The 55,535-nt window shown below is 75.0% G+C and carries 55 protein-coding genes and 1 pseudogene (2 of these 56 running past the window's edge); 38 read left to right on the top strand and 18 right to left on the bottom strand.

The features are described from left to right. Positions 1-317, top strand: the 3' portion of a protein-coding gene (locus ACFW6A_RS05290; protein ID WP_351854764.1) for a DUF6325 family protein. The gene continues 151 nt to the left of window position 1, outside the view; only the last 317 of its 468 coding nucleotides appear in the window; its start codon lies beyond the left edge, outside the window; it ends in the stop codon at positions 315-317. A 44-nt stretch (positions 318-361) separates the two neighbouring features. Then, positions 362-670: an SHOCT domain-containing protein gene (locus tag ACFW6A_RS05285; protein WP_351854762.1), complete on the top strand. Its 309-nt coding sequence runs from the start codon at positions 362-364 to the stop codon at positions 668-670. A gap of 73 nt (positions 671-743) precedes the next feature. Here ACFW6A_RS05285 and ACFW6A_RS05280 read toward each other — a convergent pair whose 3' ends face one another. Next, the gene (locus ACFW6A_RS05280) at positions 744-1,358 is read right to left on the bottom strand and encodes a hypothetical protein (protein WP_386638769.1); all 615 of its coding nucleotides are present in this window, start codon (positions 1,356-1,358) and stop codon (positions 744-746) included. 482 nt (positions 1,359-1,840) lie between these two features. Further along, a complete protein-coding gene (locus ACFW6A_RS05275; protein WP_386638766.1) occupies positions 1,841-3,385 on the bottom strand; it encodes an FAD-dependent oxidoreductase in 1,545 nt (514 codons plus the stop codon). 130 nt (positions 3,386-3,515) lie between these two features. Here ACFW6A_RS05275 and ACFW6A_RS05270 point away from each other — a divergent pair. Beyond that, positions 3,516-4,795, top strand: a pseudogene (locus tag ACFW6A_RS05270) (cytochrome P450). 79 nt (positions 4,796-4,874) lie between these two features. Here ACFW6A_RS05270 and ACFW6A_RS05265 read toward each other — a convergent pair. From ACFW6A_RS05265 to rpmB, 4 genes are all read right to left on the bottom strand, one after another. After that, positions 4,875-6,035, bottom strand: coding sequence for a GTP-binding protein (locus ACFW6A_RS05265; RefSeq protein ID WP_351854752.1), 1,161 nt, complete (start codon positions 6,033-6,035; stop codon positions 4,875-4,877). Between the two features lie 6 nt (positions 6,036-6,041). Then, a complete protein-coding gene (gene rpmF, locus ACFW6A_RS05260; RefSeq protein WP_351854749.1) occupies positions 6,042-6,212 on the bottom strand; it encodes a 50S ribosomal protein L32 in 171 nt (56 codons plus the stop codon). A 170-nt stretch (positions 6,213-6,382) separates the two neighbouring features. After that, positions 6,383-6,688, bottom strand: a complete 306-nt coding sequence (gene rpsN / locus ACFW6A_RS05255; RefSeq protein ID WP_351854747.1) for a 30S ribosomal protein S14 — start codon at positions 6,686-6,688, stop codon at positions 6,383-6,385. After that, a complete protein-coding gene (gene rpmB, locus ACFW6A_RS05250) occupies positions 6,688-6,924 on the bottom strand; it encodes a 50S ribosomal protein L28 (RefSeq protein ID WP_351854745.1) in 237 nt (78 codons plus the stop codon). The genes rpsN and rpmB overlap by 1 nt, the downstream gene beginning before the upstream one ends. 67 nt (positions 6,925-6,991) lie before the next feature. On the opposite strand from rpmB, the gene rpmG reads away from it, so the two are divergent. The 4 genes from rpmG (at position 6,992) to rpsR (ending at position 8,921) form a co-directional block, all read left to right on the top strand. Then, on the top strand, positions 6,992-7,156 hold the full coding sequence (rpmG, locus tag ACFW6A_RS05245; RefSeq protein WP_386638762.1) for a 50S ribosomal protein L33: 165 nt from the start codon (positions 6,992-6,994) through the stop codon (positions 7,154-7,156). Between the two features lie 49 nt (positions 7,157-7,205). After that, a complete protein-coding gene (locus ACFW6A_RS05240; protein ID WP_351854740.1) occupies positions 7,206-7,451 on the top strand; it encodes a type B 50S ribosomal protein L31 in 246 nt (81 codons plus the stop codon). Next, a complete protein-coding gene (locus ACFW6A_RS05235) occupies positions 7,451-8,602 on the top strand; it encodes a CobW family GTP-binding protein (protein WP_386638760.1) in 1,152 nt (383 codons plus the stop codon). The genes ACFW6A_RS05240 and ACFW6A_RS05235 overlap by 1 nt, the downstream gene beginning before the upstream one ends. 82 nt (positions 8,603-8,684) lie before the next feature. Further along, positions 8,685-8,921, top strand: a complete 237-nt coding sequence (rpsR, locus tag ACFW6A_RS05230; protein WP_386638758.1) for a 30S ribosomal protein S18 — start codon at positions 8,685-8,687, stop codon at positions 8,919-8,921. Positions 8,922-8,990: 69 nt separating this feature from the next. Here rpsR and ACFW6A_RS05225 read toward each other — a convergent pair whose 3' ends face one another. Further along, positions 8,991-9,917: an NADP-dependent oxidoreductase gene (locus ACFW6A_RS05225; RefSeq protein ID WP_351856116.1), complete on the bottom strand. Its 927-nt coding sequence runs from the start codon at positions 9,915-9,917 to the stop codon at positions 8,991-8,993. A gap of 177 nt (positions 9,918-10,094) precedes the next feature. Next, positions 10,095-10,679 (bottom strand): TetR/AcrR family transcriptional regulator, encoded by a 585-nt coding sequence (locus ACFW6A_RS05220; protein WP_386485807.1) that lies wholly within the window; start codon positions 10,677-10,679, stop codon positions 10,095-10,097. Between the two features lie 182 nt (positions 10,680-10,861). Between ACFW6A_RS05220 and ACFW6A_RS05215 the strand changes: the two genes are divergently transcribed. The 21 genes from ACFW6A_RS05215 to ACFW6A_RS05115 all read left to right on the top strand — a co-directional run bounded on the left by ACFW6A_RS05215 (position 10,862) and on the right by ACFW6A_RS05115 (position 34,988). Beyond that, positions 10,862-12,754 carry a DHA2 family efflux MFS transporter permease subunit gene (locus ACFW6A_RS05215; protein ID WP_386638755.1) on the top strand — a complete coding sequence of 631 codons (1,893 nt, stop codon included), beginning with the start codon at positions 10,862-10,864 and terminating at the stop codon, positions 12,752-12,754. Between the two features lie 4 nt (positions 12,755-12,758). Then, positions 12,759-13,937: an FAD-dependent monooxygenase gene (locus tag ACFW6A_RS05210; RefSeq protein WP_351856108.1), complete on the top strand. Its 1,179-nt coding sequence runs from the start codon at positions 12,759-12,761 to the stop codon at positions 13,935-13,937. A gap of 60 nt (positions 13,938-13,997) precedes the next feature. Further along, positions 13,998-16,232 carry an MMPL family transporter gene (locus ACFW6A_RS05205; protein ID WP_386638752.1) on the top strand — a complete coding sequence of 745 codons (2,235 nt, stop codon included), beginning with the start codon at positions 13,998-14,000 and terminating at the stop codon, positions 16,230-16,232. Positions 16,233-16,460: 228 nt separating this feature from the next. Beyond that, positions 16,461-18,353, top strand: a complete 1,893-nt coding sequence (locus tag ACFW6A_RS05200; RefSeq protein ID WP_386638749.1) for a BTAD domain-containing putative transcriptional regulator — start codon at positions 16,461-16,463, stop codon at positions 18,351-18,353. Between the two features lie 219 nt (positions 18,354-18,572). Further along, positions 18,573-19,538: an ACP S-malonyltransferase gene (gene fabD / locus ACFW6A_RS05195; RefSeq protein WP_386638746.1), complete on the top strand. Its 966-nt coding sequence runs from the start codon at positions 18,573-18,575 to the stop codon at positions 19,536-19,538. A 72-nt stretch (positions 19,539-19,610) separates the two neighbouring features. Further along, positions 19,611-20,015, top strand: a complete 405-nt coding sequence (locus ACFW6A_RS05190; RefSeq protein WP_351856096.1) for a phosphopantetheine-binding protein — start codon at positions 19,611-19,613, stop codon at positions 20,013-20,015. Next, entirely contained in the window at positions 20,005-20,523 is a 519-nt protein-coding gene (gene acpS, locus ACFW6A_RS05185) for a holo-ACP synthase (protein ID WP_386638743.1), read from the top strand. The genes ACFW6A_RS05190 and acpS overlap by 11 nt, the downstream gene beginning before the upstream one ends. Further along, positions 20,520-21,287: an SDR family NAD(P)-dependent oxidoreductase gene (locus tag ACFW6A_RS05180; protein ID WP_351856090.1), complete on the top strand. Its 768-nt coding sequence runs from the start codon at positions 20,520-20,522 to the stop codon at positions 21,285-21,287. The genes acpS and ACFW6A_RS05180 overlap by 4 nt, the downstream gene beginning before the upstream one ends. A 37-nt stretch (positions 21,288-21,324) precedes the next feature. Beyond that, the gene (locus tag ACFW6A_RS05175) at positions 21,325-21,798 is read left to right on the top strand and encodes a 3-hydroxylacyl-ACP dehydratase (protein WP_351856087.1); all 474 of its coding nucleotides are present in this window, start codon (positions 21,325-21,327) and stop codon (positions 21,796-21,798) included. After that, positions 21,795-23,102, top strand: coding sequence for a beta-ketoacyl-[acyl-carrier-protein] synthase family protein (locus ACFW6A_RS05170; RefSeq protein ID WP_351856084.1), 1,308 nt, complete (start codon positions 21,795-21,797; stop codon positions 23,100-23,102). Before ACFW6A_RS05175 ends, ACFW6A_RS05170 begins: the two co-directional genes overlap by 4 nt. Further along, positions 23,099-23,521: a hydroxymyristoyl-ACP dehydratase gene (locus tag ACFW6A_RS05165; RefSeq protein ID WP_351856082.1), complete on the top strand. Its 423-nt coding sequence runs from the start codon at positions 23,099-23,101 to the stop codon at positions 23,519-23,521. Before ACFW6A_RS05170 ends, ACFW6A_RS05165 begins: the two co-directional genes overlap by 4 nt. Beyond that, entirely contained in the window at positions 23,518-24,831 is a 1,314-nt protein-coding gene (locus ACFW6A_RS05160) for a beta-ketoacyl-[acyl-carrier-protein] synthase family protein (RefSeq protein WP_386638740.1), read from the top strand. Before ACFW6A_RS05165 ends, ACFW6A_RS05160 begins: the two co-directional genes overlap by 4 nt. Position 24,832: 1 nt before the next feature. Further along, positions 24,833-27,196: a beta-ketoacyl-[acyl-carrier-protein] synthase family protein gene (locus tag ACFW6A_RS05155; protein ID WP_351856076.1), complete on the top strand. Its 2,364-nt coding sequence runs from the start codon at positions 24,833-24,835 to the stop codon at positions 27,194-27,196. Positions 27,197-27,232: 36 nt separating this feature from the next. Further along, positions 27,233-28,336, top strand: coding sequence for a 3-oxoacyl-ACP synthase III family protein (locus ACFW6A_RS05150; RefSeq protein WP_351856073.1), 1,104 nt, complete (start codon positions 27,233-27,235; stop codon positions 28,334-28,336). Positions 28,337-28,527: 191 nt separating this feature from the next. After that, positions 28,528-28,980 (top strand): hypothetical protein, encoded by a 453-nt coding sequence (locus tag ACFW6A_RS05145; protein WP_386638736.1) that lies wholly within the window; start codon positions 28,528-28,530, stop codon positions 28,978-28,980. A gap of 94 nt (positions 28,981-29,074) precedes the next feature. Then, complete coding sequence (locus ACFW6A_RS05140; RefSeq protein WP_386638733.1) at positions 29,075-29,752, top strand: alpha/beta hydrolase fold domain-containing protein; 678 nt, start codon at positions 29,075-29,077, stop codon at positions 29,750-29,752. Between the two features lie 27 nt (positions 29,753-29,779). Further along, positions 29,780-30,250: a MarR family transcriptional regulator gene (locus ACFW6A_RS05135; protein ID WP_351854195.1), complete on the top strand. Its 471-nt coding sequence runs from the start codon at positions 29,780-29,782 to the stop codon at positions 30,248-30,250. A gap of 302 nt (positions 30,251-30,552) precedes the next feature. Continuing rightward, entirely contained in the window at positions 30,553-32,139 is a 1,587-nt protein-coding gene (locus ACFW6A_RS05130) for an MFS transporter (RefSeq protein WP_386638730.1), read from the top strand. 199 nt (positions 32,140-32,338) lie between these two features. Next, positions 32,339-32,764, top strand: coding sequence for an aspartate 1-decarboxylase (panD, locus tag ACFW6A_RS05125; protein ID WP_351109463.1), 426 nt, complete (start codon positions 32,339-32,341; stop codon positions 32,762-32,764). 17 nt (positions 32,765-32,781) lie between these two features. Then, on the top strand, positions 32,782-33,141 hold the full coding sequence (locus ACFW6A_RS05120) for a GNAT family N-acetyltransferase (RefSeq protein ID WP_351854190.1): 360 nt from the start codon (positions 32,782-32,784) through the stop codon (positions 33,139-33,141). Positions 33,142-33,584: 443 nt separating this feature from the next. Continuing rightward, complete coding sequence (locus ACFW6A_RS05115; protein WP_386638728.1) at positions 33,585-34,988, top strand: transglycosylase family protein; 1,404 nt, start codon at positions 33,585-33,587, stop codon at positions 34,986-34,988. Here ACFW6A_RS05115 and ACFW6A_RS05110 read toward each other — a convergent pair. Continuing rightward, positions 34,869-35,879: a DMT family transporter gene (locus tag ACFW6A_RS05110; RefSeq protein WP_386638725.1), complete on the bottom strand. Its 1,011-nt coding sequence runs from the start codon at positions 35,877-35,879 to the stop codon at positions 34,869-34,871. The two genes, ACFW6A_RS05115 and ACFW6A_RS05110, sit on opposite strands and share 120 nt — an antisense overlap. A 365-nt stretch (positions 35,880-36,244) precedes the next feature. On the opposite strand from ACFW6A_RS05110, the gene ACFW6A_RS05105 reads away from it, so the two are divergent. The 3 genes from ACFW6A_RS05105 to ACFW6A_RS05095 all read left to right on the top strand — a co-directional run bounded on the left by ACFW6A_RS05105 (position 36,245) and on the right by ACFW6A_RS05095 (position 38,968). Then, the gene (locus tag ACFW6A_RS05105; RefSeq protein ID WP_386638722.1) at positions 36,245-36,976 is read left to right on the top strand and encodes an IucA/IucC family C-terminal-domain containing protein; all 732 of its coding nucleotides are present in this window, start codon (positions 36,245-36,247) and stop codon (positions 36,974-36,976) included. 67 nt (positions 36,977-37,043) lie between these two features. Then, on the top strand, positions 37,044-38,519 hold the full coding sequence (locus tag ACFW6A_RS05100) for an SDR family NAD(P)-dependent oxidoreductase (RefSeq protein ID WP_351854182.1): 1,476 nt from the start codon (positions 37,044-37,046) through the stop codon (positions 38,517-38,519). Positions 38,520-38,797: 278 nt separating this feature from the next. After that, positions 38,798-38,968 carry a hypothetical protein gene (locus ACFW6A_RS05095; RefSeq protein WP_169091519.1) on the top strand — a complete coding sequence of 57 codons (171 nt, stop codon included), beginning with the start codon at positions 38,798-38,800 and terminating at the stop codon, positions 38,966-38,968. A gap of 174 nt (positions 38,969-39,142) precedes the next feature. Here the strand turns inward: ACFW6A_RS05095 and ACFW6A_RS05090 are convergent, their stop codons facing one another. From ACFW6A_RS05090 to ACFW6A_RS05075, 4 genes are all read right to left on the bottom strand, one after another. After that, complete coding sequence (locus ACFW6A_RS05090) at positions 39,143-40,651, bottom strand: hypothetical protein (RefSeq protein WP_386638719.1); 1,509 nt, start codon at positions 40,649-40,651, stop codon at positions 39,143-39,145. Positions 40,652-40,782: 131 nt separating this feature from the next. Next, complete coding sequence (locus ACFW6A_RS05085) at positions 40,783-42,213, bottom strand: lipase maturation factor family protein (RefSeq protein ID WP_386638716.1); 1,431 nt, start codon at positions 42,211-42,213, stop codon at positions 40,783-40,785. Between the two features lie 22 nt (positions 42,214-42,235). Next, positions 42,236-42,778 carry a DUF1990 domain-containing protein gene (locus ACFW6A_RS05080; RefSeq protein ID WP_351854177.1) on the bottom strand — a complete coding sequence of 181 codons (543 nt, stop codon included), beginning with the start codon at positions 42,776-42,778 and terminating at the stop codon, positions 42,236-42,238. Then, positions 42,775-43,692 carry a YndJ family protein gene (locus ACFW6A_RS05075; RefSeq protein WP_386479227.1) on the bottom strand — a complete coding sequence of 306 codons (918 nt, stop codon included), beginning with the start codon at positions 43,690-43,692 and terminating at the stop codon, positions 42,775-42,777. Before ACFW6A_RS05075 ends, ACFW6A_RS05080 begins: the two co-directional genes overlap by 4 nt. A gap of 283 nt (positions 43,693-43,975) precedes the next feature. On the opposite strand from ACFW6A_RS05075, the gene ACFW6A_RS05070 reads away from it, so the two are divergent. The 6 genes from ACFW6A_RS05070 to ACFW6A_RS05045 all read left to right on the top strand — a co-directional run bounded on the left by ACFW6A_RS05070 (position 43,976) and on the right by ACFW6A_RS05045 (position 51,684). Then, positions 43,976-45,304, top strand: a complete 1,329-nt coding sequence (locus ACFW6A_RS05070) for a DUF6777 domain-containing protein (RefSeq protein ID WP_386638713.1) — start codon at positions 43,976-43,978, stop codon at positions 45,302-45,304. Between the two features lie 48 nt (positions 45,305-45,352). Beyond that, a complete protein-coding gene (locus tag ACFW6A_RS05065) occupies positions 45,353-47,437 on the top strand; it encodes a SpoIIE family protein phosphatase (RefSeq protein WP_386479175.1) in 2,085 nt (694 codons plus the stop codon). Between the two features lie 71 nt (positions 47,438-47,508). Beyond that, complete coding sequence (locus tag ACFW6A_RS05060; protein ID WP_351854170.1) at positions 47,509-48,261, top strand: LytTR family DNA-binding domain-containing protein; 753 nt, start codon at positions 47,509-47,511, stop codon at positions 48,259-48,261. Between the two features lie 76 nt (positions 48,262-48,337). Then, positions 48,338-48,721, top strand: a complete 384-nt coding sequence (locus ACFW6A_RS05055; RefSeq protein ID WP_351854168.1) for a hypothetical protein — start codon at positions 48,338-48,340, stop codon at positions 48,719-48,721. Between the two features lie 21 nt (positions 48,722-48,742). After that, positions 48,743-50,476, top strand: coding sequence for a cation acetate symporter (locus ACFW6A_RS05050; protein ID WP_351854166.1), 1,734 nt, complete (start codon positions 48,743-48,745; stop codon positions 50,474-50,476). After that, positions 50,473-51,684 carry a histidine kinase gene (locus tag ACFW6A_RS05045; protein ID WP_386479171.1) on the top strand — a complete coding sequence of 404 codons (1,212 nt, stop codon included), beginning with the start codon at positions 50,473-50,475 and terminating at the stop codon, positions 51,682-51,684. The genes ACFW6A_RS05050 and ACFW6A_RS05045 overlap by 4 nt, the downstream gene beginning before the upstream one ends. A 4-nt stretch (positions 51,685-51,688) precedes the next feature. Here the strand turns inward: ACFW6A_RS05045 and ACFW6A_RS05040 are convergent, their stop codons facing one another. From ACFW6A_RS05040 to ACFW6A_RS05025, 4 genes are all read right to left on the bottom strand, one after another. Then, positions 51,689-52,102, bottom strand: a complete 414-nt coding sequence (locus ACFW6A_RS05040) for a hypothetical protein (RefSeq protein ID WP_351854205.1) — start codon at positions 52,100-52,102, stop codon at positions 51,689-51,691. A 154-nt stretch (positions 52,103-52,256) separates the two neighbouring features. Continuing rightward, entirely contained in the window at positions 52,257-52,760 is a 504-nt protein-coding gene (locus ACFW6A_RS05035; RefSeq protein WP_386479168.1) for a hypothetical protein, read from the bottom strand. 125 nt (positions 52,761-52,885) lie between these two features. Further along, positions 52,886-53,299 (bottom strand): PaaI family thioesterase, encoded by a 414-nt coding sequence (locus tag ACFW6A_RS05030; RefSeq protein WP_351854203.1) that lies wholly within the window; start codon positions 53,297-53,299, stop codon positions 52,886-52,888. Positions 53,300-53,375: 76 nt separating this feature from the next. Further along, positions 53,376-53,939, bottom strand: a complete 564-nt coding sequence (locus ACFW6A_RS05025; protein WP_351854200.1) for a sigma-70 family RNA polymerase sigma factor — start codon at positions 53,937-53,939, stop codon at positions 53,376-53,378. 300 nt (positions 53,940-54,239) lie between these two features. On the opposite strand from ACFW6A_RS05025, the gene ACFW6A_RS05020 reads away from it, so the two are divergent. After that, positions 54,240-55,499, top strand: a complete 1,260-nt coding sequence (locus ACFW6A_RS05020; RefSeq protein WP_351854157.1) for a CapA family protein — start codon at positions 54,240-54,242, stop codon at positions 55,497-55,499. Positions 55,500-55,511: 12 nt separating this feature from the next. On the opposite strand, the gene ACFW6A_RS05015 is transcribed toward ACFW6A_RS05020, so the two are convergent. Continuing rightward, positions 55,512-55,535 carry the final stretch of a universal stress protein gene (locus ACFW6A_RS05015; RefSeq protein ID WP_386638710.1) on the bottom strand. 459 nt of this gene lie beyond the right edge of the window, so 24 of the gene's 483 nt are visible here — the last part of the coding sequence; its start codon lies off the right edge, out of view — the gene reads right to left on this strand; its stop codon occupies positions 55,512-55,514.

The following is a 55,535-nucleotide window of genomic DNA, read 5'->3' as shown; positions in this document are numbered from 1 at the left end:
TCCGCAAGGACGAGGACGGTTCGGTCACCGCGCTGAAGGTCGCCGACCTGGACGGGGACGGGGAACTGGACCTGGCCGTGTTCGAGGGCGCCTCCTCGGGCCTGCTCGGCGAGGACGACCTCCAGGAGGCCGCCGCCGTCCTGGAAGCCGGCAGCTCCGCGGGCATCCTCGTGTACGAGAACCTGTGGGCCGTGCCGCTGGCGGCCGCCCTGCGCCGCGGCGGGGCGCGCATGGTGGCCAACGGAAGGATCCCGCCCGAGGACCTCCTGGCGAGCCTGGAGGCCGTGGAGGCCGCGACCGCCGCGTCCGGCTCCTGAAGGCTCAGGGCCGACACCCACCCGACGACGACAAGGAATCTGCCATGCCCGGTCTCCTGCGCGGTATCGCGCGCACCGCGGTCATCTCCGGTACCGCCACCGCCGTGTCCAACCGCGTGTCGCGCCGGCAGGCGGGCCGGTGGGCGCAGCAGGACTACCAGCGCGCCGCCGTGGCGGAGCCCCCGCAGGCGTACTCCGCTCCTCCTCCGCCGCCGCCCGCCCCCGAGCCGCCGGCCGAAACGTCGATGGACGCCAAGATCTCCCAGCTGAAGGAGCTCGGCCAGCTCAAGGAGCAGGGAGTGCTCTCCGAGGCCGAGTTCGAGGCCCAGAAGAGCCGCATCCTGGCCTCCTGACCCGCACCCGCACCCGCCCCTCCTCCGCGCCCGCCCCTCCTCCGCCCCGCCCCTCCTCCGCCCCGCCCCCTCCTCAGCCGAGGACGTTGACGGCGCGGGCCACCACCAGACCGAGGACGAGCAGCGAGACGAGCGACTGGACCCCCATGGCGATCTTCGCCCAGGGCGCCAGGGGCATCACGTCGGTGGGGCTGAACGCGGTGGCGTTGGTCAGCCCGAGGTAGAGGTAGTCGACGTAGCGGGGCCGCCAGTGGGGGCTCGCCAGTTCCGGATTGAGCTGCTGGGGGAAGGCGAGCGCGGGCGTGCGGGGGAGGTGGTGGGCGCGGGCCGCGGCCCCGCCGCTGTCGAGTTCGAAGTACAGCAGGGAGAAGGCCAGGACGGTACAGGCCCAGACCGTACCGCCCGACTGCAGGAGGCTGGTGGCGGAGCCGGTCTCCTCGCCGCCCCGGAGGATGTCGTCGACCAGCCGCACCGTCGACCAGACGGCGCTGAGCGCGAGAACCCCCACCAGCGCGATCGACAGGGTGCGCAGCACCGCCGACCGCCGGTCGATCCGCCCCGGGTCACCCGCGATGAGCGCGAGCAGCAGCAGCCCCTCGACGGCCGGCAGCACCCACCGGGGCGCCAGCCGGAGGCCGTCGGGAAGCAGGACGGTCAGCACCATGGCGGTGACGACGGCCAGCGCCATCGGCCACCGGGCCTCGCCACAGGGCTCGGCAGGCCCCGGCCTCTCGGCGGATTCGGGAACGGATCCGGTCACGGTACAGAGCCCTCGCATCGCCTACGGAACGTCGGTCGCCCCCCGCCCTCGGAAGATATAGCCCCCCGCCCCCCACCCGGCGGACCCCACGAGGCGCGCCCGCACCTCACGGCCCGGGTCCGCGTCCCGCGCCCGCCGCGCCGTGCGTCACCAGGCGGCCGCTCCCGCATGCCGGGAACCTCCGACACCGTCCGCCGCGTCCGCCTCGCCGAGGTGCGTCGCTTCGGCAACTCCGTTGACGTGCCGCGTTGTCGCCGGTGTTGCCGCCGGCCTCGATCAGGAGCCGGCGAAACCGGCGGGGATCGGGTGGTCACGCAGGACGCTCGTCGGCCTCGGCGCGGCACCCGCGGCCGGGGAGGCCCGTTCGCCGTCCGGCCCGGGACTCCCCCCGGCGGGGACGCGGCGTGGTGTCACCCTCCTTCCGGGTCCCGTCGTTCGAGGGGGGTCAGTGCCGGGCCCTGGAGGACTGTGCCGTCGATGTCGAAGCGGGAGCCGTGGCAGGGGCATTCCCAGGTGCGTTCCGCGTTGTTGAACGCGACGACGCAGCCGAGGTGGGTGCAGACGGCGGACACGGCGTGGAGCCCGCCCTGGTCGTCGCGGTGGACGGCGCAGGGGCCGCCCTTCGCGCGGACGACGGTTCCCTCGCCCGGCCGCAGGTCGCGGACGGGGTCGTCGGTGCCGGTGCCGAAGGTCTTCAGGCGGTCCCCGACGAAGTGCTTGCCCGTCTCCCACTGCTCCTTGAGGAGGGCCGGCGCGGAACGGAGGGCGGGGCCGAGGCGGCCCGGGGCGTAGAGGCCGGCCCACGGTTCCCGTTCGCCCCGTACGAGGGCGGCGATGGCCGACCCCGCCATGACACCGCCCGTCATGCCCCACCCGGCGAAGCCGGTGGCGACGTAGACGTTCTCGCCGGCGGCGGGCATGCGGCCGACGAGGGGCAGGGTGTCCGTGGCGCTGTTGTCCTGCGCCGCCCAGCGGTGGGTGAGGGTGACCTCGGGGAAGTGCTGCTCGGTCCAGTCCCGGAGACGGGCGTAGCCGGCCTCGGTGTCCTCTCCCGTGCCGGGTTTGAACGCCTCGCCGGTGACGATCAGGAGCCGTCCGCCGTCCGGGAGCGGTGCCGTGCGGACGGAGCGCTTGCCGTCCTCCTCCGTGATGTACATGCCGTCCGGGTCCCGGGGCGCGGGCAGGGGGCCCGCGATCACCAGGTCGCGGTGCTGGGTCAGCCTCGTGGCGAGCAGCGCGTGGTCGAAGACGGGGTGGTGGGTGGCCACCACGACGTGCCGGGCGGAGACGGTGGCCCCGGTGTCGGTGGCGAGCCGGCAGGGGTCCCCCCGGTGGAGCTCCACCACGCGGGTTCCCTCGTGGATCCGGCCGCCGAGCGCCACGAGGTCGTCGACGAGCGCGCGCAGGTACGCGAGCGGGTGGAACTGGGCCTGGTGCTCCACCCTGACGGCGCCGGCGACGGGGAAGGGCAGTCCGGTCTCCGTGACGAACGAGGCGGCGAGGCCGGCCGCCCGGGCCGCCTCCGCCTCGGCGCGCAGGGCGGCGACGCCCTCGGGCCGCCGGCAGTAGGTGAGCGCCGGGCGTCGTTCCAGGTCGCAGCTGATGCCGAGCTCGTCGACCACCTCGACGACGCGGCGCAGCGCGGCGCTCTGGGAGGCCGCGTACCGGCGGGCGGCGTCGTCTCCGTGCCCGGTCCGGAGCGTGTCGTACACGCGGGGGTGCAGAGCGGTGAGTTTTCCCGTCGTGTGGCCCGTGACCCCTCCCGCGAGCCGGTCCGCCTCCAGCACGACGACGTCGAGCCCGGCCCGGGCGAGCTCCCACGCCGTGTTGAGACCGGCGATGCCGGCGCCGACGACCACCGCGTCCGCCTCGGCCGCATCCGCGAGGGAGGGGAAGGAGGGGAGGGGGGCCGTCTCCGTCCAGTAGGAGCGTCCGCTGTCCGAGAGTCGCTTCATGTCCGGCGTCTGCCCGGTCGTGCCGTCCTGACGCGTCGGGGCGGGATCTCCCGGCCAGAGGGGGTGCGGGTGTTCCGCCGAACGGCCGAAGCCCCGGTGTGGGGGCGGGCGGACCGGGTAGCCGGTCGTCATGGCCCGACTCGACGCCGCCTTCGCGCCCTGGGGCGACAGCACCCTCTCCCTCCTGTCCCGTGGCTACGCCTGGCTGCCCGACCGCATGCGCGCCACGGACGGCGGCCCGGTCAGGACCAGGCTGCTGGGACGGCCGGCGGTCGCCCTGCGGGGTCCGGACGCCATCGGCTTCTTCTACGACGAGCGGAACGTCAGACGCGCGTCGGCCCTCCCCGGGCCCGTGCTCGACACCCTCTTCGGGCGGGGGGCCGTGCACACCCTGGACGGCGAGGCCCACCGGGTCCGGAAGGCCATGTTCCTGGCGGTCCTCAAGGACGGAGCGGGGGTGGCGGCCCTCGCCGACCACGTGGGCCGGTACTGGTCCGAGAGCGTGGCCGACTGGTCCGACGGCCGGCGCGTCGTGCTCTTCGACGAGGTGGCGCTGGTCCTGGCCCGTTCCGTGTGCGCGTGGGCGGGGGTCCGGCTCTCCGACGAGGCCGTCCGGCGGATGGCCGTCGACTGCACGGCCATGGTCGACGGGTTCGCGACCCCGGGCCCCCGGCACCTTCGCGCGCGCCGCGCCCGCGCCCGGCAGGAGGCCGTGCTCGCCGGCCTGATCGGCGCCGTCCGCGAGGGCGGGGAGTCGTCCGTCGACGAGAAGACCGCCTTCGGGGCCGTGGTCCGGCACCGTGATGCCGACGGCGGACTCCTCGACCCGCGCACGGCCGCGGTCGAACTGCTGAACGTCATCCGGCCCACCGTCGCGATCGCGTGGTTCGCCGCCTTCGCGGCGCACGCCCTGCACCGGTGGCCGGAGCACGGGGAACCGCTCCGGCGGACGACGACGGGCGGTACGCGCGCTCGTTCGCCCACGAGGTGCGGCGCTTCTACCCCTTCGCCCCGTTCGTCGGCGGACTCGCCGCGACCGACCTGACCTGGCGGGGCGAGGCGATCGCCGAGAACACCCTGGTCCTCCTGGACCTGTACGGGTACCACCACGACCCCGAGGCGTGGGACGATCCGTACCGCTTCGACCCGCGGCGCTTCACCGGCCGCGAACCGGGCGCCGACGAGATCATCCCGCAGGGCGGCGGGGACCCGGCCCACGGCCACCGCTGCCCCGGTGAGGACGTCACCGTGGCGGTGCTGGCCACCCTGGTGAAGCGGCTCGCCCACCTCGACCACGCGGTCCCCGCGCAGGACCTGTCGATTCCGCTGTCCAGGATCCCCACCCGCCCGCGCAGCGGTTTCGTCCTCACCGTCGAGGACCCTTCCCGGGGCGACGACTCCCGCGGCTGACCGCCCGGTTCGGGCCGCGCGCGCGGGACGGGTGTGCGCCGGCCCGGTGTGTGCCGGACCGGAGTGCGCGGGGCCGCCGTCAGGCCGCCCGCTCGTGGTCGCAGGCGTCCTCGACGCCGTACGTCTCCCAGGCGGGGAAGGCGTCGTCGGCGGGAGCGGTCTCGCCCGGCGCGAGGAGACAGGCGTCGAGGGCCGCGCGCAGCGCCCCGGCACGGAGCCCGGTGCCGATGAAGACCAGTTCCTGGCCCTGCGCGGTGTCCGGGCCGTGGACGCCGGACGGTTCGAACCGGGCGACGGAGCCGGCCTGCGACCACAGGCCGGTGACCCGGGGGCGGCTGGCGAGGCGGAAGAACCCCTTGGAGCGCAGGACGCGTCCGAAGGCGCCGCTGTCGAAGTCCTCGGTGACGAAGCTCCAGAGCCGTCCGGGGTGGAACGGCAGGTCGGAGCGGAACACGAGGGAGGAGATGCCGTACTCCTCGGTCTCCGGTACGTGGTCGCCGTTGAGCTCCTTGACCCAGCCGGGGGCCTGCTGGGCCTTCTCGACGTCGAACAGGCCGGTTCCCAGGACGTGTTCGAGCGGCACCCGGCCGCGTACGGCGGGGACGATCCGCGCCTCGGGGTTGAGCCGGGAGAGGGCGGCCCGCAGCCGGCGGGCCTCCTGGGGGCCGACCAGGTCGAGCTTGTTGAGGACGAGCACGTCGGCGAACTCGACCTGGTCCACGAGGAGGTCGCTGACGGTGCGCTCGTCGTCCTCGTACTGGTCCAGGCCGCGTGCGGCGAGTTCGTCGCCGCCGTCGAGTTCGGCCGCGAAGTTCGCGGCGTCGACGACCGTGACCATCGTGTCGAGGCGGGCGAGGTCGCCGAGGGTGGCGCCGTCGTCGCGGGGGAAGGAGAACGTCGCGGCGACGGGGAGGGGTTCGGAGATGCCGCTGGACTCGATGAGCAGGTGGTCGAAGCGGCCCTCGCGGGCCAGCCGTTGGACCTCCTCCAGGAGGTCGTCGCGCAGGGTGCAGCAGATGCACCCGTTGGTCATCTCGACCAGGCGCTCCTCGGTGCGGGAGAGGGCGGCCTCGCCGCCGCGCACGAGCGCGGCGTCGATGTTGACCTCGCTCATGTCGTTGACGATGACCGCCACCCGCAGCCCTTCGCGGTTGCCGAGCACGTGGTTGAGCAGCGTGGTCTTCCCGGCCCCGAGGAACCCGGAGAGCACGGTCACGGGCAGCCGTTCGGCGGGCGTCATGAGTGCTCAGCCCTCCGGGCGGACGAGGCCGCGCTCGTACGCCTTCACCAGGCGCTGCGGCACCTGGTGCACGACGCCGTCGACGGTGACCGGCACCAGCCGGGGCGTGGCCGCCTTCCAGCGGGCGCGGCGGTGGCGGGTGTTGCTGCGGGACATCTTCCGCTTGGGGACGGCCATCGTGAGACTCCTCGGTCCGGTTTCGACACGGAGAAGCTACATGAAAACGACTGTCGTTATCAATATGGCTCCGCGTGACGGCCTGGGAGGTCATGCCGCTCCCACGGGGCGCCCGGTGGCCCCTCTCCCGGGACCGCCGGGCGCTCCGTGCGAGCGGGAGGGGTGGGCGCCTACCAGGAGGACTTGGTGACTCCGGGTAGGAACCCGGCGTGGGCCTGCTGCCGCGTGCGCACGCGCGAGAGCCCGAACTTGCGGAGGTAGCCCCGGGGGCGGCCGTCCGCGCTGTCGCGGTTGCGCACCCGGGTGGCGCTGGCGTCGCGTGGCTGTCGGCGCAACTCCGCCCGGGCGGCCTCCCGTTCGGCGTCGGAGGAGGACGGGTGGCGGATGACCTCCTTGAGTTCGGCCCGCCGGGCGGCGTACCGCGCGACGACCGCCTTGCGCTTCTCGTTCTTCGCGATCTTGCTCTTCTTCGCCATCAGACCTTCCCTCCGCGCGCCCGGATGCGGGCCACGGCCGCCTCGACGCCGATCGCGTCCACGGTCTTGATCGCGCGGGCGCTCAGCGTCAGCCGGACGTACCGGCCCTCACCGGGCAGCCAGTAGCGCTTGCGCTGGACGTTCGGGTCGAAGCGGCGCGAGGTGCGCCGGTGGGAGTGGGAGATGGTGTTGCCGAAGCCGGGCTTGGCGCCGGTCAGTTGGCAGTGGGCCGACACGGGTGTGGCCGCCTCTCTCGCCGGGGGGCGTATTGGTAATGGAAATCGTTCCCATATAGTAGCGCCCATGGCACGCAGCGAACTCCGCCCCGTCGTCAGGCTCCGTTCCACCGCCGGGACCGGCTTCACCTGCGTCACCCGCGAGAACCGCAGGAATGATCCGGACCGGCTCACCCTGCGCACGTACGACCCGGTCGTCGGCCGCCCCGTCGACTTCCGCGAAGAACGCTGACCGCCGCACCCGCCCCCACACCACGGACGCGCCACAGAAAGGCCCTGCCATGAAGCCCGGGATCCACCCCGCCTACGAACCGGTCGTCTTCCGCGACTCCGCCTCCGGCACCGCGTTCCTCACCCGCTCCACCATGACCGGTGACAAGACGATCGAATGGGAGGACGGCCGGACCTACCCGGTGGTCGACGTGGAGATCTCCTCCGCCAGCCACCCCTTCTACACGGGCACCGCGCGCGTCCTCGACACCGCCGGCCGCGTCGAGAAGTTCCAGCGCCGCTACGGTGCCCGCTGATGCCCCACGCCCACCGCCTCCCCGTCGCCGTCGTCGCGGGCCTGCACGCCGAGGCCCGGACCGAGGTCGTCGACCGCCTCCTGAAGGCCGTCCCCGGCAGCGTGGCCCTGCACCACGACCTGACGGCGGCACCCGACGGCGGCGTCCTGCGGCTGATCCGCGACGCGGACGGAGTCCTCTCGCGGGAGGAGACCTCCCTGGTCGACGACTGCGCCTGCTGCGCCCTGCGCGAGGACCTCGTCCCCGAGCTGGAGCGACTGGCCGACGGGGGCCTGACCCGGCTCGCCGTGGTCGAGCTGTGGGACTCGGTCGAGCCGAAGGCCATGGCGGAGGTCATCGCCGCCCACGGCGCGGACCGCCTGACCCTGACGAACGTGATCACCGCCGTCGACCCCGCCCTCGTCCTGCCGTACCTCGCCAACGGCGACGACCTGGCCGAGGCCGGCCTGGCGGCGGCCGCCACCGACCGGCGGACCGTGGGCGACACCTGGGCCCGGCAGCTGGAGTACGCCCCCGTCCTCGCCGTCGTCGACAACGACGAGGCCGACGACGAGGACCGCGCCCTCCTGGCGCAGCTGCACCCCACCGCGCGGCGGGTGCCGGCGGACTCCGCCGACCTCGCCCGGGCCGCCCTCGCGGGCTTCGACGTCGACGCCGCGGCCGCCGCCCAGCACCCCGCGTGCGCGCTGCTGCCCCAGGAGGCGGACGAGGCAGGCGTCACCACCTTCGTCTGGCGCCGCCACCGCCCGTTCCACCCGGAACGGCTCTACGAGGCGCTGGAGGACCTGTGCTGCGCCGCCGCCCGCAGCCGGGGCCGGTTCTGGCTCGCCGACCGCCCCGACACCCTGCTCGCCTGGGACGCGGCCGGCGGCGCGCTCTGCGTGGAGAGCGCCGGCCCCTGGCTGGCGTCCCTGCCGGACGCGGCCTGGGAGCTGGTCCCGGCCGTACGCCGTGCGGCGGCGGCGCTGGACTGGCACCCCGAGCACGGCGACTGCTGCCAGCACCTGGTCTTCACCTCGCCCGGCCTCGACCGCGACGGCCTGGAACGGCTCCTCGACTCCTGCCTCCTGACGGACGCGGAGTACGCGGCGGGGCCCGAGGCCTGGAAGCACCTGCCCGCGGCCTTCGACTCCCTCCTCGACGCCGCCTGACACCCACCCGTACGCCGGCACGGTCACGGTCACGGTCCGCCGCGGCCGGCCGTGACCGGCCTTCCCGCAAGGAGACCCCGACATGGCCCGACGCCACGAACCCCGCAAGCCCGCCGCGTCCCGGCCCAACCCGCTCGACGCGGCCGGCATCACGTACATCGACTACAAGGACACCGACCTGCTCCGGAAGTTCGTCTCCGACCGCGGCAAGATCCGCAGCCGCCGCGTCACCCGCGTCACCGCCCAGCAGCAGCGCGCCCTCGCCGCCGCCGTCAAGAACGCCCGCGAGATGGCCCTCCTGCCGTACGCCGGCCGCTGACCGGCGCCCGCTGACCCGTGCCCTCCGGCCCCGGTGCCCTCCGGCCCCGGGGCCGGAGGGCGGGGCGGGTCAGTCCACCGTGAGCACGACCTTGCCGCGGGTGTGTCCGTCGCGGACGAGGAGGTGGGCCTCCGCGGCCTTCTCCAGGGGGAGGACGGCGGCCAGTTCGACGCGGAGGAGCCCCTTCTCGGCCAGGTCGGTGAGCCGGGTCAGGTCCTCGCGGTCCGGGCGCGCGAACACGTAGCCGCCGCCCAGCGCGACGGCCTGCGGATCGGCCACCGAGACCAGCCGTCCGCCGGGGGCGAGCAGGGCGGGGGAGTCCCGCAGGGCGCGGCGTCCCGCGGCGTCCAGCACCGCGTCGACGCCGTCGGGCGCCAGGGCCCGCACGTTCCCGGTGAGGTTCCGGCGGTAGGCGACCGGTTCGGCGCCCAGGGAGCGGAGGAAGTCGTGGTTGTGCTCGCTCGCCGTGCCGATGACGCGGGCGCCGAGCGCGACGGCGATCTGGACGGCGAACACGCCGACGCCCCCCGCCGCCGCGTGCACCAGTACCGTCTCCCCGGCCGTGACCCGCAGCCGGTGCACCAGGCTCTGGTACGCGGCGATCCCGGCCAGCGGCAGGGCGGCCGCCTCCGCCCACGACAGCGAGGCGGGCTTGGGGGCGAGCGCCCGCACGGGCGCCGTCACCGTCTCCGCGCAGGTGCCGCGGCCGAGCACGTCCGGCCAGAGGAAGCCCATGACCTCGTCACCGGGGGCGTACTCGGTGACGCCCGGCGCGGCCTCGATCACCTCGCCGGCCAGGTCCAGGCCGGGGACGACGGGGAAGAGGGTGTCCATGAGGGGGGCGAGCAGCCCCTCCCGGGCCTTCCAGTCGATGGGGTTGACCCCCGCCGCGCGCACGCGGACGCGGACGCGGTCCGGTCCGAGCGGCTGCTCCGGCAGCTCTCCGTACTCCAGGACGTCCGTTCCGCCGAAGCGGTGGAAGTGGACCGCTTTCATATGCCCCTCCGTCTGCGGGCCTGACCGAGCGCGGCCCTCCGGCCGCCTTCCCCCAGCGTGCGGGGGCGCCCTGAGCACGGTCTTGAGGAAGTCTTGAAGGCCGGACGGGGCGGGGAGGGCAGGAGAGGGGAGGGCGGGGGAGGGGCCGGAGACGGGTGCGGGGCGGGGCGCCGGAGCTCAGTGCGCCTCGGGCGGGATGACGCACTCCATGAGGAGTTCGACGCGCTGCTCCTCCAGTCCGGGGCGCAGGCGCTTGTCCCGGGCGAGCAGGACCATGCCGTGCAGGGCGCCCCAGATGAACTCGGCCGTCAGCTCCACGTCCCGCTTCCCGGGCAGGGCCGCCACGGCCGAGATCACCTCGGCGAAGGTCTCGACGAGGGCCGGCGGGGTGTCCTCGGAGGCGAAGGACAGCGGCGACGACAGCTCGAACATGGCGCTGTAGAGGGCCGGTTCGGTCCGGGCGAGGTCGAGGTAGGCGTCGACGACGTGACGCAGCGCGGCGGCCGGTTCGGCGGTGCGGGTGCGGGCCTTGCGCAGGATGCCGGACAGCCGCTCGAAGCCCTGGAGGGCGACGGCGCTGATGATCGCCTCCCTGCCCTGGTAGTGGCTGTAGAGCACGGGCTGGCTGTACTCGATCTCCTCGGCGATCCGGCGGGTGGTCACCGCGCCCCATCCCTCGGCTTCGGCAAGGGTGCGGGCCGCGTCCAGGATCAGCTGGCTGCGCCTCCTGAACTCCCGCTCACGGCGTTCCTGAATCGACATGACCCCAGGGTAACCAGCTCCGACGCGCCCGCAATCCCCTCTTCGGTCATCATTAAGAAATCTATCATTGACAGCAAAGCTGCTTGAGACTGATCTTCTGTCTGTGTAAACCTTGGCTCGCGCCGGGCTCGAACCGCCCCGGCCCCACCCGACTCCCCGCAGAGGAGCGGATGTTCTACCGCATGGGAGGAAAGGTGTCCGACCGCCCGCACACGCCCCCGCGCCGCACGGGGCTCGCCTGGACCATGGCCGTCACGTCGCTGGCCGGTTTCATGGCCTCGCTCGACATCCTCATCGTCGTCACCGCGCTGCCGGCGATCCGCCAGGACCTCGGCGGAGGCATCGAGGAGCTGGAGTGGACCGTCAACTCCTACACCCTCACCTTCGCCGTCCTGCTCCTGCTCGGCGCCGCCCTCGGCGACCGCTTCGGAAGGCGCCGCGTCTTCGTCGCCTCCGTCGTCCTCTTCAGCGCCGCCTCCCTCGCGGCGGCCCTCAGCGGCACCACCGGCGAGCTGATCGCGGCCCGCGCCGCCCAGGGCGTCGGCGCCGCGATGATGGCGCCGCTGACCCTCACCCTGCTCACCGCGGCCGTCCCCAAGGAGCGCCGGGGCCTCGCCTTCGGCCTGTGGGGAGCGGCCAACGGCCTCGCCCTGGCCATCGGCCCCCTGGCGGGCGGCCTCATCGTCGAGGGCCTGTCTTGGACGTGGATCTTCTGGATCAACGTGCCGCTGGGAGCCGTCCTCGCCTTCCTCGCCCGCACCAGGCTGGCCGAGAGCCGCGGTGACACCGGCCGGCTCGACGTCGTCGGCACGGTGCTCGCCAGCGCCGGCCTCCTCGGCGTGGTCTGGGCCGTCATCGAGGGCAACGCCGAGGGCTGGACCTCGGTCACCACCCTGCTCCGGCTCGGCGCCGGAGCCGTCCTGCTCGCCGCCTTCCTCGGCTGGGAACTCAGGGCGCCCGCGCCGATGCTGAGGCTCGGCGTCTTCCGCGACCGCTCCTTCGGCCTCGTCAACGCCGCGAGCCTGCTGATGTTCACCGGCCTCTACGGCTCGCTCTTCCTGCTGACCCAGTACCTCCAGATCGCCCTCGGTCACGACGCGCTGGAGGCCGGCCTGCGCACCCTGCCGCTCTCCGCCATGCCCGTCGTCGTCGCCCCCCTCGCCGGGGCGCTCTCCGACCGGTTCGGCAGCCGCCCGGTCGTCCTGGCCGGCATGGTCTGCCAGACCGCGGGACTCGGACTGCTCGCCCTGACCGCGGGACCGGAAGGCCCGTACTCCGCCCTCGTCGTGCCGCTGGTCCTCACCGGCACGGGCATGGCGCTGTTCTTCTCACCGGTGGCCAGCCTCGTCATGAGCCGGGTCCCCGAACGCGAACAGGGCGTCGCCTCCGGCACCAACAACGCCCTGCGGCAGCTGGGCGGGGTCCTCGGCGTCGCCCTCCTGGGCGCCGTCTTCGCCGCCCGCGGCGGCTACGCCACACCGCGCGCCTTCACCGACGGCCTCACCCCCGCGCTCTGGACCGGCACCGCCTTCCTCGCCCTGGCCGCCGTCCTCGTCGCGGCGATCCCGCGCCGCCCCGGCCCCGTACCGGACGGACCGGAACGCCCCGGCGCCGCCCCGGCCGCCGCCGATCCCGCCGCCGACGCGCTCAACGAGCGCACCGTGCGGCGCCTGTTCGACGAAGTGCTCAACGGCCGGGACCTCTCCGCCGTCGACGACCTCTACCACCCCGACGTCGTCGACCACTCTCCCTACCCCGGCGCGCCCGCCGGCCGGGACGGCGTACGGCACAGCATCCGCAAGGTCCTGGCCTCGTACGACGCCCCCGCCTACCGGCTCGACGCCCTGGAGGCCCGGGACGGGGAGGTCCGGGTGACCGTCCACTTCCAGGGCCGCTCGCTGCGCCGCGTCCCCGGACGCGGCCCGAAGAACGCCACGCTCCACACCGTCCAGCGCCTCACCTTCCGCCTCGCCGGCGGACTGATCACCGAACGCCTCGCCGAACGGCCCGTGCGCTGCCCCGACCCCGCCGCGTGCCCGGCTCCCGCGTCCGCCACCACACCCCAGGAGGTCTGATCCCATGAGCGAGAACCGACACGCCATCGTCGCGGGCGGCGGCATCGGCGGCATGGCCGCCGCCCTGGCCCTCAACCGGGCCGGCCTCCGCGTCACCGTGCTCGAACGCGCCGGCGAACTCCGCGTCGGCGGCGCGGGACTGCACCTGTGGACCAACGCCATGCTCGCCCTGGAGAGCCTCGGCGTCGTCGACGACGTCCTCCGCGTCGCCCCCGTGCAGCGGTTCTGCGAGTTCCGCACCTGGCGGGGCGACCGGCTGGGCTCCTGGCCGGTGGGGGAGTTCGCCGACCGGTACGGGCAGCCCACCGTCGCCATCGCCCGCAGCGCCCTGCACGACGCCCTGCGCGGCGGCCTCACCGACACCACCGTCCGCACCGGCACCGCCGTCACCGGCTTCCGGCAGGACGGCGACGGCGTCACCGTCGACCTCTCCGACGGCGACGCCCTCCACGGCGACCTGCTCGTCGGCGCCGACGGCATCGGCTCCGCCGTCCGCGCCTCCCTCATCGGCCGCACCGCCCCGCAGTACGCCGGGTGCGTCGCCTGGCGCGGCATCGCCGAGGTCGGCCCGGAGACCGTCCCGGCCGGCTCGTTCTGCTCGATGTTCGGCCGGGGCACCCGCTTCGTCTACTACGACATCGCCCCCGGCCGGGTGCACTGGATGAGCGTGGAGAACGGCCCCGCGGGCGGCTCCGACGCCCCCGGCGTCCTCGACCGGATAGCCGACCGCCACCGCGGCTGGCACGGCCCGGTCGAGGCGCTCCTCGCCGCCACCGACGAGGCCACCGTCATCCGCACCGACGTCGTCGACCGCGCCCCCGACCCGCGCTGGGGCCAGGGCCTGGTCACCCTCCTCGGCGACGCCGCCCACCCCATGTCGTTCAACGTCGGCCAGGGAGCCTGCCAGGCCATCGAGGACGCCGCCGTCCTCGCCGAGCACCTGGCCGCCTCCCCCGACACGGCCGCCGCCCTCGCCGCGTACGAGGAGGAGCGCAAGCCGCGCACGGCCTCGATGCAGCGGGCCGCCCGGGTCCTCGGCCGGCTCGGCTCCTGGTCCCACCCGGCGGCCGTCCGCACCCGGCAGCTGATCATGCGCGTCGGCTGGGACCGGGGCGCCTTCAAGAGCGTCGAGGCCGACGCCCGCTACGGCACCCGCTGGCGCACCTCCGTACCGCAGTCCTGACCCGGACCGGCCCGCCGCGTGCCGGCCGCGCCGAAACCACCCACCGAAGGGGAAACCCACGTGTTCACAGCACTCGGCAGATTCACGCACCGACGTGCGAAGGCCCTCCTCGCAGCCGCGGGCGTGCTCCTGGTCCTCGGCGCCGTCTGGGGGACCGGCGTCTTCGGCGCGCTGACCTCCGGCGGCTTCCAGAGCGCGGACACCGAGTCGGCGCGCGCGGCCGCCCGGGTGGAGGAGACCTTCGGGCGGCAGGCCGCCGACGTCATCGTCCTCTACTCCAGCGAGAAGCTCACCGTCGACGACCCCGCCTACCGCACGGCCGTCACCGGCTCCCTGGACACGGCGGCCGAGGGCACCCCGCTCGCCCGCACCGTCACCTACTGGACCACCCGGTCCGCCGCCCTGGTCTCCGACGACGAACGCTCCACCTACGCCGTCCTGACCCTGGCCGAAAAGGACGAGGACGCCCGCACCGAGGCCTTCCCGGCCCTGCGCGACGCCCTGGAGAAGGCCGTCGCCGGGACGGGCCTCGACGTCCGCTTCGGCGGCCAGACGGCCGTCAGCCAGGAACTCGGCGACCAGGTCGGCAGCGACATCGGACGGGCCGAGGCCCTCTCCATGCCGATCCTGCTCCTGCTGCTGCTCTTCGTCTTCGGCAGCGCCGTCGCCGCCTCCATGCCCCTGCTGGTCGGCGTCGTGGCGGTGCTGGGCTCCTTCGCCGTGCTGCGGGCCTTCAGCCTCGCCACGGACGTCTCCGTCTTCTCCGTCAACATCGTCACCATGCTCGGCCTCGGGCTGGCCATCGACTACTCGCTGTTCCTCATCAGCCGGTTCCGGGAGGAGCTCCGCGCCGGCCGCTCCGTCCCCGACGCGGTCGAACGGACCGTCTCCACCGCCGGCCGGACCGTCGCCTTCTCCGGCCTCGTCGTCGGCATCTCCCTCGCCGGTCTCATGGTCTTCCCGCAGGTCTTCCTGCGCTCCATGGGCATGGGCGGCCTCGCCGCCGTCCTCATGGCCGTCGTCACCTCGCTCACCGTGCTGCCCGCCGTCCTCAGCCTGCTCGGACACCGCATCGACTCCGGCCGGGTCCGCCTCGGCCGGCGCCGCGACACGCCCGTCCCCCTCCGCGCCGGGGTGACCGGCACGGTGGCCGGAGCGGCGCAGGGCGGCTGGTACAGGCTCGCCCGCAGCGTCATGAAGCGCCCCGGCCTCTACCTGGTGCTCACCGTCGCCGCCCTCGTCCTCCTCGGACTGCCCTTCCGCAACGTCGTGTTCGGCTCCGTGGACGAGCGGGCGCTGCCCTCCACCTCGACGAGCCGCGAGGTCAGCGAGGTCCTCGACGCGCGGTTCCCGGCCAACGAGGCCGAAGCGGTGGTGGTCTCCGTCCGCGGCGCCGACCCCGCGGGCCTGGAGGGCTACGTCCAGCGCCTCGGCGAGGTGCCCGGTGCCGACAGCGCGGCGGTCGGCGCCGCGCGCGGTGCCGACGCCGAGATCCTCGTCCGCCACGAACTGGACCCGAACTCCACCGAGGCCCGTGAACTGGTCGACGACATCAGGGCCGTGGAAGCGCCCGGCGCCGCCGACGTCCTCGTCGGCGGCCGCAGCGCCCAGCTCGTCGACCAGCTCGACGACGTGGCCACGATGCTGCCGTGGATGTTCGGCTTCATCGGCGCCGTCACCCTCGTCGCCCTCTTCCTGGCCTTTGGATCCGTCCTCCTGCCCCTCAAGGCGCTGCTCACCAACGCCCTGTCCCTGACGGCCTCGTTCGGGGCGATCGTGTGGATCTTCCAGTACGGCCACCTGGCCGACTGGCTCGGCTTCACCGCGACCGGCACCGTCGACGCCAACCAGCCCGTGCTGATCTTCGCGATCGCCTTCGGACTCTCCATGGACTACGAGGTGTTCCTGCTCAGCCGGGTCCGCGAGGAGTGGGACCGGACCCACGACAACACCGAGTCGGTCGCCACCGGCCTCCAGCGCACCGGATCCATCATCACCAGCGCGGCCCTCCTCCTGATCGTGGTCGTCGCCGCGTTCGCCACCTCCGGCATCACCTTCATCAAGATGATCGGCGTCGGACTCACCATCGCCATCGCCGTCGACGCCCTGGTGGTCCGCTCGCTGCTCGTCCCGGCGGCCATGCGCCTCTTCGGGGCCGCCAACTGGTGGGCCCCCGCTCCGCTGGCCCGGTTCTGGCAGCGCTACGGTCACCGGGAGGAGCCGCCCGCGGCGACGCCGGGCGCACGGGGCCCGGCCGACGGAGCCGTCCCCCGGGAGACCGCGGGACGGAACTGACCCGTACGCGCCGGGAACAACCAGGACCGCCACGCAGGGGACGTCGGCGGTAGCGCATGATCGGTGGACGGCACCCGCGCAACCGGGGCCGCCCACCGGCATGCTCCCGGCGGACAGCACCACAGCACCACAGCACCACAGCACGAAGGAGGGTGCGGCCCCGAACCGGCAACGGCGCCGGAGGACGGGCCGCACCCTTCGTCGACATCATTCATGGGGGATATGAGAATGAGGGCAGAATTCCAAGTCCTGGGTCCGGTCTCGCTGTTGATCGGCGAACGGCAGATCGACCTCGGACCCGCGCGTCAACGGAGCTTCCTGACGGCCCTGCTGATGGAACCGAGGCAGCCCGTCACCATCGACACGCTGATCGACCGGGTGTGGGGCGGATCGCCCCCGGCCGGTGCCCGGAACGTCGTCTACACGTACATCGCCCGGCTCCGCCGGATCCTCGCCGGCCAGACCTACGACGGCGGCCAGCCCGTCCACATCATGCGGAACCCGGCCGGCTACTTCCTCGACATCGCGCCCGAGCAGGTGGACCTGCACCGCTTCCGCGGTCTCCTGTCCCAGGCGCGGGCCCTGCCCCCGAACAGCCCCCGGCGGTGCCAGGTCCTCAACGAGGCACTCCAGTTGTGGAAGGGCGACCCGCTCACCGGCGTCGACGACGAATGGGCGCTGCGGATGCGCCAGGGACTCCGGCAGCTCAAGAACGACGCCCTCGTCGAATGGGCGCAGGCCGAACGGCAGGCGGGCCGCGGCATCACCGTCATCGCCGAACTCCGCCACGCCCTCCTCCACGACCCCCTCGCCGAACTGCTCCACGAACAGCTCATCCGCAGCCTGTACGCCTCCGGGCAGCAGGCCGAAGCGCTCCGGCACTACGAGCGGGCCCGCCTCCTCATCGCCGAGGAGCTCGGCACCGACCCCGCCCCCCGGCTCCAGGAACTGCACACCCAGATCCTGACCGGGACGCTCCCGGACGACACCGCGCCCCCCGCCGGGGCCGCGATCGCCCCGCCCGCACCCGCGCCCGCCTCCGCGTCCGAGCCGGCGCCGGCACCCGCGCCCGCGCAGGCGTCGCGGATCCCCTGCATGCTCCCGCGCGACGTCCCCGCCCCCGTCGGCAGGCGGACCGAGACCGAGGCGGTCCGCGCGGCGCTGGCACCGGAGGCCTCCGGGCGGGTCGTCCTCGTCGGCAGCCCCGGCATCGGGAAGACCGCCCTGGCCGTGCACATCGCCCACCGCATGGCCGCCGTCTACCCGGACGGCCAGCTCTACCTGGACCTCCAGGGCAGCACCGGCGAACCCCTCCGCACCGAGACCGCGCTCTCCCTGCTGCTGCGCCAGCTCGGCGTGGCACACGACCCCGACGAGAACCCGAGCGCCCTCGTCCACGAGTACCGGAGCGGACTGCACGGCAGACGCGTGCTCGTCGTGCTGGACGACGCGGAGTCCGAGAGACAGATCCAGCCGCTCCTGCCCGCCGAACGGCACTGCGGCGTCCTGGTGGCCACCCGCCGGCCCTCCCTCCGCCCCGTCAACGCGGACGTCGTGCCCGTCCCGCGCCTGGACCCCGCGGCCGGCCTCGCCCTGCTGGAGAACCTGATCGGACCGGACCGGACCCGCGACGAACCCGACCGGGCCCGCCGGCTCGTCGACATGTGCGAGGGCCACCCCCTCATCCTCCGCGCCCTCGCCAACCGGCTGCTGGCCCGCCCCCACACCTCCCTGGCGCGCCTCGTCCGGCGCATCGAGGCCGGCGAGCAGAACCTGGAGACCCTCAGCTACGGCTCCCTCGACATCTGCGAACGGCTGACCTCCGCCTACCGGCAGCTCCCCCGCCCGGCCGCCCGGCTGCTCCTGGCGCTGAGCGACGCCCCGGCCGTCATCCGGCCGGACTCGACCGGAGCGCACTCCGGCGTGCCGGGCGCCCCCACGGACCACGAGGAACTGCTCGACGTGCTGGTGGAGGCCGGTTTCCTCGACGTGCACGACGCCGGCGGACCGGGCGGCCCCGCCTACCGCCTGACCGGCGTGCGGCGGGTCTTCGTCCGCCGCGTACGGCACCTGCGCGAGACCGCGGAGCAGCGGCGGGGAGACCTCCCCGAGGAGCGGTGACCGCCGCGCCCCGCCCCTGAAGGAAGGCCCGGGCGGGCAGGGTTCCCCCTGCCCGCCCGGGCCTTCCCGGTTCCGTTTCGATCGTGTTGGGAATCCGTCGCCCGCTTCAAGAAGGGATAAGGGTTTCGTCCACCCGCGGCCGCCAGAGTGAAGGACGTGCCGGGAACTCCTCACCGCCCGGCCCCCCTTACTCCCCAGGCCAAGAAAGGCGGCCGACCGATGTCAGCGACGCTGGCCATGTTCCCCGGACAGGGATCCCAACGACCGGGAATGGCGCGCCACCTGCTGGAGCGGTACCCCCGCAGCGCGGGCAGGTTCCTGTACGAGGCCGGTGAACTGCTGGACCTGCCGCTCGCCGAGCTCTGCACCACCGGATCCGCGGCCGAGCTGTCCCGCACCGAGCTCACCCAGCCCGCCGTGCTCGCCGTCTCCCTCGCCGTCCACGAGGCGCTCCGGAAGGAACACGGCTTCGTCCCCGACGCGGTCGCCGGCCACAGCCTCGGCGAGTACGCCGCGCTGGTGGCCGCCGAGGTCCTGGACGCGGGCGACGCCCTCCGGCTCGTCCGCCGCAGGGCGCAGCTCATGGCCGAGGCCGGACGCGCGACGCCGGGCGGCATGACCGCCGTCATCGGCCTCGACGCCGCCCGGGTGGAGGCGCTCTGCGCCGACCCCGGTCTGTCCGCGCCGGTCGAGGTGGCGAACTACAACGACGCCTCCCAGACCGTCGTCGCCGGAGAGCGTGAGGCCGTCGCCGCGGTGGCGCGCAGGGCCGCGGAGGCCGGCGCGGAGCGGGTCGTACCGCTGCCCGTCAGCGCGCCCTTCCACAGCTCGCTCATGCGGGCCGTGGAGCCGCTGCTCGCCGCCGAGCTGGCGGACGTCGCCTTCCGCCGGCCCGTCCGCCCCGTCCTCAGCTCGGTCACCGGCCGTCCGCTCTCCTCGGGGGAGGAGGCCCGCCTGCTGCTGGCCCGCCAGCCGGCCGCCCCGGTGCGCTGGGTGGACGTCCTGCGCACCGCGGAGGCCGCGGGCACGCGCACCTACGTCGAGGTCGGCCCGGGCCGTGTGCTCTGCGGCTTCGTCCGCGGCACCCTCCCCGGCGCCACCGCCCGCAGCACCCACGACTCCCGGCAGATCGAGGCACTCGCCCGGTCGCTCGAAAGCGTCCCGGCGCTCCCCGTGCCCGCCTGATCCGTCCGGCTCGCACCGCTCCGTCCCCGTGCGCCCGCACGGGGCGAACCACACACGAAACGAGGCCGTTCCATGACCACTGCCGTCGACATCCTCGCCGCCGTCCAGGAGGCCGTCGCCGACGCCCTCGGCATCGAGGAGTCCGAGGTCCAGGCCGAGGCGACCCTCCTCGGCGACCTCGGCGCGGAGTCCATCGACCTGCTCGACATCCTCTTCCGCATCGAGCGGATCACCGGCGTCAAGGTGACCGTCGCGGACATCGGCGAGCTGCTCCAGGGCGGCATACCCGACGAGGAGTTCGGCGACGAGAACGAGGTCGTCAACGACACCGGGCTGACCCACCTGGAGAAGGTGCTGCCGCAGTTCGACCGCTCCCAGCTGGACGCCCCGCTGACCGCGGACGGCGTGCTCGGGCTGTTCACCGTGCAGAACCTGATCGACCTGCTGCGCTCGCGCGCCGCCGACCGTGCTGCCTGACGTCCGCGTCGGCACGGACCTCGTCGACGTGGAGCGGCTGCGGCGGCTCCTCGTCGGCGGCCCCGAGGTGGCGGCGAGGATCTTCACCGACCGGGAGCTCGCCTACTGCGCGGCCCGCCCCCGCCGGTCGGAGGAGCACCTCGCCGCCCGCTTCGCCGCCAAGGAGGCGGTCATGAAGGCGCTCGGCACCGGGGCGGCCGGAATGGACTGGACGGACGTGGAAGTGGTCAACGACCGCTCCGGCCGGCCCCGGCTGAACCTGCGCGGCCGCGCCGCCCTGGCCGCCGGGAACCGCCGCGTACGGCGCACCGACGTGAGCCTGTCGCACACGGCGGAGCTGGCCGTCGCCCACGTCGTGCTCGTCTGCGCCGCCCCTGAGACGGACCCCGAGACGGCCCCCGGGACGAGCCCCGTACCGGACCCCGAGACGACCCCCGGGACGGCCCCCGTCCCGGACCCCGGCACCGGCCCCGGTGCCCACCGGCTACCGAGAGAGCGATCCGGATGAACTTCGAGAACCGAGCGGCCCTGGTGACCGGTGGCGGTCGCGGCATCGGCAGGGCGATCGCGCTCGCCCTCGCCGCCCAGGGCGCCGCCGTCGCCGTCAACTACCGGGCCGGCAAGGACGAGGCCCTGGCCCTGGTCGGGGAGATCGAGGAGAGCGGCGGGCGGGCGGTGGCCCTCCAGGCCGACGTCTCGGACCCCGCGCAGGCCACGGCGCTCGTGGCCGAGGCCACCGAGGCCCTCGGCGGACTCCACGTCCTGATCAACAACGCCGGCATCACGCGCAACGGCCTCCTCTGGGACATGCCGGCGGACGGCTGGGACCACGTCATGCGGGTGAACTTCGGCGGCGCCTACCACTGCACCCGGGCCGTGGCCGAGCAGTTCATGCGGCAGGGGGAGGGCGCGATCGTCAACCTCTCCTCCGTCATGGGCGAGCGCGGCTGGCCCGGCCAGTCCAACTACGCGGCCTCCAAGGGGGCCCTGAACGCCTTCACCCGCAGCACCGCGATCGAACTCGCCCGCTTCGGCGTGCGGGTCAACGCGGTGATCGCCGGCATCGTCCCCACCGGACTCGTCGACGACGTGCTGGCCCAGCACGGCGGCGCCGGCATGCGCAAGCAGATCCCGCTCCGCCGCTTCGCCACGGCCGAGCAGGTCGCGGCCGGCGTCCTCTTCCTGGCCGGCCCCGACGCCTCGTACGTCACCGGCGAGCTGATGCACATCGACGGCGGGCTCACCGCCCAGCTCGGCATGGGCCACCCCTGACCACCTCCCACCCGTTGCTCCGGAGAGGAGCGGTTCCGTGCGGTTCCACCTCATCGATCGCATCGATTCCTGGACGCCCCACCAGCACATCACGGCCCGGAAGGTCACCTCGGTCCACGAGGACCTGTGGCAGCGGACGCCGGACGGCCCCCGGCTGCCGCTCGGGCTGTCCCTCGAAGCCCTGTGCCAGGCGGGGACCTGGCTGATCATGCTCAGCACCGACCACCGCAGCCGCGCCGCGCTCCTGACCGTGGGCGAGGTCGTCGGCGGCGCCCCGGTCCGGCCGGGCGACGTCCTGCGGATGGAGGCCCACGTCGTCTCGTCCAGCGGGGAGGCCGCCGTCGTCGACGGGCGGGTCACCAGCGGCGGACGCACGGTCCTGGAAGCCCGCGGCATCATGTGCGCGCTCATCGACGCCGAGGAGCTCGACGACCCCGAGGACACGCGGCGCATGGCGCGGATGCTCCTCGGCGACAAGGCCCCGGCCGCACCCGTGGGAGCCGCCCTGTGAACCGGCAGCCCGTGAACCGGCGCCGCGTGGTCCTCACCGGCGCCGGCGCCGTCACCCCGCTGGGCAACGACGCCCCCTCGACCTGGGACGGCCTCAGCGCCGGCCGGTCCGGCGTCGACCGCTTCCGGCTCTTCGACCCGACCGGGTTCCCCGTGCGCATCGCGGGCCAGGTCCGCGGCTTCGACGCCCGCACGGCCCTCCCCGCGCAGCTGAGGCCCGGCCGCTTCTCCCGCGCCGGCCGGTTCGGCATCGCGGCCGGCCTCGAAGCCCTGAGGGACGCGGGCCTCGGCACGGAATCCGGCGACGGCTACGGCCCGCACGGTCCCGAGGCGCGCGGCATCGCCCTCGGCGCCAGCGTGGGCCGCCCCGAACTGCGGCAGCTGACCGACATCGGCGCCCTGCGCGCGGAGACCGGACGCCCGGACGCCTTCCTGCCCCGCCGGCCCACGGACGTCCTGCGGGACGACCAGAACCTCCCCCTCAGCGCCCTGGCCCAGGTCATGGACGCCCACGGGCCCGCCATCGGGGTGAGCACCGCCTGCTCCGGCTCCGCCCACGCGATCGGCGAGGCGTTCCGCTGCCTCCAGGAGGGCGACGCCACCCTGATGCTCGCCGGCGGCCACGACTCGCTCACCAGCTGGTGCGACATCCTCGGCTTCAGCCTGCTCGGCGCCATGACCGAGGAGTACAACGACGCGCCCGAACGGGCCTCCCGGCCCTTCGACGCCGACCGCTCCGGTTTCGTCATCGGCGAGGGCGCCGTGGTGTTCGTGCTGGAGGAACTGGAGGCGGCACGCGCCCGCGGCGCCCGGATCCTCGGCGAGGTCCTCGGCTACGCGAGCACCATGAACGCCTGGCGCATCACCGACTCCCCGCCCGACGGCGCGGGGGCCGCCGAGGCGATGGCCGGTGCCCTGCACGAGGCCGGGCTCGCCCCCGAGGACGTCCAGTACGTCGTCGCCCACGGGACGAGCACGTACGGCAACGACCTGTCGGAGACGAACGCCATCAAGAGCGTCTTCGGCGACCACGCCCACCGGCTCCTGGTCAGCTCGCCCAAGTCGATGGCCGGCCACCTCACGGCCGCCGGAGCCGCGCTGAACGCGCTCGCCGCCCTCGGCGCGATCCGCACCGGAGTCGTACCGCCCACCCTCAACCTCGACACCCCCGACCGGAAGCTCGACCTGGACTACGTGCCGCACGTCGCCCGGCCCGCGCGCGTCACGACCGCCGTGGTCAACGCGTTCGCGTTCGGCGGCAGCAACACGAGCCTGGTGGTCGGCGCGTTCAGGGAGGACACATGATCCCGTCCGACACCCGGCCGGCGCCCCGCGCCGCCTCCCCGCTCGCCGGCTTCGACCGGCTGCTGGAGCACGCGCCCGGCGCCGGGGCCACCGCCGTCCGGAACATCCCGAACACCCTCCAGGTGTTCACCACCCACTTCCCCCGCAAGCCCGTCCTGCCGGGCGTGCTGGCGCTGGAGAGCCTGGCCGCCCTGGCCGCCGTCGTGTGCGACCCGGACGCGCCGGAGCGCTGGACGACGTCCGGTGCCTCCGGCGTCCGGTTCCGGCACTTCGTCACCGCGGGCGACGAGCTGGAACTGCGGGTGCGGCTCGTGGAACGGGCCGGCGGCACCGCCCGGTTCACCGCCGAGGCCCGGGTCGGCGACCGCGTGGTCGTCGGCGTGCGCACGCTCGCCCTGACCGTCGTGGAGGAGACATGAGCACCCTGAGCGCCGCGGCCGGCCCGCGCCGCGTCGTCGTCACCGGGATCGGCCTCCTGACCGCCCTCGGCGAGGGCGTGGACGCCACCTGGAAGGCCCTCCTGGCCGGCGAGAGCGCCGTCCGCCCCCTCACCGGCTACGACCCGTCGCCGCTCCGCACCCGGCTCGGCGTGCAGATCACCGGCTTCGAACCCGGCTCCCGCATCCCCCGGCGCACCCTGCGCATGCTGTGCCGGGGGGACCAGCTCGCGCTGGTCGGCGCCCAGCTCGCCGCCGCCGACGCGGGCCTGGACGGCACCGGGGACCTGGAGGGCTACCGGAGCGGCCTCTTCCTCGGCAGCAACAAGGACATGCCCGACATGGACGGGCTCATCGCCGGAGTGGACGAGGTCCGCACCGAGAGCGGCGAGCCCGACCTGGCCCGCCTCGGCCGCGAGGCGTCCTCGCTGCTCGCCCCGCTCTTCTTCCTCGAAGGGCTCCAGCCCGCCGCCGCGTTCCACATCTCGCAGCGGTACGGCATCCGCGGCGCCAACGACTACTTCTCGGGAACGGCCGACGCCTCGGCCACCGCCGTCGGACGCGGCTTCCGCGCCGTCCGGCGCGGAGAGTGCGACGTCGTCCTGGCCGGCGGCTACGACGAACCGACCTCCTGGTGGAGCATGTCCAAGATGGACTCCCTCGGGGTCCTGACCGACCGCAACGACCTCGGCGCGGAGGCCTGCCGGCCCTTCGACCGGGACCACAGCGGCTCCGTGTTCGGCGAGGGCGCCGCGATCCTCGTCCTGGAGGAACGCGAACGGGCCCTCGCGCGCGGCGCCCGCGTCTACGCGGAGATCGACGGCTTCGGCGCCGGCATGGACTGCGTACGGCCCCCGGGCACCCACCCGCGCGCCCGCGGCCTCGCCCGGGCCATCCGCCACGCGGTCCGGGACGCCGGCCGGCCGGCCGCCACCGACTACGTCGCCGCGCACGGCTGCGCCACCCCGCAGGGCGACCGCAGCGAGGCCCTGGCGCTGCGGGACGCGCTCGCCGCCGACGCGGCCGGCGCCCAGATCAGCAGCGTGAAGCCGCAGACGGGGCACCTCGTCGGCGCCGCCGGCGCGCTCAACGCGGCCGTCGCCGCCCTCGCCCTGCACAGCGGCACCGTCCCCGCCACCCTCAACCACCACAAGCCCGCACCGGGGTGCGACCTGGACTGGGTGCCCGGCGCGCCGCGCGCGTCCGCGCCCCGCACCGCCCTGGCACTGGCCCGGGGCCTGGAAGGCCAAGCGGCCGCGTTGTCGCTCCGCACGGGGCGAGAGAGGAGCTGACATGACCAGCGATCAGCAAGCGGTCCCGGCGGCCGGCGACGGGCCGGGCCGGGAGGACCGGCGGGTCGTCGTGGTCGCCCTCGGGGCGGTCACCTCGCACGGCGTCGGCGCCGACCTGCTCTGGAAGGGGGTCAGCGCCGGGCAGGTCGCCATCACGGAGGTCCGCGGCCGCTCCATGGAGGGGTACGGGACGACCCTCGGCGGCCAGGTCCTGCCCTACCCCGAGGCCGGCTACGACTACGTGGCGGGCCTGGGCGCCACCGAGCGCGAACCCGCCGTCGACCTCGCGCTCACCGCGGCCGAGGAGGCCATGGCGCCGCACGGCCTGCTCGGCCTCGCCCCCGAGCGCTGGGGGGTCGCCCTCGGCAGCTGCAACGGCGGCACGGTCAGCGGGGAGCGGGTCCTGCGCCGGGCCCACACCGACGACGCCCGCCCCGGCGACGCCCGGCAGCTGCTCCTCGTCTCGCCCCACGGCATCGCCGAGATCCTCGCGGACGCCTTCGGGCTGAAGGGCCCCGTCGTCTCCGTCAACACGGCCTGCGCCTCCGGGGCGCACGCCGTCGCCCACGCGCTGGAGACCATCCGGGCCGGTCGCGCCGACGCCATGCTGGTCGGCGGCACCGACGCCTTCACCGAGACCGCGTTCGCCGGCTTCAGCAGCCTGGAGTCGCTCTCGCGCACCCCGGCCGCACCGTACTCCCGGGACCGCGACGGACTGTCCCTCGGCGAGGGGAGCGGCATGCTCGTCCTCGTCGAGGAGTCCGTGGCGCGGGCCGCCGGCGCCACGGTCCTCGCCGACGTCCTCGGCTACGGCCTGTCCTCCGACGGGCACCACGCCACGGCCCCGCACCCGGACGGCGAGGGCGCCGCGCGGGCGATCCGCGCCGCCCTGGACACCTCCGGCCTGACCGCCGACGACGTCTCGTACATCAACGGGCACGGCACGGGCACGCCGAAGAACGACTCGGCGGAGAGCAACGCCGTCCGGGCCGCGCTCGGCGCCTCCGCCCGGAACGTGGCCCTGAGCAGCACCAAGTCGATGATCGGCCACCTGCTGGGCGCCGCGGGCGCCGTGGAGGCCATCACGACCATCGCCGCCCTGCGCGAGCAGACCGCGCCGCCCACCGCGGGCTTCACCGCGCCCGATCCGCGCTGCGGGCTCGACGCCGTCCCCGGCCGCGCCCGTCCCCGCGTCATGGACACGGCACTGTCGAACAACTTCGCCTTCGCCGGCGCCAACGCCACCCTCGCCCTCGGGCGCCCGGGCGTCCCCCGGCCGAACCGGCCGACCGCCCCGTGGGACGAACGTGTGGTGATCACCGCGGTGGGCGCGCTCACCGCGGCAGGCGACTCCGCCGACGCGCTGTGGGAGGCGTACGGGAACGGGGCCGGGGAGCCGCAGGAGGACGCCGGGGCGCTCCGCTACGCGTTCCCGGCGAAGGACCACCTCAGCCCCCGGGAGCGCCGCCGCGTTGACCGGCTGGGGCAGCTCGCCATCGCCTCCTGCCGCAAGGCGCTGGGCGAGGCGGGCCTGGAGGCGGGCCCCCGGGTCGGCGTGGTGCTCGGCAGCGGGCTCGGCCCGCTCCGCAGCATCGAGGACTTCTTCCGGCCCGTGATGGAGGAGGGCCCGGCGGCGGCCAGCCCCGCCCACTTCCCCAACACCGTCTTCAACGCCGCCGCCGGCCAGATCGCCATGGTCCTCGGCGCGAAGGGCCCCACCTCGACCGCGACCGCGGCCCACGCGGCCGGAGCCTCCGCCCTGTGCATCGCCCGCGACATGCTGCGCACCGGCACCGCGGACGCCGTCCTCTGCCCCGCGGTCGACGACCTCACGGACACCGTGATCGACGCCTACCGGCGGCTGCCGCTGATCGGCGGCCCCGCCGGCCGGCGCTTCCGGCTCACCGAGGGCGCCATCACCCTCCTCCTGGAGCGCGAGTCCCACGCCCGGGCGCGCGGGGCCCACGTGCTGGCGGAGATCACCGGGCACGGCGCCGCGTACGACGCCGTCGGCGCGGGCCGCTGGGACCCCCGGGGCGCGGGCCAGCACCGGGCCATGCGGCTGGCGCTCGCCGACGCGGGCCTGGAGCCCGGGGAGCTGACCGGCGTGTGGGCCAACGCGGTGGGCGTCGCCGCCGTCGACCGTCCCGAGGAGCGGGCGCTGGCCCGCCTGGGCGCGGACGCCCCCGTCCACGCCCCGAAGCGCGTGATCGGCGAACCGGTCGGCGCGGGCGCCCACCTGAACGCGGTCCTGGCCCTCACGGGCTGGTCGCGGGGGCTTCCCGCCGGCCCCGTCCTCGTCAACAGCTCGTCGCTCGGCGGCACCCACATCAGTCTCGTACTGCGACCGGAAAGGCGTTCGTGAGTCATGGCCATCCCCCCTTCCAGAGAAGCCCGGAGCGTGAGCGTCCTCAGCACCGGGGCGCACCTGCCCGGCCCGCCGATCGACAACGAGACCCTGGCGTCGCTGTGCGGTCCGCTCCCCGACGACCTGCTGGAGAGCATCGAGGTGCGGCAGCGGCACTGGATCGTCGACCCGCGCACGGGTGAACACCACTCCGGCACGGCCGAGATGGCGGCGGCCGCGGCCCGGCAGGCGCTGGGGCGGGCCGGTGTGGAGGCGGCCGAGGTCGACCTCCTCGTCATGTCGACGGCGAGCCCCGACAACCCGCTGCCCGCCGCGGCCACCCTGGTCATGGACCGGCTCGGCCTGGAGCGGTGCGCCGTGATGGAGTTCCGGGCGGGCTGCGTCGGCGCCGTGCAGGCCCTGGACACGGCGCGCCGCCTGCTGGCGGACGGCACGTACCGCACCGCCCTGGTCATCGGGGCCGAGTCCATCTCGCCGCTGCTCGCGCCCGTGTACCTGGGCCGCGACCCGCAGAAGGTGCGGATGCGCGACCGGCTCACCGCCCACACCTTCGGCGACGGCGCGGGCGCGATGGTGCTGCGGGCCGGGCCCGCCGGGTCGGCGGCCGCGCGGCCGGGCGTGGACCCGGTCTTCGCGACCGGGTGCCTCGGCGGCGGGCGCAAGCCGGGCATGCTGGTCGTCGGCGGCGGCACGGACACCCCGCTGGCCGTCCAGCGCGAGCGGGCCCGGCTCATGGACATCCGCCTGGACATCAACGGCACCGCCGAGTTCGGTCCCCGGGTGTTCGTCGAGGGCCTCCGCGACATGCTCGAACGCTCCGGCCTGACCGTCTCCGACCTGGACGCCTGCGTCCTCCCGGAGGGCAACGCCGAGTACTTCAGCCGCGAGTTCGAGGAGGCGGGCCTGCCGAAGGAGGACTACGCGGAGCTCCAGAAGAAGATCGTCGAGAACCTGGACGCCGTCGGCGCGACCGGTTCCGCCGCGGTCCCGCTCGCCCTCGACGAGGGGTGGCGGACCGGCCGGATCCGCCCCGGCGACACGGTCATGCTGCTGGCCATCGAGGCGAGCCGCTACCTGTACGCGGGGCTGACCCTGACGTGGGAGGCCGAGTGGCGGGAGGACACCCCGCAGGCCTGACCCCCGCGAGACCGCCCGCCGGCCCGGGAGAAGCTCCCGGGCCGGCGGGCGACGTCCGGCGTCCGGGGGGCCGGATCCTTCCGAACGCCCTTATCGATACCCGCGGTTACAGGCCGATGTCCGGATTCGAACGCCTATGCTGGCCGCCGGTCCGGGTCTTCCCGGGATCCCTGCGACCCCAGGACTTCCGCGTGCTCGACTTCCTGCTGTCCCTGGAGCGGCTGCTCCTCGCCCTCACGATCGGGGGCGGGGTGGTCATGGTCGTGGCGGTCCGTCCCGCGCTCCTCGCCGAACAGGGACCCACCGCCCCGGCGGACGGAGCGGCGATGGCCGAACGGGTCATGGTGAGGGCCTGGACGGGCTACAACAGGGCAGCCCTGGCGGCCGCCCTCCTGGTGCTCCCCCTGGAGGCGTTCCTCCTGCTGGGCGGCGGACAGCGCGCCTGGCTCCGCCTCGCCGGCTGCGCGGTCCTGGTGCTCCTGCTGCTGTGGAAGCTCCGCCTCGACGCGGAGCTGGCCCGCGGGGCGGCCGCGCGGGAGGACCACCGCAGGGGCACGCCCGGCTCCCCCCTGGACCGCTCCCACAAGCGCGTCGAGCGGGCCACGGCGGCCGCCCTCCTCCTGGCCCTCCTCCTGACCTTCTGACGACCGCGACCGGCCCGCCCGGACCGGGCGCCGTCCCCCGGGCGCGCACATGGCGGGTCGGACCTCGGGAATCGGCCGCCTGTCGGAGTGCACGGTGTGCGACGCCTCGAAGCCGCACGTGCTGCCGGACGGCGTGGACCTGCGGATGGGCGCGCTCGTCGAGCCGGTGGCGGTGGGCCGGCACGCCGTGGCGCGCAGCGGCGTCGCGCCGGGCGGCAGCGCGCTCATCGCGGGGGCCGGGCCCGTCGGCATCGGTGCCCGGTCCGCGTTCAGGGCCCGTGGCGTGGAGAGGGTGCTGGTGTCCGAGCCGAGCGCGGACCGCCGCGCCCTCATGGCCGCGCTGGGTGCGCGGGTCGTCGACCCGGTCGGGGAGGACCTCGCCGCCGCCGTCGCCGAACTCACCGGCGGCGACGGCGTGGACGCCGTGCTGGTCACCGTCGACCACCGGCTCGCCCCCGAGCACCCCGACCCGTACCCCGCGGAGGACTGCTACGCCGGACTGCTCTGGACCGCCGCGCACGCCCGGGAACTCGGCAGGGACCCCGACCGGCTGCTCGTCGCCGGCCTGGCCGCCGGCACCGCCCTCTCGGCAAGATGCGGTACATCGCCGCCGCCCTGCTCCTCCGTCTCGCCGACCCACCCGTCCCGCCACGGCCCGGGACGGCATGGCCGGGCCCGCCGGTGCCCCACCGGCGAGTGCCGCAGGCCTCCGGACGCGTCGCCGAGGCACCCGCGCCCGGGCCCGCCCGAAGCAATGAGTCTTTTGACATAGGTATTTCTGCATAGCTAAGGTCGGGGTATGCCCCCGAACAGCGCGTCCCACCAGGACATCGACCGCCTGGCCCTCGGCCTCGCGGCGTGCCTGCCCGCGCTGGCCCGGGCCCTGGAACGGCACGTCGACCGGCACTACCCGCACCCCAGGCCCTCCGACGCCCAGCTCGCGCTGCTGCGGTACGTCGAGACCCACGGCGGCACCACGGTCCGCGAGGCCGCCGAAGCGGTGCGGATGAAGCCGAACAACGTCAGCGCCCTGGTCACCCAGCTCACCGAGCAGGGGCTCCTCGAACGCCGTCAGGACGGCACGGACAAGCGGATCGCCCACCTGCACCTCACCCCGGCCGCGCGGCAGCGCGTCGGCGAGGTCACGCAGCTCATGGGAGACCGCGCCGCGCAGGTCCTGCGGACGATGACCGACGGCGAACTCGACGCCCTCGGCTCCGCCCTGGGCTCCCTCCAGGAGCTCAACGAGCGCCTGCACACCGCGCGCTGACCCCTTTCCGGAACCCCGGAACATCCGGGCCCCGGAACATCCGGGGCCCCGGAGTATCCGAGGCCCCGGAGTATCCGAGCCCCGGAGTATCGGGGCTCCGGAGTCCCGGAGCCCCGACGTGCCCACCGGGCCGCAGCGTGCCCGGTAAGCGCGCCGGGGTCCTCCGCGCCGTTTCCTTCCCGCCAGCCACAGCCGGCCGCCCCCCCCGGGGCGCCGTGCGCCGGCTCGGCGTTTCCTCACGACGCTCACCACGCTCACGACACTCACCACGCTCACCACGCTCACGACGAAAGACCACACCCATGGCCTCCGCCGGCACCCTGGCCGAACCGTCCCACTCCCCGCCCGTCGAGAAGGCGAACGACCGCCGCTCCCACCCGTGGTTGACCCTGGCAGCCGTCGCCTTCGGCCTGTTCATGGTCGGTCTCGACGGCTCCGTCGTCTCGATCGCCAACCCCGAGATCGGCCGCGACCTCCACGCGTCCACCTCCGACCTGCAGTGGGTGACCAACTCCTACCTGCTCGCCCTCGCCGCCGCCCTCATCCTCGGCGGCAAGCTCGGCGACCGCTTCGGCCGCCGCACCTTCTACCTGGTGGGCGTCGCGGGCTTCACCCTCGCCTCGGTCGCCATCGGCCTGGCCGGCTCCATCGAGGGCGTCATCGCCTTCCGGGCCGTCCAGGGCTTCTTCGGCGCCCTGCTGATGCCCAACACCCTGGGCCTGCTGCGCGCGGTCTTCCCGCCGAAGAAGTTCGGCATGGCCGTCGGCATCTGGGCGATGGTCTCCTCGGTCTCCACCGCCCTCGGCCCCATCGTCGGCGGCTTCCTCGTCCAGCACGTCGGCTGGGAGTCCGTCTTCTACGTCAACGCGCCCATCGGCGTCCTCGCCCTCGTCTTCAGCGCGGCCGTCCTGCCGCAGAGCCGCAACGACCACGCCGCGCGGGAGAAGTTCGACGCCCTCGGCGTCGTGCTGCTCGCCGCCGGCCTTCTCGCGCTCGTCTTCGGCGTGGTCAAGGGCGAGACCTGGGGCTGGACCTCCGCCGGCACGCTCGGCGCCATCGGCGCCGGCCTGCTGGTCCTGGTGCTCTTCGGCCGGTGGCAGACCCGGGTCGCCTCACCGCTGCTGCCCATGCGCCTGTTCCGCAACCCGGCCCTGACCATCGGCGCGCTCATCACCGCCCTGAACTTCTTCGTCCTGCTCGGCGTGATCTTCTTCGTCATGATCTACCTGCAGAACGTCCGCGGCTTCACCCCCGTCGAGGCCGGCGTGCGGACCCTCCCCCTCAGCCTCGCCTCCGTCGTCGCCTCCCCGCTCGGCGCCGCGCTCACCGACAAGTACGGCCCGCGCCTCACCATGCCCCTCGGCATGGCCCTCCAGGCCGTCGCGTGCTTCGCCATGCTCACCTGGGACGCCGACAGCGCCTACGGCCTCATGTGGCCGCCGTTCATCGCCCTCGGCCTCGGCGTCGGCATGGTCATGGCCTCCTCCTCCGACGCCATCGTCGGCAACGCCCCCGTCAGGGACGCCGGCGTCGCCGGCGGGCTGCAGGCCACCGCCCTCCAGATCGGGGGCGCCCTCGGCACCTCCGTCCTCGTGTCCCTCATCGCCGGCCGCGTCGGCACCACCCTCACCGGCGAACTCACCTCGGCGGGCGTCCCCGCCCCCGCGGCCACCGCACTGCTGGAGGCCGAGGACGCGGTCGCCATGGGCATCGCCCCCGTCACCGCCGACACGCCCGCGCAGCTCACGGCGGCGATCGTCGAAGGCAGTCACCACGCCTTCATGAACGGCGTCCACACGGCCGTCCTGACCGCGGGAACCCTCTGCGTGGCCGGCGCCGCCCTGGCCCTCGTCGGCGTCCGCCGGCCCCCCGCCCACACCCACCACTGAGGACGGCGCCACCCCACCCGGGTGTGCGCCGACGACGAGCACGCCGAGAACGAGAGGAAGCACGTGCCGCAGCCGGGGAGCCGTCCAGCCCGGCCGGGGCGATGTTCCTCACAAACGCCGGACGGGGGCGTCGGTGTAGGGTCGAGGCCGCCCTTGACCTGCACGAAGCAGGCAGGGAGCCGTCTTACAGGAGTCCAACATGCTGCGCACTCTGTTCAAGTCCAAGATCCACCGCGCCACCGTCACCCAGGCGGACCTCCACTACGTCGGGTCCGTCACCGTCGACGCGGATCTGCTGGACGCCGCCGATCTGCTGCCCGGCGAGCTCGTCCACATCGTCGACATCACCAACGGCGCCCGTCTGGAGACCTACGTCATCGAGGGGGAGCGGGGGTCCGGGGTCATCGGGATCAACGGGGCCGCCGCGCATCTGGTGCACCCCGGCGACCTGGTCATCCTCATCAGTTACGCCCAGATGGACGACGCCGAGGCCCGCGCCCACGTGCCGCGCGTCGTGCACGTTGACGGCGCGAACCGCATCGTGGAGCTGGGTGCCGACGCCTCGGCGCCCGTGCCCGGCAGCGACACGGTGCGTCCGCCGCACGCGGTGCCGGCGGCCGTCTGAGCGAAGGAGCGTGCGGAATGGCGGAGCAGCGGGCGGTCGAGCCGGTCATCCGTGACGTGCGGGAGAAGGGGCGGCTGGAGGCGTACGTCGACGGCGTCTTCGCCGGCGTGATCGTCCACTTCGCCCTCGACGAGGAGCCGCACGCCCTCGTCGTCGTCCACACCGTCGTCGACGCCGACCACGAGGGGCGGGGGATCGCGGGCGCGCTCGTCCGCGAGTTCTACGCGATCGCCGCCCGCGAGGGCGTCCCCGTCGTGCCGCTCTGCCCGTACGCCGCCAAGTGGGCCGAGCGGCACCCCGAGGACGCCCCGCCGCCCTCCGCGGAGGCGGTCCGCGCCGCCAAGAGGCAGCTGGCGGCCACCCCCGGGCTGTGGTGAGGCGCCTCCCGCGCCGGTGACCCGGAGTGGCGCGCACGTGCCGCTCCGGAATATGCGGGCGAAAGGCGGACAGGAGAAGGTGGGGGAAGAACCGGGGGGCCGTCGACCGGGAGGCTGTCATGACCCATCCGTATCCCGACCCGCTGCCGCCGTCGCCGATCCCGCCGCCGGAGCCCTCGCCGCCGCCGGTGCCGCCGCCGAACCCGGTGCCCGCGCCGCCCGACCCCGTACCGCCGGCCCCGCCGCAGCCCGGCGGCCCCGTACCGGCGCCCGAACCGCAGCCGCAGCCCGGCCCCGCCGGGCGCGGCGGCGGACCGTGCGGACCGCCAACGGACCGGTGAGGTACGGAAGTCCGCCTCCGTGGCGGACTTCCGCATCCGGCTTGTCACACAGCGTGCGACCCCCGTAACTTGGACCGCTGTCGCTGTGTTCTAGGGGGGCCCATGGCCGTACGCGGACGTCACCGCCGCCACCAGCCGAGCCGGATCAACCGCGCCTCGCTCACCGTCACCGCCGGAGGGGCCGGCATCGCGCTGCCCCTCATCGGCGCGGGGGCCGCCCATGCGGCCTCGCTCGACGTCTGGGAGAAGGTCGCGTCCTGCGAGTCCTCCTCCAACTGGCGCATCAACACCGGGAACGGCTACTTCGGCGGCCTCCAGTTCAGCCAGTCCACCTGGGAGGCGTACGGCGGCCGCGAGTTCGCGCCCCGCGCCGACCTCGCCTCCAAGGACCAGCAGATCGCCGTGGCCGAGCGGGTCCTCAAGGGCCAGGGGCCCGGCGCCTGGCCCGCCTGCGGCAGCCGCGCCGGACTCTCCCGCGGCGGTCCCGCGCCGGACGACTCCGGCGGCGGCGGGAACGACGTACGGACCGCCTCGCTGCCCGCCCAGCGCGCCTTACCGCGCGAACCGTCCGCGAAGCCCGGTCCGACGACCGTGCCGACCGTCCGCGAGATGTACACCGTCACCCCCGGGGACTCGCTCTCCGCGATCGCCCGCGACGAACGGGTGGGCGGTGGCTGGCAGCGCCTGTACGAGATCAACCGCAAGGTCGTCGGGGACGACCCCGACCTGATCCTGCCCGGCCAGCGCCTCACCCTGAGGATCGCCGCCCCGCCGAGCGCCCGCCCCACCACCCCGGTGAAGCCCCCGCCCAGCGCCCGCCCGACGGCCCCGGCGAAGCCTCCCGCGAGCGCCCGCCCGACGGCCCCCGCGAAGCCCCCGGCGACCCGGGCCCCCGCCGCGAAGCCCCCGGCCGTCAGGCCCGCCGCCGACCGCACGCCCCCTGCGAAGCCCCCGGCCCAGCAGAAGCCCCCGTCGAAGCCGCAGCAGGCGAAGCCGTCGACGCAGCCGAAGCCGAAGCCCCAGCAGGCGAGCAAACCCCAGCCGAAGCCCCAGCCGAAGCCCCAGAGCAAGCCCAAGCCCAAGCCCGCCGCGCCCCGCGAGGACCGCTACTCGGCGCCGGTCTCCGCCGACATCGGCACCCGCTACGGCAAGCCCGGTTCGTCCTGGTCCAGCGGCTACCACACGGGCGTCGACTTCCCCGTGCCCACCGGCACCACCGTCAAGGCCGTCTCCGACGGGAAGATCGTCTCCGCCGGGTGGGGCGGCGCGTACGGCTACCAGATCGTCGTCCGCCACGACGACGGGCGCTACAGCCAGTACGCCCACCTCTCCGCCGTCTCCGTCCGCGAGGGGCAGCGGGTCACCGGGGGGCAGCGCATCGGGCGCTCAGGATCGACCGGCAACAGCTCGGGGCCGCACCTCCACTTCGAGGTGCGGACGGGTCCCGGCTACGGCTCCGACATCGACCCCCTGGCCTATCTCAGGGCGCGCGGCGTCTCCATCTGATCCCGCTGCTCCCGCCGGCCCCTCCGGCCCGGAGGGGCCGTGCGGGCCGGGCCCGTCCGCGCCGGGGCGGGCCAGCCGGTCCAGGGTCAGCTCGACCAGACCGCCCGCCGCGACCGCGCCGCAGACCAGCGCCGCGACCGCGCCGGCCGCCCCGTACCGGAAGCCCTCGCCGAAGAGGGTGAGGCCGACGGTGGCGGCCACCACGGGGTTGACGACGGTGACCGTGGCGAGCGGGGCGGCGAGCCCGGCGCCCCGGTAGGACGCCTGGGACAGCAGCAGACCGGTGACCGCCAGCGCCGACAGGACCAGCGCGGAGCCCCACTCGGCGAGCGGCGCGTCCGCCGTCCACTCCTCCGCGACGGCCTTGGTGAAGACCGACGCCACACCGAAGGCCACGCCCGCCGCCGCGGCCAGCGCCACCCCGCGCAGCGCGGTCCGCCCGGCGAGCCGGGCCAGCGCGAACAGCGCCGCCACCACCGCGAAGGTGGCGCCGGCCAGCAGCCAGCGCTCCCCGGCGCCGGGGGTGCGGCCCTCGCCGCCGGCGGTCACGCTGAGCAGGCCGGCGAGCCCCGCCGTGGCCATCAGCGCCCCGTGCCAGGCCCGCCGGCCCGCCGGGCGCCGGACGAACAGCGCGGCCATCGGCAGCGCGAAGACGATGGTGAGCGCGCCCAGCGGCTGCACCACGCTGAGCGGGCCGTAGGCGAGGGCGACCACGTGCAGGGCCGCGCCCAGCCCGTTGAGCAGCACGGCACTCCACCAGACCGGATTGCGCAGCGGCGCGTAGGTCGGCCCGGTGGCGGCCGCGGCGACCCGTTCCTGCACGATCGCCGCGCCCGCGTAGGCGACCGCGGAGACCAGCGACAGGAGGACGGACAGCAGGAGGGGGCTCATACCCTCCACGATCGCTCCCCGGGCCGTTCCCGTCGTCAGACCAGGGAAGGCCTTCACCGGTACCGCCGACGCAGTACGCGCCCTCCGCGTACGCCGGGAGTCGTACGCCATCGCAGGTCAGAGCGGTGGGAAAGGGGTCGAAACGGCCGCGCGGAGCGGTACCGGCACGGCTCCGCGCGACCGGGCGCGCACCACAATCCGAGCCAGTCGCCGCCCCCACCGGTCCACTTTGGCCCGGAAGATCCCCGGCCCGGGCGCGGGATACGGTGAACGCCGCACCGCCGGGCCGTGCCGGCGGGGAACCAGGGGACCGGAGAACCGGGGGACCGGGGGAATCGGTGGAGCCGGGAGAATCGGGGGAATCGGTGGAGTCCGAGACGAGCGTCGCGTCCGGTGGCCCGGGCGGCTTCTTCGCCCTGCGGACCGCCCCGCCGCCCACCGGCGGCGAACACCGCCCCCTCGCCCGCCTGTACGGGGGAGGGGCCGAGGGCGACGCGCCCCTCCACGCGCGCGTGGACCGGGTCGCCGCCCGGCTCGGCGCCCCCGAGCGGCGCGTCGGCGCCTCCGTCGCACACCTGGGGCTCGCCGCCCGCCTCTGGTCGACGGCGCTCGGCCCCGCCGCCCTGCACGGCCGCTTCCCCGCCCTCGACCCCGCCGACCTGCACTGGGACCCGGCCCTCGGCTCCCCGGACGACCTGTGGTGGGGCGGCACCGCCACCCGCCCGGCCACGGTCGCCGCGCTCCGCGAGGCCGTCCAGGAGGCGCACCTCGTCCCGCTGCACGCCGCCTTCGCCCGCGACGGCCGGATCTCGCCGAGGCTGCTGTGGGGCAACGCGGGCTCGGCCCTCGCCGGCGCCCTGCGCGAGCTGATCCGCTGGGCCCGCGCCCACGACCGGCCCGAGGCCGCCGACCGGGCCGCCGCCCTCGTCCGGGGCCTCCTGGACCACCCGGACCTCGCGGGCACCGTCCGGGGCCCCGCCCTGCGCCGCGCCAGCTGCTGCCTCTACTACCGCTGCCCCGCCGGCGGTCTGTGCGGCGACTGTGTGTTCGACCACGCCCCGGGAACGGGTTTGGAGCGGCGGCCCCCCGCTCCGTAGAGTTGATTCTTCACGACCCCCGGCGGCAGCGCGCCCGCCCGCGAGCGATCGAGGAACGACGAAGGCCATGACGGTGACTGAAGAAACCCAGGAGTACGGGCCGGGCATCGACCCCGAGCGCCTGGCCGTCTGCCTGAGCGTGCTCGACGAGCTCGACAAGATCGACGTCGACCACCCGGACGCGATCGCCGTCCGCCGCGCCACCGCCGGCATCTACCGCACGGTCAAGCAGCGCCGCCGCCAGGACCGCCGGGCCGCGAAGACCGCCCACGACCGGGCGGTCACCGAGGCCACCGCGACCGGCTCCGCCCAGCGCATCGACGACGAGACCGAGGGCATCCTGCCCTCCTCCGTCACCGAGGCCGGCAAGATCGCGGGCATACTCCAGCGCCCCCGGTCCTGCTACACCTGCAAGACCCGGTACGTCGAGGTCGACTACTTCTACCACCAGCTCTGCCAGGACTGCGCGGCCCTCAACCGCTCCAAGCGGGACGTCCGCGCCGACCTCACCGGCAAGCGCGCCCTGCTCACCGGCGGCCGGGCCAAGATCGGCATGTACATCGCGCTGCGGCTGCTCCGCGACGGCGCCCACACCACGATCACCACCCGCTTCCCCAAGGACGCCATCCGCCGCTTCAAGGCGATGGAGGACTCGGCGGAGTGGCTCCACCGGCTGGAGGTCGTCGGCATCGACCTGCGCGACCCGGCCCAGGCGGTGGCCCTCGCCGAGCAGGTCGCCGCGGCGGGCCCGCTCGACATCCTGATCAACAACGCCACGCAGACCGTGCGCCGGCTGCCCTCCGCCTACGCGGCCCTGGTCGACGGCGAGAGCGCCCCGCTGCCGGCCGGCGAACTGCCCGCCCACCACGTCATCGGAGCCTTCAACTCCGGCGCCGTCGACGGTCTGGCCGCGCTGCCCGTCGGCACCAGCGGCCTCGACGCCCAGAAGGTCGCCGACCTCGCCCTGGTCGCGGGCAACGCGAGCCTGGAGCAGTACGCCGCGGGCACCGCGATCGACGCCGGCGGGCTCCTCCCGGACGTGGTGGAGTCCAACACCTGGGTGCAGACCATCGACCAGATCTCCCCGGTGGAGCTCCTGGAGACCCAGCTCTGCAACTACACCTCGCCGTTCATCCTGATCAGCGCGCTGCGCCCGTCGATGGCGAAGGCCGCGGCGCAGGCCGCCAGCGGCCGGGCGTACGTCGTGAACGTCTCCGCCATGGAGGGCGTCTTCAACCGCGGCTACAAGGGCGCCGGACACCCGAACACCAACGCCGCGAAGGCCGCCATGAACATGGTGACCCGGACCAGCGCCCAGGAGATGTTCGAGACCGACAAGATCCTCATGACCTCGGTCGACACCGGCTGGATCACCGACGAGCGCCCGCACTTCGAGAAGCTGCGGCTCGCCGAGGCGGGCTTCCACGCCCCGCTCGACCTGGTCGACGGCGCCGCCCGCGTCTACGACCCGGTGGTCCGCGGCGAGGCCGGCGAGGACCTGTACGGCGTCTTCATGAAGGACTACTTCCCCGGCAAGTGGTAGGCCGCCGTCCGGCCACCCCCGAAAGAGCGCCCTTTCCGCCGGAAAGGGCGCTCTTTCGGTCTCCGTCACCCGAACGCGTCACACTTTTGAGCCCGGTAGAGCGCAACCGCGCTCATTTGGTTAGTCTGATGCCCACGGTCGGCCACCGGAGCGACACCCGCTCCATAGCCGGCCAGGGGACTGGCCGCCCACCCCGGCCGCGGTCCCGCCCGACGACCGGCGCCACCGCGACCGAACGGCCTTACGTCTCCCCCTGACGCGACACAAAGGAGTGCGCGGTGACACCCGAACTGACGAAGCAGGAACCCCGACCGTCGGAGCCTTCCGAACGGCAGCGGCGCAACGGCGAGCTGGGCAGCCTCGAAGTGTGGGCCCGCTCGGCCCCGATCCGCCTCGCGGGCTACGAGGACGACCTCGCCGAGCCCCACATCCTGCCGGGCATCGACTGATCGCCGCCCGACGCGAGGAGCCGTCGGCTGACCCGCCCCGGCGCGGCCCGCACGACTCCGGTGCCCCCGGCCCCTCCGGCCGGGGGCACCGTCGCGCGGTCCGGCCCTCGCCCGGAAGCCGCGGAAGCCTCGGAGACCGCGGAAGCCGCGGAAGCCTCGGAAAACGGAGAAGCCTCAGAAGCTGAACCGGGCCGTGATCGGGTAGTGGTCCGACCGGCCCGCGTCGGTCGCCACCGCGCACGACACGACGGTGCCCGACGGAGGGCCGAACAGGTAGTCGATCTTGATGCTGCGGGTCGCCAGCGGCTTCGTCGACCGGCCGTCGCGCGGACGCGTGCTCGACAGCCCCTCGTCGCACTCCTCGTCCGCCGCGTAGGCGGAGACCAGGACGTCCTTGGGGGTGTCCGGCGAGGCGGAGTCCGGCGGGACGGCGTTGAAGTCGCCGCCGTAGACGGTCCGGTAGCCGGGCATGGTGTACGAGCGGACCATCTTCTGCATCTCCGCGGCCTGCTCCGCGCGCTTCGTGCCGTCCGCGTCGTCCGTCGGCAGGCCTGCGCTGAAGTGGGCGGTGCAGAACTGCAGGGCCTGCGCCGGGAGGACGGCGCACAGGCCGGCCCGCTGCTCCATGCGCACCCAGGTGCCGTCGACGGTCCTGTTCTGCGGGGACGGCAGGTCGTACGAGTGGTACCACTCGTTGGCGTCCGGCAGGGCGAGTCCGATGCCGTAGGAGCCGCGGTCCTTCCAGGCGCCCGTCGAACCGGCGTTGTCACAGGTCCGCGCGGCCTCCAGCGAGGATCCGTCGACGGTGAACTTGACGGGGGCGAAGCGCACGTCCCAGCCGGTGCCCGTCTTCGCCTCCAGGGCGGTCTCGACGGACTTGGCGTGCGACTCGCACATCTCCTGGAGGAAGACGGCGCGGTACGTCCGCGCCTCCGCGTCGGTGCCCATCCGGGCGGTGATCTGCGAGCCCAGGGACGGGCCCTCCACGCGGTGGTTGCCGCAGGCGGAGTTGTGGTTGGCGCAGACGTTCCACGACATCACGCGGAAGTCGGCGGCCGGAGCGGGGGAGGCGGGGGCGGGACGGCCCCCGAGGTCGCTCGCGTTCTCCTCGGCGAGGTAGACGAGCTGGAACTTCTGCCAGGAGCCGACGGAGGTGCCGCGGGCGCGCAGCAGTCCGGCGTCCTCACCGGGGTCCTGGACCTCGGCGGTCACGTACCGGTAGCCGTCGTTCGTGGCGGCCTTCAGCGCGTACGTGCCGTCGGCCTGCTTCTCCAGCGTGAGCTTCTCCCAGTCGCCGGAGGTGGCGCCCCGGGCGCGCAGCAGGTTCTGGTAGCTCCCCGTGTAGCCGCGCTCGGTCGTGACGTAGTTGCCGTTCGCCTCCGAACGCAGGGTGGCGGTCACGCCCTTGTCGTCGGTGTGCAGCGTGAACTTCTCCCACGACCCCAGGTCGGCGAGCGAGGCGGCGGAGGTCCGCGCGCGCAGCATGGCCTCCCCGCTGCCGGTCTTGGAGAGCTCCACCGACACGTAGAGGTTTCCGGCGCCCACGGACCTGAGCGCGTACTTGTCGCTCGCCGTGACGGGCACGGGCCGGCTCTCCACCGCCTGGGCCTGCGCGGGGGTCAGGGCCATCAGCGCGAACAGCGCGGAACACAGCACCGCCAGGCGGCGCGCCGTCTGTCTCATTTCTCGTACCTCGTTCGGGGCGGAAGGCGTCGGAAGGGGCAAACGGCCGACGCTAGGGATCCGCCGCCGCGCGGACAAGGCCCGGCGGGAGAGTCCGTCAGAACCGCCGGGGCGCGGGCGGGTGCCGGGGGTCAGGGAGCGGACGGTCCGGGCGGGGTGTCGAGCCGCACCGGCGGCAGGTACTCCCGCACCAGCCGCCGCTGCCACCAGGCGCCGGTCGCCCGCAGCTCGCCCCAGGTGGAGAAGCGGTAGCGGTAGAGCCGGGCCCGGACGTGCACCGGGGGCGCGCCGGCGAACGGATCGTGCGCGAGCAGCCGCAGCGTGTCCCGGTCGGCGGCGAGCAGCCGCTCCACGAAGGCCCCGAACCAGGCCCGCGCGTATCCGGGCGAGAGCGCCGCGAACCACATCAGCCAGTCCAGCCGCAGGTGGTACGGCGCGAACTGGCGGGGCCACCGGCGGGGGTCGCCGGGCTTGCCCTTGAAGCCGTACTCCCGCCACTCGGTGTCCGGCCCCGGGGTCTCGTCCGTGGTGCCCTCGACGACGATCTCGTCCCGGACGCGGCCGACGGTGCCGAAGGCGCCGTAGGTGTTGACCAGGTGGAAGGGGTCGTAGGAGCGGTTCATGGACTGGTGGCGGGAGAGGAGGTTGCGGACCGGCCGGTGGCTGCGGACCAGCACCAGGGCGGTGAGGGCGACGACCAGGACCGCGTACCAGAGCGGCGGGTCGGGGCGGGGGTGGTCGCCGGCGAACGCCGACAGGTCGAGGGCCGGGGCGGCGAGGACGATCGTGAGCCAGTTGAGCCACGCGAAGTTGCCGGAGAGCACCAGCCACAGCTGGGTGGCGATCATCAGGCCGGCCGCGACCGAGGCCACCGGCTGCGGGGCGAAGAGGAAGAAGGGCACGCCGAGCTGGACGACGTGGTTGGCGGCCGCCTCGACGCGGTGCAGGGGGCGCGGGAGCCGGTGGAAGAACCAGCTCAGCGGGCCGGGCATCGGCTGGGTCTCGTGGTGGTGGCAGAGGCAGGTGAGCTGCCGCCAGCAGGCGTCGCCGCGGATCTTGATGAGGCCGGCGCCGAACTCGACGCGGAAGAGCAGCCAGCGGAGCAGCAGGAGGACGAGGAGCGGCGGGGCGACGTCGTCGTTGCCGAGGAAGACCGCGAGGAAGCCGGTCTCCAGGAGCAGCGACTCCCAGCCGAAGGCGTACCAGGTCTGGCCGACGTTCACGATCGACAGGTAGAGGCCCCACAGCGCCAGCCACCCCAGCATGGCGACCGGGAGCGGCACCGCGTCCCCCGCGCCCGCCGCGAGCGCCGCCGCGAGGGCGGCGCCCGACCAGGCGACCGTCGCGAAGAGGCGGTCCGAGTAGCGCCAGTGGAAGAGCGAGGGGGAGCGGAGCGGGGTGGTGCGGCGCAGGTACGCCGGTACGGGGAGCATGCCGCGCTCGCCGATGAGCGCCCGGAACTGGAGCGCGGCCGACAGGAACGCCACGCAGTACAGCACCGCCAGGCCGCGCTGGAAGACGGTCCGGCCCATCCACAGCTCGGGCGCGGTGAACCACTCCATCGCCTCCAGTATCGGCCCGGCCTCAGCCCGCGGCGACGAGGCGGGTCAGGACGCGGCCCAGCCGGCGGGCGTAGGCGAGCTGGAGGCGGGGGACGAGCGGGCCCGCGAGGCGGGTGTACCAGGCGGCGGGCCGGCTGAAGGCGGTGACCGTGAAGCGGACCGTGCCGTCGGGCTCCAGCTCCACGAGGAAGGACTCCTCGCCGCACTCCGGATGCCCGGTGAGGGTTCCGTACGCGAAGCCGGCCCGGTGCTCCTCCTGCGGGAGCCACACCACCTGGCACGGGACGCCGTAGGCCAGCGGGCCGGCGCCGAGCGCGACCTCCAGGGTGACGCCCGGGGCCGCGCGCCCGGCGGTGGCGCGGACGCGGGCGCCGGTGGCGCGGTGCATCCGCCAGGTGGTGACGGCCTCGGCGGCGGTCCGGAAGTCGGCGGGGCCGTGGCCGACGGGCGCGCTGTGGCGCAGGTGGTGGTAGCCGGCGGGGAGGGCGTCGGGGGTCCGGGTGGCGCCGGTCTCGCGGTAGCTGAGGGCGCGGCGCGGGGCGAGGTCGCCGAGGATGCGGGTCATGCCGGGAGCTCCGTTCGCGGGAGGGTGGCGGGGTGGCGGGAGCCGGTGGGCGCGGCGGGGGCCGCCGCGCGGAGCCGGCGGTGGGCGAGCAGGGCGCAGACGGCGAAGCCGAGCGCGTTGCCGAGGCCGTGGGTCGCGGCCATCCAGGTCAGGGTGGGGTGCGGCAGGCCGGTCGCCTCGCCCAGCGCCCACCAGAGCGCGAGCGCCATGGTGACCGCCAGGACCAGCGCGGAGACGCCGAGCAGGGCCCGGGTCGCGGGGTCGCCGGCCAGGCCGCGCCGCTCGCGCAGGGTCAGCACCGAGACGGCCGCCATCCCGGCGGTGAGGACGACCGCCCCGGCCAGCTCCGCCCAGTCGTCGACGAAGTAGCCGGCCAGGACCAGCAGGGTGCCGGCGGGCACGCTGAGCGCGGCGGTCCGGGCGAGCGGCCCCCCGGCGGAGGCCCGGCAGAGCAGCCCGGCGACCAGGGCGGCGGCGAAGCCCGCGAAGTGGAAGTGCGGCACGGTCAGCGCGAGCAGGTCGAGCTCGAAGCCGAAGAGCGGGTACGAGGCCCGCTCGGCCACGAGCGCGACCCCCGCGACGGACGGCGAGACGAGGGCCGTGAGGACGGCGACCTCGGCGGACCGGGGCGGGGCGGGGGCCCCTTCGGCCGGAGGCCGGAAGAGGGTGAGGACGAGCCGGGCCGGGGCCTGGAGGGCGAGCGCCAGGGTGGCCAGCGCGTAGCAGGCCGCGAGCGCGGTCGCCGTGCCGGAGCGGGGGAGCCAGAGCGAGACCGCGCCGGGCAGCGCGAGCAGGGGCCAGGCCCGCCGGAGCCGGTCCCAGCCGGGCGGCCGGGGTCCTCCGACGAGCCCGAGCCCGGTCGGCACCACCCAGAGCATCCCGACCGTCACGACCGGCACCACGAAGGCCGACAGCATGGTCATGGCATCCAACCCCCCGACTTGAACACGTTCAATGCTGAGGAGGCCGAGCGTAGGGCTTCTCTTGAACGTGTTCAAGTACGGGGTCCGGATCGGGCCGTCCCGCCCGGACCGGCGATCGCCCCGCCCCGGCCGAACGCCGTCCCCGCCCGGGCCCACGGTCGTCCCCGCCCCCGCCGAACGCCGTGCCCGCCCCGGCCGACGGCCGTCCCGCCCGGTCGGACGCTCTCCGCTTGCGGGCCGGTACCGACTGCGACAGAACAGGAGGAACCCACTCGTGACGACCGGGAGAAGCAACGTGCGCCCCACGCAGCGCCGGACGCGGAGCAACCCCGCCGCCGTCCGCCCAGCCCCCGGAGCCGCCCGCGGCCGGGGCCGTACCGCCCTCGCCGCCGGCCTCGGCGCCGCCCTGCTCCTCGCCGGGTGCTCCTCCGGGGAATCCGGGGGCGCCGGAGGCCGGGCCGCCCTCGGCGCCGCCCACGAGGTGCACCTCCAGCCGGTCGCCGCCCAGGGCCCCGACCCCTTCACCGCCTCCACCGCCCGCGGCGCCGGACTGCGCGCGCCCCAGGAGGCCGACCCCGGAGCCCAGCCCGTCAGCGCCCCCGGCATCCGCGAGGTCACCGGCTCCACCCCGGGCCTCTACGGCGGCACCCGCGCCGAGGGCAGCTGCGACGTCGAGCAGCAGGTCGCCTACCTGGCCGCCGAACCGGCCAAGCTCCGCGCCTTCGCCGAGGCCGCCGGCATCCCCGAGGGCGGCGTCGCCGACTGGCTGCGCGAACTCACCCCCGTCCTGCTGCGCGCCGACACCCGCGTCACCAACCACGGCTTCCGGGACGGCCGGGCCTCCGCCTTCCAGTCCGTCCTCCAGGCCGGCACCGCCGTCCTCGTCGACCCCTACGGCGCGCCCCGCGTGCGCTGCGCCTGCGGCAACCCGCTCCGCACCCCCGTCAGCGTCTCCGGGGCCGTCCACCAGGGCGACCCCTGGGCCGGCTTCGACCCCGACCGCGTGATCGTCGTCAAGCCCACCACCGCCGTCGTCACCAGCCTGGTCATCGTGAACGTCTCCGACGACAGCTGGATCGAGCGCAAGGCGGGCAGCGACGGCGACGAGGACCGCAAGCCCGACACCGTCCCCGACTGCGACCCCGACACCTGCGCCCTGAGCGACCCCGTCACCCCGGACACCGGCACCGAGGACCCCGACGCGCCCGGCACCCCCGAGCCCCCGACGGAGCGCCCCGCCGCCCCGAAGACCCCCGACGCCCCCGCCGCCCCGAAGACCCCCGCGGCGCCCGACACCCCCGCCGCGCCCGACACGCCGACGGCCCCCGACACGCCGACGGCCCCGGACGCCCCGACCGCGCCGGACACCCCGACCGCGCCGGACGCCCCGACCGTTCCCGACTCCCCGACGGCCCCGGACGCGCCCCCGGAGCCGTACCCCGACCCGGACGCCCCCGCCGACCCGTACGCCGAACCCCCGGCGGACCCGTACACCGACCCGTACACCGACCCCTACGCGGACCCCGACGGCGGCTATCCGCTCCCCGAGGACCTCCTGCCGGTCGAACCGGGGCCCACCCAGCCCGACACGTTCGCCGGCTGAAAGATCTTCGTGGTGCGCGAGGAACCCGCCGGCCCTAGCGTGGCTCCCATGAGCGCGGGCAGCGGGGGAGCGGACACGGTGGGCCGGCCGGACACGGCACCGGCCACGGACGGCGCGGCGGCGCCGATCCTCAGCGCCTTCGGCGCCGCCTTCCGCATGGGCGGCTTCGACTGGGACCTGGTCACCGGCACCATGGAGATGGACGAGGCCGCCCTCGACGTCTTCGACTTCGCCCCCGACGAGTACGACGGACGCCCCGAGACCCTCGGCAGCCGCGTCCTGCCCGACGAGGGCCGCCAGCTCGACACCCTCGTGGCCCAGGCCCTCAAGGACGGCAGCGAGCAGTACGGGGCGTACTTCCGCATCCGCCGCCGCGACGGCTCCCACCAGTGGACCCACACCCAGGGCATCGTCCACCGGGACGCCGACGGCCGCCCCGTGCGGATCGTCGGCGTCCTCCGCGACGCCACCCACGAGCTCACCGAGTCCGCCGCCCGCCTCGGCCTCGACGAGGGCCGGCGGCAGCGCGCCGGCGTCGTCGAGGGCACCACCGCCGCCCTCGCCTACGCCCGCACCGTCCAGGACGTCATCGACCTCCTCAACGACTCGCACGCCCTGGAGCACTTCGGCGCCGCCAGCCTCGTCATGGGCCTCCTGGAGGCCGGCCGCATCCACCTCGTCGCCGAGGGGCCCGAAGGCGCCTTCGTCCCCGGCACCCGCTTCACCCGGGTGGACGAGCCCTACCCGATGAGCGAGGTGATCCGCACCCTGCGGCCCCGCTTCATCGACACCGCCGAGGACTTCGCCGCCTCCTTCCCCGTCCTGTGGCCGCACATCAGCGGCCTCGGCATCACCGCCGCCGCCTACCTGCCGCTCATCGCCCAGGCCCGCCCCATCGGCGCCCTCGGCCTGCTCTACAGCGACAAGCGCGGCTTCAGCGAGGACGAGCGGACCCTCCTCGTCGCCCTCGGCAGCAGCATCGCCCAGAGCCTCCAGCGGGCCATGCTGTACGAGCAGGAGCACGACCTCGCCGAAGGGCTCCAGCAGGCGATGCTGCCCCGCCGGATCACCGACGTGCCCGGCGCCCAGATAGCCGTCCGCTACCGCTCCGCCCGCCTCGGCCGGGACGTCGGCGGCGACTGGTACGACGTCATTCCGCTCCCCGGCGGCCGGGTCGGCGCCGTCATCGGCGACGTCCAGGGCCACGACACCCACGCCGCCGCCGTCATGGGCCAGCTGCGGATCGTGCTGCGCGCCTACGCCGCCGAGGGCCACACCCCCGCCACCGTCATGGCCCGGGCCTCCGTCTTCCTCCACGAACTCGACACCGAACGCTTCGCCACCTGCACCTACGCCGAGGCCGACCCCGCCACCGGCGTCGTCCAGGTCGTCCGCGCCGGACACGTCGACCCGCTCGTCCGGGAGGCCGACGGCACCTGCCGCCGGATCGCCGTCGAGGGCGGCCTCCCGCTCGGCCTCTCCGCCGAGTTCGGCCGGCTCGACTACCCCGTCACCACCCTGGAACTCGACCCCGGCCAGACCCTCATGCTCTACACCGACGGGCTCGTCGAGAAGCCCGGAGCCGACCTCGACGAGGGCCTCGCATGGCTCTCCTCCCTCGTCCGCCGAGGCCCCTCCGACCTCCAGCGGCTCGCCGACCTGCTCTGCGACGTCGTCGCCGACCGCGGCGGCGAGGACGACGTCGCCATCCTGCTGCTGCGCCGGCTCGGCGCCTACGCCCCCACCGGCGGCCGCTTCCGCCAGCACGTCGCCCAGAGCGACCCCGAAGCCCTCAGCTCCGCCCGCCACATGATCCGGGCCGCCGTCCGCGCCTGGGGCGCCGGCTCCCGCGCCGACGAGATCGAACTCGTCGCCGACGAGCTGATGACCAACGCGCTGATGCACACCGACGGCGGCGCCATCCTCACCCTGAGGATCCTGCCGGGCGCCGAACGGCGGCTCCGCGTCGAGGTCGAGGACCGCTCCAGCGCCCTGCCCCGCCGCCGCGAGGCCGGCGAGGCGGGCGTCTCCGGCCGCGGCCTCCTCCTCGTCGACCAGCTCTCCGACGCCTGGGGCGTGGAGTCCCGGGGCGGCGGCAAGTGCGTCTGGTGCGAGTTCGCCGTCACGGACTGAACCCGCCCGCCGCCGCGGCCCGGGCGCCCGGCGCTGCCGCACCTCCAGGCCGCTCCAGTAGGCTCCCGCGCATGCTGCGCGTACTGGCCGTCGACGACGAGGAACCCGCCCTCGGGGAACTCCTCTACCTGCTGCGCGCCGACCCCCGGGTGCGGACCGCCGAGGGCGCCGGGGACGCGACGGCCGCGCTCCGGCGGATCGGGCGCGCGCTCGACTCCGGGCCGGACGGCGAGGAGGCGATCGACGTCGTCTTCCTCGACATCCACATGCCCGGCCTCACCGGCCTCGACGTCGCCCGGCTGCTCGCCGGCTTCGCCCGCCCCCCGCTGGTCGTCTTCGTCACCGCCCACGAGGGCTTCGCGCTCCAGGCCTTCGACCTCAAGGCCGTCGACTACGTGCTCAAGCCGGTCCGCCGCGAACGCCTGGCGGAGGCCGTGCGCCGGGTCCACGAGCTGGTCCACGCCGGAGCCGCGCCCGCCCCGGCCGCCGCGCCGGAGCAGATCCCGGTCGAACTCGGCGGCGTCACCCGCTTCGTCTCCGTGGACGACATCGCCTACGTCGAGGCCCACGGCGACTACGCCCGCCTCCACACCGACCAGGGCAGCCACCTCGTCCGCATCCCGCTCTCCACCCTGGAGGAACGCTGGGCGGACCGGGGCTTCGTCCGCATCCACCGCAGCCACCTCGTCGCCCTCGGCCGGGTCGACGAGCTCCGCCTCGACGGCGGCGCCACCTCCGTGCGGGTCGGCTCCACCGACCTCGCCGTCAGCCGCCGGCACGCCCGTCACCTCCGTGACCTGCTGATGCGCCGCGCCGGCGGCTGACCGGCCACCCCTACCGGCACCCGGCCCCGTCTGCCTACACTCCACGGGCCCACCCGCCCCCCAGAGAGCGACGCCGATGCCGGAGACCCCCCAGCCGCGCCGGCCCCGGCGCGAGACCGTCACCCACGCCTCCGCCCTCGGCGACCGGCCCGCCCCGCGGCTGCGCCCCCGGGCGCCGCACCCGCCCGCCCGGTCCGAGATCGACGAGCAGACCACCCTCGGCCACACCTACGTCCGCTCGCTGATGCGCAGCCAGCTCCGCGCCGCCCTCACCGCGCTCGGCGCGCTCGCCCTGCTCGTCGGCACCCTCCCGCTGCTGCTCGCCCTGCCCGCCCCCGAGGCCCTGGTGTGGGCGGCGCTCGGCGTCGGCGTGTACCCCGTCGTCTGGGCGGTCGCCCACTGGTACGTCCGCAGGGCCGAGCGCAACGAGCGCGACTTCACCGGCCTCGTCGAGCGCTGAGGGACCGGTGGACCACCCCGCATGAACCAGACCCACGCGGTCGCCGCCGTCACCGCCGTCGTCCTCGCCACCGTCCTCATCGGCGCCCTCGGCCTGCGCGTCTCCCGCACCACCTCCGACTTCTACGTCGCCTCCCGGACCGCGGGACCCCGGCTCAACGCCGCCGCGATCAGCGGCGAGTACCTCTCCGCGGCCTCCTTCCTCGGCATCGCCGGACTCGTCCTCGTCCAGGGCCCGGCCATGCTCTGGTACCCGGTCGGCTACACCGCCGGCTACCTGGTGCTGCTGGTCCTCGTCGCCGCCCCGCTGCGCCGCTCCGGCGCGTACACGCTCTCCGACTTCGCCGAGGCGCGGCTGGAGTCCCGGCGGGTCCGCCGGCTCGCCAGCCTCTTCGTCGTCGGCATCGGCTGGCTCTACCTGCTGCCGCAGCTCCAGGGCGCCGGGCTCACCCTGGAGATCCTCACCGGCGCCCCCGACTGGGTCGGCGGCCTCCTCGTCGCCCTCGTCGTGACCTGCACCGTCGCCGCGGGCGGCATGCGCAGCATCACCTTCGTCCAGGCCTTCCAGTACTGGCTGAAACTGGCCGCCCTGCTGGTCCCGGCGTTCTTCCTGGTCGCCGCCTGGTACGGCGACGGCGCGCCCCGGGCCCGCTTCGACGCCCCCGCCGTGCTCCGCGAGCACACCGTCGTCCGGATCGCCGACACCGTACGCGTCGGGCTCGACGCCCCGCTCACCCTCACCGTCACCGGCACCGTCGACTCCGTCCGGTACGAGGAGCGGGCCGTCACCCTCGCACCGGGCACCCACCGGGTGGGCGGCGGCACGGTCCTCGCCCTCGCGCCCGGCACCCCCGTCCCCGAGCGCCGCGCCGACGGAGCCGACCCCCTCGGCTGGTCCCAGCCGCTGGCCGGCGGACGGGACGGGCACCAGCTGTACGCCACGTACGGCCTGATCCTCGCCACCTTCCTCGGCACCATGGGCCTGCCGCACGTCGCCGTCCGCTTCTACACCAGCCCGCACGGCCGCGCCGCCCGCCGCACCACCCTCGTCGTCCTCGGCCTGATCGGCGCCTTCTACCTGCTGCCCGCGCTCTACGGGGCCCTCGGGCGGATCTACGCCCCCGAGCTGGCCCTCACCGGTTCCGCCGACGCCGCCGTGCTCGTCCTCCCCGACCGGATCCTCGGCGGCGCGCTCGGCGACGTCCTCGGGGCCTTCCTCGCGGGCGGCGCCTTCGCCGCCTTCCTCTCCACCGCCTCGGGACTCACCATGTCCGTCGCCGGCGTCCTCGCCCAGGACGTGCTGCCCTCCCGCGCCGTCCGCCACTTCCGGCTCGCGACGCCGCTCGCCACCGCCGTCCCGCTCGCCGTCGGCGTCGCCGCCTCCAAGGTGCCGGTGGCCGACGCCGTCGGCCTCGCCTTCGCCGTCTCCGCCTCCTCCTTCTGCCCGCTCCTCGTCCTCGGCATCTGGTGGCGGCGGCTCACCCCGCCCGGCGCGGCCGCCGGCCTCCTGCTCGGCGGCGGCTCCGCACTGGCCGCCGTCATGGCGACCCGCGCCGGACTCGCCCCGGGGGGCTGGCCGCACACCCTGATGGCGTGGCCCGCCGTCTGGTCGGTCCCGCTCGGCTTCCTCACCATGGTGCTGGTCTCGCTCGCCACCCCGCGCAGCGTCCCGGCCGGCACCGCCGCGACCCTGGCCCGGCTGCACCTGCCGGAGCGGTTCACCGCCCCCGCACCCGCCCAGGAGGCACGCCGGTGAGCGGCATCGTCTGGGCGGCGGCGAGCGCCGCCGGAGCCGTCCTCCTCGCCGCCGGGGTCGTCCTCGGCCGGCTCACCGCCCCGCGCGGCGGCCGCGCCGCCGACCTCGACCTCGGCACCCCGGTCGAACGGGCCACCTTCCACACCCTGCACACCGCCTCGCTCGCCGCGCCGCCGCTGCGCGCCGGGCTGACCGAGGAGACCGCGCGCCGGGCGGCCCGCCCGCTGCGCTCGCTCCTCGGCACCGAGGCCCTCTGCCTCACCGACGGCACGGCCGTCCTCGCCTGGGACGGCCCGGGGGAGGGGCACCACCACACGGGCGTGCCCGAGCTGGCCGCCGCGACCCTGGAGACCGGCCGCAGCCGCTCCGCGCCCACCGGGTGCGCCGACCCCGGCTGCGGGCTGCGGTGGGCGGTGACCGCGCCGCTCACCGGCGAGGAGGGCGTCCTCGGCGCCCTCGTCGCCTACGGGTCCCGGGAGTCGGCGGTGCTCGTCCGGGCCGCGACGGAGGTGGCCCGCTGGGTCTCGGTCCAGCTGGAACTGGCCGAGCTGGACCGCTCCAGGACCCGGATGGTGGAGGCCGAGATCCGCGCGCTGCGCGCCCAGATCTCCCCGCACTTCATCTTCAACTCCCTCGCCGCGATCGCCTCGTTCGTCCGCACCGACCCCGAGCGGGCCCGGGACCTCCTCCTGGAGTTCGCGGACTTCACCCGCTACTCCTTCCGCCGGCACGGGGACTTCGCCCAGCTCGCCGACGAACTGCGGGCGATCGAGCAGTACTTGGCGCTGGCCGGTGCCCGCTTCGGCGACCGGCTCAAGGTGACGCTCCAGATCGCCCCCGAGGTGCTGCCGGTCGCGCTGCCCTTCCTCTGCCTCCAGCCGCTGGTGGAGAACGCGGTCAAGCACGGCCTCCAGGACCGGGAGCGCGGCTGCCGGGTCGTCATCGCCGCGCGGGACGCGGGCGCCGAGGCGGTGGTGACCGTCGAGGACGACGGCGTCGGCATGGACCCCGAGCGGCTGCGGGCGGTGCTGCGCGGCGAGCACCCCGGCGGCTCCGGCATCGGGCTCTCCAACGTCGACGAGCGGCTGCGCCAGGTGTACGGGCCGGAGTACGGACTGGTCATCGAGACCGGTGTCGGCGCCGGGATGAAGGTGACCGCGCGCTTCCCCAAGTACCGTCCGGGGGTGCATCCTTCGCCGGCGCGGTGACGGGTCAGGAGAGCCAGACGGCGAGATGGGCGAGCGGCAGGCCGAGCCGCCAGGCGGGCTGCCAGGCGCGGGCCGCCTCGTCCACCGGGAGCGGTGCTCCCCCGCCCGGCACGCCGTCCAGGTCGGCGGCGTGCACCCAGGTCTCCCGCAGGGCCCGCCAGGCGCCCCGGGCGAGGACCAGGTCGGCCCCGCCGGGGTCCTCGGCCGCCTCGGCGGCGAGCCGTTCCTCCACCCAGTCCGGCCAGCCCGCCTCGTACGCGGTGAGGCGCAGCCACTCGTCGGGCGCGGGCTCCCCGGACAGGTGGACCGTGAGGGCCAGGGCCCGCAGGGAGGCCCGGTGCTCCAGCGAGCCGGGCTCGGCGAGCCCGGCCGCGGTCAGGTACTGGTCGGCCAGGTACTCGGCGCACAGCCAGGCCATCGGTACGGCCAGGCCCCCACCGCTCCTGCGGCCGGCGCCGTTCGTGCTCTCGGGCGGCAACGCTCCCACCTTCTCCCGGACGTCGGGGCCCCGCGGTTCTCGGGACCCGGAGCAGAGCCTCCTCCGCTCGGGGCGTCCGCGTGGACCGCTTTGCTCAACTCGCCGGTGTGGTTTCGGATACGTTCCCCGGCCGGATCGGTGCGGACGGGTCCCGTGGTGCGCGAGGGGCGGAGGGGGCGGGGGAGGGGCGCCGCCGCACGAGCGAGGCGAGCGCGGTGAAGCCGACGAGGAGCGCGAGCGGGCGCAGCGGCAGCACCGCCCCGAAGGAGTCGTCCAGGGCGTCGACGCCGCGCCAGACGACGACGAGCCATCCCGCGCTCCCCACCAGGACCATCGCCCCGAGCCGCCGTTCCCCGCTCAGCCGCATCCCGGTCCACAGCACGATCGGCATGACCAGCGCCGTGTTGAACAGCGCGGTGGTGAAGACCTGGGCGGTGCCGTATCCGGTCGGCGACCCCAGTGCGGCGGACGCCTCCGCGACGAGGGCGAACCGCAGCGTGTCGGAGAGGATCAGGTGCGCGGCCGCGATCGCGAGCGCCGTGACGACGACGGCCTTGAGCAGGCGGGGCAGGGGCGGGGTGTGGGTCCGTGAAGCCATGACCGCGACTATACGCACTGCGTATACATGGAGTGTATAGACCCCGCGGGCCCTGCCGGGCAGGGGGTGCGGGCCCCCGTGACTCCGCGCCGCCGGTGCGTCCGCGGAGTCGGGCGGGGTGGGCGTCAGCCGAGCAGGGCGTAGACCGCGGTCGCGTGGGCGGCCGGTTCGGCGGTGCCCTCGGCGGTCATCGTGATGTCGGCGAAGGCCATCCGCCGGCCCAGTTTGGTGAGCCGGGCGCGGACCAGGACGTCGGCGCCGAGGACCGCCCGCTGGAAGCTGGTGGACTGCTGCACGGTCGTCATGGGGACGAAGCCGCCGCGGGCCGCCGAGACGGCGATCACCGTGGCGGTGTCGGCCGCCGCCATCAGCGCCTGGCCCGAGAGGCCGCCGCCCTCGCGGGCCAGCCGGTCGGACCAGGGGAGCCGGAGCACGGCCTCGCGGCCGTCGAGCGAGTCGACCGTGAGCCCCAGGTCCAGGACCCAGGGGGCGAAGTTGTCGGCGAGGATCTTCTCGGCCGCGGCGGGCGTCAGCGGCACGGCCCCGGGGAGCGGCACGGTCTCGGAGAGCGGCGCGGTCCCGGGAGGCGTCACGGCGTCGTTGTGCGTCACGGCGTCATTGTGCGGCCGGGGTCCGGCGCCGGGCAACGGTGCCGTGCCGCGGCCGGTAGCCCGGCAGCGAGCGGCCCAGCTGCCTGAGGGCGTAGTGCGAGCGGGACTTGACCGTGCCGGCCGGGATCCCGAGGTCGACGGCGGCCTCGTTGACGGTCAGCCCGTCGAAGTAGAGCCGGACCAGCACCGCCCGGTGCTCCGGGCTCAGGCCGCGTACCGCCGCCCGGACGTCGAGCGCCGCCTCGGCGGTCTCGGTGGCGTCCGAGGGGTCGGGGGTCACCGCGAGCACCCCGTCGCCGATCTCGGCCGGCCGGGCCAGCCGGGAGCGCCGGGCGTCGATGGCGATCCGGCGGGCCACCGTGAAGAGCCAGGGCCGCATCGAGTCGTACGCCCCGCTGAACGCCTCGGGGTGGAGCCAGGCCCTGACCAGCGTCTCCTGGACCAGGTCCTCGGCGCGCTGGCGGTCCCCGTAGGTCAGTCCGAGGAGGAAGGAGAGCAGGGCGGGGCCGTGCTCCCGCTGGAGCTCCTGGAGCGTCCGCTCGTCGGTCGTCACGGTCGCCGCCGTCATGGTTGCCGTCGCCGTCGTCATGGTTGCCACCCTTCCCCGCCCGCTCTGCGGTTCGTCGTCCGCGCCGTATACGAACGCATCCGGGCGGAAGGGGACAGGGAGCGGACAGCCGTCTGCGACGAACGGTCGTAACGAGCGGCGAATGGCACGGTGAACGGTCGTGCGGCGGTCGGGCGGCGTGCGTGCGTCCGATGCGGTGGGTTCTCGGCCGGGCGGCGGCCCGGTCCCTTGACTGGAGACCGTCCGGGAGATCAATTCGGCAGAACACGTGTTCTTCCGATGATCGGGGTGGAAGTCCTCATGACCACAGGACCGAGACGTACCGGACCGCGTCGCACCGAACCGGGCCGCGCGCGCGGCCGGGCCGTGCGCACCGGCTCCACCGCCCTCGCCGGCGCGCTGCTCGCCGTCGTCGCCGCCTGCGGCCAGGGCGGCTCCGACGGCGGCGCGCCGGCCCCCGCCGGCTCGCCCGGCAGCCCGCCCGGCGGCTCCACCGCGCCCCGTCCCGCCGCTCCGGCCCCGAAGCCGGCCGGCTTCACCCTGGTGGCCTCCGGCGACGTCCTCCCGCACGACTCGATCATCCGCCGCGCCGCCGCCGACGCCGGTGACGGCGGATACGACTTCCGCCCCATGCTCGCCGGGGCGAAACCGGTCGTCTCCCGCGCCGACCTCGCCCTCTGCCACATGGAGACCGTGTACGGGAAGGAGGGCGGGCCCTACACCGGCTACCCCGCCTTCAAGTCCCCGCCCGAGGTCGCCACCGCCCTGAAGGCGACCGGCTACGACTCCTGCTCCACCGCCTCCAACCACACCCTCGACGACGGCGCGGCCGGCCTCGGCCGCACCCTCGACGCCCTCGACGCGGCGGGCGTGAAGCACGCGGGCTCGGCCCGCACCGCCGCCGAGGCCGCCCGGCCCACCCTGCTCAAGGCCGGCGGCGCCACCGTCGCCCACCTCGCCTACACCTACGACACCAACGGCTACCCGCTCCCCCAGGGGCGGCCCTGGGCGGTGAACCTGCTGGACGAGGGCAAGGTGCTCGCCGACGCCCGGGCGGCCCGCGCCGCCGGCGCCGACGTCGTCGTGGTCAGCGTCCACTGGGGCTCCGAGTGGCAGACCGCGCCCGACGAGCGCCAGCTCTCGCTCGCCCGCTCCCTCACCGCCTCCCGGACCGGGGGCCGCCCCGACATCGACCTCATCGTCGGAACGCACGCCCACGTGCCCCAGGCGTACGAGAAGGTCAACGGCACCTGGGTGATCTACGGGATGGGCGACCAGATCGCCGGCGACATGATCAACCACGAGGGCGCCTTCGACCCGCGCGGCAACCAGAGCAGCATCGGCCGCTTCACCTTCGCGCCGCCGAAGGAGCCCGGCGCCCGCTGGGAGGTCGCCAAGGCCGAGTTCCTGCCGCAGTGGTTCGACACCGGACGCGGCCGCGTGGTCGACCTCGCCGCCGCCGACGGCTCCGACCCGCGCCACCCCGGCATCCGCGAGACGATCCGCCAGGTCGTCCTCGGCCGGGGCGCCGACAAGGACGGCCTGACCCTGGGCGAGTAGGGCGACGGCCGGTCAGGGCACGACCGTGACCGGCCA

The organism is Streptomyces sp. NPDC058758, from assembly GCF_042746075.1.
Taxonomy (GTDB): Bacteria; Actinomycetota; Actinomycetes; order Streptomycetales; family Streptomycetaceae; genus Streptomyces.
Note: the sequence above shows the minus strand (reverse complement) of the source record. Positions and strands in the feature narration are given on the sequence as shown.

Bases quoted from the DNA above. Each gene is read 5' to 3' on its own strand.
- ACFW6A_RS05285 (WP_351854762.1), top strand. From the start codon at position 362: ATGCCCGGTCTCCTGCGCGGTATCGCGCGCACCGCGGTCATCTCCGGT.
- ACFW6A_RS05280 (WP_386638769.1), bottom strand. From the start codon at position 1,358: ATGGCGCTGGCCGTCGTCACCGCCATGGTGCTGACCGTCCTGCTTCCC.
- ACFW6A_RS05275 (WP_386638766.1), bottom strand. From the start codon at position 3,385: ATGAAGCGACTCTCGGACAGCGGACGCTCCTACTGGACGGAGACGGCC.
- ACFW6A_RS05265 (WP_351854752.1), bottom strand. From the start codon at position 6,035: ATGACGCCCGCCGAACGGCTGCCCGTGACCGTGCTCTCCGGGTTCCTC.
- rpmF (WP_351854749.1), bottom strand. From the start codon at position 6,212: ATGGCCGTCCCCAAGCGGAAGATGTCCCGCAGCAACACCCGCCACCGC.
- rpsN (WP_351854747.1), bottom strand. From the start codon at position 6,688: ATGGCGAAGAAGAGCAAGATCGCGAAGAACGAGAAGCGCAAGGCGGTC.
- rpmG (WP_386638762.1), top strand. From the start codon at position 6,992: ATGGCACGCAGCGAACTCCGCCCCGTCGTCAGGCTCCGTTCCACCGCC.
- ACFW6A_RS05240 (WP_351854740.1), top strand. From the start codon at position 7,206: ATGAAGCCCGGGATCCACCCCGCCTACGAACCGGTCGTCTTCCGCGAC.
- ACFW6A_RS05235 (WP_386638760.1), top strand. From the start codon at position 7,451: ATGCCCCACGCCCACCGCCTCCCCGTCGCCGTCGTCGCGGGCCTGCAC.
- rpsR (WP_386638758.1), top strand. From the start codon at position 8,685: ATGGCCCGACGCCACGAACCCCGCAAGCCCGCCGCGTCCCGGCCCAAC.
- ACFW6A_RS05225 (WP_351856116.1), bottom strand. From the start codon at position 9,917: ATGAAAGCGGTCCACTTCCACCGCTTCGGCGGAACGGACGTCCTGGAG.
- ACFW6A_RS05220 (WP_386485807.1), bottom strand. From the start codon at position 10,679: ATGTCGATTCAGGAACGCCGTGAGCGGGAGTTCAGGAGGCGCAGCCAG.
- ACFW6A_RS05215 (WP_386638755.1), top strand. From the start codon at position 10,862: ATGGGAGGAAAGGTGTCCGACCGCCCGCACACGCCCCCGCGCCGCACG.
- ACFW6A_RS05210 (WP_351856108.1), top strand. From the start codon at position 12,759: ATGAGCGAGAACCGACACGCCATCGTCGCGGGCGGCGGCATCGGCGGC.
- ACFW6A_RS05200 (WP_386638749.1), top strand. From the start codon at position 16,461: ATGAGGGCAGAATTCCAAGTCCTGGGTCCGGTCTCGCTGTTGATCGGC.
- fabD (WP_386638746.1), top strand. From the start codon at position 18,573: ATGTCAGCGACGCTGGCCATGTTCCCCGGACAGGGATCCCAACGACCG.
- ACFW6A_RS05190 (WP_351856096.1), top strand. From the start codon at position 19,611: ATGACCACTGCCGTCGACATCCTCGCCGCCGTCCAGGAGGCCGTCGCC.
- ACFW6A_RS05180 (WP_351856090.1), top strand. From the start codon at position 20,520: ATGAACTTCGAGAACCGAGCGGCCCTGGTGACCGGTGGCGGTCGCGGC.
- ACFW6A_RS05165 (WP_351856082.1), top strand. From the start codon at position 23,099: ATGATCCCGTCCGACACCCGGCCGGCGCCCCGCGCCGCCTCCCCGCTC.
- ACFW6A_RS05160 (WP_386638740.1), top strand. From the start codon at position 23,518: ATGAGCACCCTGAGCGCCGCGGCCGGCCCGCGCCGCGTCGTCGTCACC.
- ACFW6A_RS05155 (WP_351856076.1), top strand. From the start codon at position 24,833: ATGACCAGCGATCAGCAAGCGGTCCCGGCGGCCGGCGACGGGCCGGGC.
- ACFW6A_RS05135 (WP_351854195.1), top strand. From the start codon at position 29,780: ATGCCCCCGAACAGCGCGTCCCACCAGGACATCGACCGCCTGGCCCTC.
- ACFW6A_RS05130 (WP_386638730.1), top strand. From the start codon at position 30,553: ATGGCCTCCGCCGGCACCCTGGCCGAACCGTCCCACTCCCCGCCCGTC.
- panD (WP_351109463.1), top strand. From the start codon at position 32,339: ATGCTGCGCACTCTGTTCAAGTCCAAGATCCACCGCGCCACCGTCACC.
- ACFW6A_RS05120 (WP_351854190.1), top strand. From the start codon at position 32,782: ATGGCGGAGCAGCGGGCGGTCGAGCCGGTCATCCGTGACGTGCGGGAG.
- ACFW6A_RS05115 (WP_386638728.1), top strand. From the start codon at position 33,585: ATGGCCGTACGCGGACGTCACCGCCGCCACCAGCCGAGCCGGATCAAC.
- ACFW6A_RS05110 (WP_386638725.1), bottom strand. From the start codon at position 35,879: ATGAGCCCCCTCCTGCTGTCCGTCCTCCTGTCGCTGGTCTCCGCGGTC.
- ACFW6A_RS05100 (WP_351854182.1), top strand. From the start codon at position 37,044: ATGACGGTGACTGAAGAAACCCAGGAGTACGGGCCGGGCATCGACCCC.
- ACFW6A_RS05090 (WP_386638719.1), bottom strand. From the start codon at position 40,651: ATGAGACAGACGGCGCGCCGCCTGGCGGTGCTGTGTTCCGCGCTGTTC.
- ACFW6A_RS05085 (WP_386638716.1), bottom strand. From the start codon at position 42,213: ATGGAGTGGTTCACCGCGCCCGAGCTGTGGATGGGCCGGACCGTCTTC.
- ACFW6A_RS05080 (WP_351854177.1), bottom strand. From the start codon at position 42,778: ATGACCCGCATCCTCGGCGACCTCGCCCCGCGCCGCGCCCTCAGCTAC.
- ACFW6A_RS05065 (WP_386479175.1), top strand. From the start codon at position 45,353: ATGAGCGCGGGCAGCGGGGGAGCGGACACGGTGGGCCGGCCGGACACG.
- ACFW6A_RS05060 (WP_351854170.1), top strand. From the start codon at position 47,509: ATGCTGCGCGTACTGGCCGTCGACGACGAGGAACCCGCCCTCGGGGAA.
- ACFW6A_RS05055 (WP_351854168.1), top strand. From the start codon at position 48,338: ATGCCGGAGACCCCCCAGCCGCGCCGGCCCCGGCGCGAGACCGTCACC.
- ACFW6A_RS05050 (WP_351854166.1), top strand. From the start codon at position 48,743: ATGAACCAGACCCACGCGGTCGCCGCCGTCACCGCCGTCGTCCTCGCC.
- ACFW6A_RS05040 (WP_351854205.1), bottom strand. From the start codon at position 52,102: ATGGCCTGGCTGTGCGCCGAGTACCTGGCCGACCAGTACCTGACCGCG.
- ACFW6A_RS05035 (WP_386479168.1), bottom strand. From the start codon at position 52,760: ATGGCTTCACGGACCCACACCCCGCCCCTGCCCCGCCTGCTCAAGGCC.
- ACFW6A_RS05025 (WP_351854200.1), bottom strand. From the start codon at position 53,939: ATGACGGCGGCGACCGTGACGACCGACGAGCGGACGCTCCAGGAGCTC.
- ACFW6A_RS05020 (WP_351854157.1), top strand. From the start codon at position 54,240: ATGACCACAGGACCGAGACGTACCGGACCGCGTCGCACCGAACCGGGC.